This is a genomic window from Solirubrobacter deserti, assembly GCF_027587175.1.
GTDB lineage: Bacteria > Actinomycetota > Thermoleophilia > Solirubrobacterales > Solirubrobacteraceae > Solirubrobacter > Solirubrobacter deserti.
In genome coordinates, this window is sequence record NZ_JAPCID010000057.1 from 1 (window position 1) to 45,206 (window position 45,206).

The 45,206-nt window shown below is 71.7% G+C and carries 42 protein-coding genes; 12 read left to right on the forward strand and 30 right to left on the reverse strand.

The annotated features are described in order from the left end of the window. The 6 genes from OJ962_RS28285 to OJ962_RS28310 form a co-directional block, all read right to left on the reverse strand. Positions 1-267, reverse strand: a 267-nt coding sequence (locus OJ962_RS28285) for an ATP-binding cassette domain-containing protein (protein ID WP_270006762.1), incomplete at its 3' end; no start/stop codon positions are given. Continuing rightward, on the reverse strand, positions 267-1,526 hold the full coding sequence (locus OJ962_RS28290) for an MGH1-like glycoside hydrolase domain-containing protein (RefSeq protein WP_202951951.1): 1,260 nt from the start codon (positions 1,524-1,526) through the stop codon (positions 267-269). The genes OJ962_RS28285 and OJ962_RS28290, both read right to left, overlap by 1 nt. Then, positions 1,523-2,398, reverse strand: a complete 876-nt coding sequence (locus OJ962_RS28295; protein WP_202951952.1) for a carbohydrate ABC transporter permease — start codon at positions 2,396-2,398, stop codon at positions 1,523-1,525. Before OJ962_RS28295 ends, OJ962_RS28290 begins: the two co-directional genes overlap by 4 nt. Further along, on the reverse strand, positions 2,395-3,366 hold the full coding sequence (locus OJ962_RS28300; RefSeq protein ID WP_202951953.1) for a carbohydrate ABC transporter permease: 972 nt from the start codon (positions 3,364-3,366) through the stop codon (positions 2,395-2,397). Before OJ962_RS28300 ends, OJ962_RS28295 begins: the two co-directional genes overlap by 4 nt. A 4-nt stretch (positions 3,367-3,370) precedes the next feature. Next, positions 3,371-4,765: an ABC transporter substrate-binding protein gene (locus OJ962_RS28305; protein WP_202951954.1), complete on the reverse strand. Its 1,395-nt coding sequence runs from the start codon at positions 4,763-4,765 to the stop codon at positions 3,371-3,373. 2 nt (positions 4,766-4,767) lie between these two features. Next, positions 4,768-5,841, reverse strand: a complete 1,074-nt coding sequence (locus tag OJ962_RS28310; RefSeq protein ID WP_202951955.1) for a zinc-dependent alcohol dehydrogenase — start codon at positions 5,839-5,841, stop codon at positions 4,768-4,770. 137 nt (positions 5,842-5,978) lie between these two features. On the opposite strand from OJ962_RS28310, the gene OJ962_RS28315 reads away from it, so the two are divergent. Together OJ962_RS28315 and OJ962_RS28320 are read left to right on the forward strand one after the other, a co-directional pair. Beyond that, on the forward strand, positions 5,979-7,151 hold the full coding sequence (locus OJ962_RS28315) for an ROK family transcriptional regulator (protein ID WP_202951956.1): 1,173 nt from the start codon (positions 5,979-5,981) through the stop codon (positions 7,149-7,151). After that, the gene (locus tag OJ962_RS28320) at positions 7,148-7,912 is read left to right on the forward strand and encodes a sugar phosphate isomerase/epimerase family protein (protein WP_202951957.1); all 765 of its coding nucleotides are present in this window, start codon (positions 7,148-7,150) and stop codon (positions 7,910-7,912) included. The genes OJ962_RS28315 and OJ962_RS28320 overlap by 4 nt, the downstream gene beginning before the upstream one ends. On the opposite strand, the gene OJ962_RS28325 is transcribed toward OJ962_RS28320, so the two are convergent. From OJ962_RS28325 to OJ962_RS28340, 4 genes are all read right to left on the reverse strand, one after another. Further along, positions 7,909-8,628 (reverse strand): hypothetical protein, encoded by a 720-nt coding sequence (locus OJ962_RS28325; RefSeq protein ID WP_202951958.1) that lies wholly within the window; start codon positions 8,626-8,628, stop codon positions 7,909-7,911. The genes OJ962_RS28320 and OJ962_RS28325 overlap by 4 nt on opposite strands. Continuing rightward, entirely contained in the window at positions 8,625-9,134 is a 510-nt protein-coding gene (locus OJ962_RS28330) for an RNA polymerase sigma factor (RefSeq protein ID WP_202951959.1), read from the reverse strand. The genes OJ962_RS28325 and OJ962_RS28330 overlap by 4 nt, the downstream gene beginning before the upstream one ends. 174 nt (positions 9,135-9,308) lie before the next feature. After that, the gene (locus OJ962_RS28335; RefSeq protein ID WP_202951960.1) at positions 9,309-10,220 is read right to left on the reverse strand and encodes an LLM class flavin-dependent oxidoreductase; all 912 of its coding nucleotides are present in this window, start codon (positions 10,218-10,220) and stop codon (positions 9,309-9,311) included. A 4-nt stretch (positions 10,221-10,224) separates the two neighbouring features. Continuing rightward, positions 10,225-10,650 carry a hypothetical protein gene (locus OJ962_RS28340; RefSeq protein ID WP_202951961.1) on the reverse strand — a complete coding sequence of 142 codons (426 nt, stop codon included), beginning with the start codon at positions 10,648-10,650 and terminating at the stop codon, positions 10,225-10,227. 316 nt (positions 10,651-10,966) lie between these two features. Here OJ962_RS28340 and OJ962_RS28345 point away from each other — a divergent pair, with 316 nt between their 5' ends. Continuing rightward, positions 10,967-13,810, forward strand: coding sequence for a PKD domain-containing protein (locus OJ962_RS28345; protein ID WP_202951962.1), 2,844 nt, complete (start codon positions 10,967-10,969; stop codon positions 13,808-13,810). Here the strand turns inward: OJ962_RS28345 and OJ962_RS28350 are convergent. After that, positions 13,776-14,132: a nuclear transport factor 2 family protein gene (locus OJ962_RS28350; RefSeq protein ID WP_202951963.1), complete on the reverse strand. Its 357-nt coding sequence runs from the start codon at positions 14,130-14,132 to the stop codon at positions 13,776-13,778. The genes OJ962_RS28345 and OJ962_RS28350 overlap by 35 nt on opposite strands. Positions 14,133-14,161: 29 nt before the next feature. Here OJ962_RS28350 and OJ962_RS28355 point away from each other — a divergent pair, with 29 nt between their 5' ends. Then, complete coding sequence (locus tag OJ962_RS28355) at positions 14,162-15,136, forward strand: VOC family protein (protein ID WP_202951964.1); 975 nt, start codon at positions 14,162-14,164, stop codon at positions 15,134-15,136. Here the strand turns inward: OJ962_RS28355 and OJ962_RS28360 are convergent. After that, positions 15,133-15,648 carry a CAP domain-containing protein gene (locus OJ962_RS28360; RefSeq protein WP_202951965.1) on the reverse strand — a complete coding sequence of 172 codons (516 nt, stop codon included), beginning with the start codon at positions 15,646-15,648 and terminating at the stop codon, positions 15,133-15,135. The two genes, OJ962_RS28355 and OJ962_RS28360, sit on opposite strands and share 4 nt — an antisense overlap. Positions 15,649-15,886: 238 nt before the next feature. Between OJ962_RS28360 and OJ962_RS28365 the strand changes: the two genes are divergently transcribed. Then, positions 15,887-17,476 (forward strand): glutamine synthetase III, encoded by a 1,590-nt coding sequence (locus OJ962_RS28365; protein ID WP_270006763.1) that lies wholly within the window; start codon positions 15,887-15,889, stop codon positions 17,474-17,476. Here OJ962_RS28365 and OJ962_RS28370 read toward each other — a convergent pair. Further along, positions 17,451-18,053, reverse strand: coding sequence for a response regulator (locus OJ962_RS28370; RefSeq protein ID WP_202951967.1), 603 nt, complete (start codon positions 18,051-18,053; stop codon positions 17,451-17,453). The two genes, OJ962_RS28365 and OJ962_RS28370, sit on opposite strands and share 26 nt — an antisense overlap. A 193-nt stretch (positions 18,054-18,246) precedes the next feature. Here OJ962_RS28370 and OJ962_RS28375 point away from each other — a divergent pair, with 193 nt between their 5' ends. Then, on the forward strand, positions 18,247-18,630 hold the full coding sequence (locus tag OJ962_RS28375; RefSeq protein WP_202951968.1) for a response regulator: 384 nt from the start codon (positions 18,247-18,249) through the stop codon (positions 18,628-18,630). On the opposite strand, the gene OJ962_RS28380 is transcribed toward OJ962_RS28375, so the two are convergent. After that, entirely contained in the window at positions 18,602-20,773 is a 2,172-nt protein-coding gene (locus OJ962_RS28380; protein ID WP_202951969.1) for a PAS domain-containing sensor histidine kinase, read from the reverse strand. The genes OJ962_RS28375 and OJ962_RS28380 overlap by 29 nt on opposite strands. 21 nt (positions 20,774-20,794) lie before the next feature. Beyond that, entirely contained in the window at positions 20,795-20,941 is a 147-nt protein-coding gene (locus OJ962_RS28385; protein ID WP_202951970.1) for a hypothetical protein, read from the reverse strand. A 188-nt stretch (positions 20,942-21,129) separates the two neighbouring features. Between OJ962_RS28385 and OJ962_RS28390 the strand changes: the two genes are divergently transcribed. Then, positions 21,130-21,309 carry a hypothetical protein gene (locus tag OJ962_RS28390; protein WP_270006764.1) on the forward strand — a complete coding sequence of 60 codons (180 nt, stop codon included), beginning with the start codon at positions 21,130-21,132 and terminating at the stop codon, positions 21,307-21,309. 117 nt (positions 21,310-21,426) lie between these two features. Here OJ962_RS28390 and OJ962_RS28395 read toward each other — a convergent pair whose 3' ends face one another. The 11 genes from OJ962_RS28395 to OJ962_RS28440 all read right to left on the reverse strand — a co-directional run bounded on the left by OJ962_RS28395 (position 21,427) and on the right by OJ962_RS28440 (position 30,553). Next, positions 21,427-21,720 (reverse strand): putative quinol monooxygenase, encoded by a 294-nt coding sequence (locus OJ962_RS28395; protein WP_202951972.1) that lies wholly within the window; start codon positions 21,718-21,720, stop codon positions 21,427-21,429. Next, the gene (locus OJ962_RS28400; RefSeq protein ID WP_202951973.1) at positions 21,699-22,853 is read right to left on the reverse strand and encodes an XdhC family protein; all 1,155 of its coding nucleotides are present in this window, start codon (positions 22,851-22,853) and stop codon (positions 21,699-21,701) included. The genes OJ962_RS28395 and OJ962_RS28400 overlap by 22 nt, the downstream gene beginning before the upstream one ends. Positions 22,854-22,855: 2 nt before the next feature. Then, positions 22,856-23,740 (reverse strand): amidohydrolase family protein, encoded by an 885-nt coding sequence (locus OJ962_RS28405; RefSeq protein ID WP_202951974.1) that lies wholly within the window; start codon positions 23,738-23,740, stop codon positions 22,856-22,858. Next, the gene (locus OJ962_RS28410) at positions 23,737-24,714 is read right to left on the reverse strand and encodes a vWA domain-containing protein (RefSeq protein WP_270006765.1); all 978 of its coding nucleotides are present in this window, start codon (positions 24,712-24,714) and stop codon (positions 23,737-23,739) included. Before OJ962_RS28410 ends, OJ962_RS28405 begins: the two co-directional genes overlap by 4 nt. A gap of 80 nt (positions 24,715-24,794) precedes the next feature. Then, positions 24,795-25,643 (reverse strand): AAA family ATPase, encoded by an 849-nt coding sequence (locus OJ962_RS28415; protein ID WP_202951976.1) that lies wholly within the window; start codon positions 25,641-25,643, stop codon positions 24,795-24,797. Next, positions 25,636-26,643 (reverse strand): xanthine dehydrogenase family protein molybdopterin-binding subunit, encoded by a 1,008-nt coding sequence (locus tag OJ962_RS34275; protein ID WP_202951977.1) that lies wholly within the window; start codon positions 26,641-26,643, stop codon positions 25,636-25,638. The genes OJ962_RS28415 and OJ962_RS34275 overlap by 8 nt, the downstream gene beginning before the upstream one ends. Further along, positions 26,644-27,990, reverse strand: a complete 1,347-nt coding sequence (locus OJ962_RS34280) for a xanthine dehydrogenase family protein molybdopterin-binding subunit (protein WP_202951978.1) — start codon at positions 27,988-27,990, stop codon at positions 26,644-26,646. Further along, entirely contained in the window at positions 27,987-28,448 is a 462-nt protein-coding gene (locus OJ962_RS28425) for a (2Fe-2S)-binding protein (protein WP_202951979.1), read from the reverse strand. The genes OJ962_RS34280 and OJ962_RS28425 overlap by 4 nt, the downstream gene beginning before the upstream one ends. Further along, the gene (locus tag OJ962_RS28430) at positions 28,438-29,109 is read right to left on the reverse strand and encodes an FAD binding domain-containing protein (RefSeq protein WP_202951980.1); all 672 of its coding nucleotides are present in this window, start codon (positions 29,107-29,109) and stop codon (positions 28,438-28,440) included. The genes OJ962_RS28425 and OJ962_RS28430 overlap by 11 nt, the downstream gene beginning before the upstream one ends. Positions 29,110-29,111: 2 nt before the next feature. After that, complete coding sequence (locus OJ962_RS28435; RefSeq protein WP_202951981.1) at positions 29,112-29,750, reverse strand: fumarylacetoacetate hydrolase family protein; 639 nt, start codon at positions 29,748-29,750, stop codon at positions 29,112-29,114. After that, complete coding sequence (locus OJ962_RS28440; RefSeq protein ID WP_322101345.1) at positions 29,747-30,553, reverse strand: FadR/GntR family transcriptional regulator; 807 nt, start codon at positions 30,551-30,553, stop codon at positions 29,747-29,749. Before OJ962_RS28440 ends, OJ962_RS28435 begins: the two co-directional genes overlap by 4 nt. On the opposite strand from OJ962_RS28440, the gene OJ962_RS28445 reads away from it, so the two are divergent. The 5 genes from OJ962_RS28445 (at position 30,519) to OJ962_RS28465 (ending at position 35,039) form a co-directional block, all read left to right on the forward strand. Beyond that, positions 30,519-31,259 (forward strand): amino acid ABC transporter ATP-binding protein, encoded by a 741-nt coding sequence (locus tag OJ962_RS28445; protein WP_202951983.1) that lies wholly within the window; start codon positions 30,519-30,521, stop codon positions 31,257-31,259. The genes OJ962_RS28440 and OJ962_RS28445 overlap by 35 nt on opposite strands. A gap of 15 nt (positions 31,260-31,274) precedes the next feature. After that, entirely contained in the window at positions 31,275-32,189 is a 915-nt protein-coding gene (locus tag OJ962_RS28450; protein WP_202951984.1) for a glutamate ABC transporter substrate-binding protein, read from the forward strand. A gap of 12 nt (positions 32,190-32,201) precedes the next feature. Beyond that, a complete protein-coding gene (locus OJ962_RS28455; RefSeq protein WP_202951985.1) occupies positions 32,202-32,855 on the forward strand; it encodes an amino acid ABC transporter permease in 654 nt (217 codons plus the stop codon). Continuing rightward, positions 32,852-33,646 (forward strand): amino acid ABC transporter permease, encoded by a 795-nt coding sequence (locus OJ962_RS28460; RefSeq protein WP_202951986.1) that lies wholly within the window; start codon positions 32,852-32,854, stop codon positions 33,644-33,646. Before OJ962_RS28455 ends, OJ962_RS28460 begins: the two co-directional genes overlap by 4 nt. A gap of 94 nt (positions 33,647-33,740) precedes the next feature. Next, positions 33,741-35,039 (forward strand): hypothetical protein, encoded by a 1,299-nt coding sequence (locus OJ962_RS28465; protein ID WP_202951987.1) that lies wholly within the window; start codon positions 33,741-33,743, stop codon positions 35,037-35,039. Between the two features lie 45 nt (positions 35,040-35,084). Here OJ962_RS28465 and OJ962_RS28470 read toward each other — a convergent pair whose 3' ends face one another. From OJ962_RS28470 to OJ962_RS28485, 4 genes are all read right to left on the reverse strand, one after another. Beyond that, positions 35,085-38,357 (reverse strand): hypothetical protein, encoded by a 3,273-nt coding sequence (locus tag OJ962_RS28470; RefSeq protein ID WP_202951988.1) that lies wholly within the window; start codon positions 38,355-38,357, stop codon positions 35,085-35,087. Next, positions 38,354-41,629, reverse strand: coding sequence for an Ig-like domain-containing protein (locus OJ962_RS28475; RefSeq protein WP_202951989.1), 3,276 nt, complete (start codon positions 41,627-41,629; stop codon positions 38,354-38,356). The genes OJ962_RS28470 and OJ962_RS28475 overlap by 4 nt, the downstream gene beginning before the upstream one ends. A gap of 4 nt (positions 41,630-41,633) precedes the next feature. Beyond that, a complete protein-coding gene (locus OJ962_RS28480; RefSeq protein ID WP_202951990.1) occupies positions 41,634-44,666 on the reverse strand; it encodes a hypothetical protein in 3,033 nt (1,010 codons plus the stop codon). Next, on the reverse strand, positions 44,663-45,206 hold a 544-nt coding region (locus OJ962_RS28485), incomplete at its 5' end, for a hypothetical protein (RefSeq protein ID WP_270006766.1). The genes OJ962_RS28480 and OJ962_RS28485, both read right to left, overlap by 4 nt.

A 45,206-nucleotide genomic window follows, 5' to 3' on the forward strand; every position in this document is an offset into this window, starting at 1 on the left:
CGGATACAGCGCGTAGTTCTGAAAGACCATCGCGATGTCGCGATCCCGCGGCGCCAACTCGTTGACCCGCTCGCCACCGATGACGAGGTCGCCCTCGCTGATCTCCTCGAGCCCCGCGACCATCCGCAGCGCCGTCGACTTCCCGCACCCGGACGGGCCGACGAGGATCATGAACTCCCCGTCCGCGATCTCCAGCGACAGGTCCTTGACGGCCTCGAACCCGTCCGGATAGCGCTTCCACACGTGCTCGAAGCGGATCTCCGCCATCAGGTGCCTCCTCGCAGGATGTCGATGACGGCGGCGGCGGTCCACGAGAAGTCGTGCGCGCCGAGGCCCTCGCCGGTCAACGGGTCGTAGTACTCGCGCATGCCGGAGCCCGCGACCAGGTCCAGCGTCGTGCGCTCGAGCTCCGCGGCCGGCCCGTCGAAGCCCTGCGCCCGCAGCCCACGGCTGAGCAGCCAGTTCAGGTTCGCCCAGATCGGCCCGCGCCAGTAGCGTCGCGCCTCGAACTCGGGCGCGGTCAGGTCGTAGGACGCCACGCCCAGCCCGGCCGCGCTGCGGAAGTGCGCCGACCCCAGCTCGGCCGCCACCGCCACACCCACCTCGCCCGGCAACCCTGGGTCCAGCAGCGGCGCCAGCGAGAGCACCGTGCGCCGCTCCAGCCACGCTCCCGACACCAGGTCACGCGGCCGGAAGCGCGACCCGTCCCACAGGCTCATGAGCCCGTCGTGGATGCGCGCGGCGGCCTCGCGGTGCGGGCCCGCGTCCTCGCCGACCCACTCCGCGATCTCCACCAGCGCGTGCGTCGACCACAGCCAGATGGCGTTGAACAGCGGGTCCTCGACCTGGAACTGCGAGCGGCCGTCGTCCGCGTAGCCGCTGTCGCGGTACGCGCGCGCGAGGTGCACGAAGCGGTCGTAGTCGGCGTCGCTCGGGCGCTCGGCGGCGTCCACGTGCCGGCGATCCTGGCGCTCGTACGGCTCGACGCCGCCCGCCGGCAGGGACACCGCCGCCAGCGGCTCGTCCCACGCGGGGGAGTTGTCCAGCCCCGACTCCCACGGGTGCACGATCGCCGCCAGCCCGCGCCCGCCCGCGTCGCGCCGGCCCGCCAGGTACTCGTGCTGCGCGCACAACGGCCCGAAGACACGCCGCAGGAACTCCTCACCGGCGCCGCGCTGGGCGACCTCCAGCGCCGCGCGCGCGTGCAGCGGCGGTTGCGTGAGCCCCGACGTCGCGACGCCGTCGACGCCGCTGTCCCAGAACGCGGGCCCCGGGAAATACGCGTCCTCGGGCACCTCGGGGTGGAAGACGATGTGCGGCACGCGCCCGTCCGGCCACTGCCCGCGCAGCAGCGACTCCAGCTCCGCCGCCGCCCGCGCGCTGTCGACCCACGACCAGCCGATCGCGATGTAGGCGGCGTCCCAGCCCCACTGGTGCGGGTACTGGCGCCGCGACGGCACGGTCGAGCCGCCCGTCCAGTTTGCGGACAGCACCGCCTCCGCCGACTGCTCGAGCGCGGCGCTCATCCCTTCTCCGCCCCGCGCGTGAGGCCCTCCGTCATCAGCCGCTCCGCGAACAGGAACAGCACGATGATCGGCACCGTGAGGATCACCGAGCCGGCCATCAGCGTCGTCGCGGGCGTCTCGATGTTGGTGAGCTGGGACACGCCCAGCGACACCGTCCAGTTCGGCCGCTCCTCGACCAGGAACAGCAGCGCGAACAGGAACTCGTTCCAGGCGATCATGAACACGAACAGCCCGGTCGCGGCGATCGCCGGGATCGCGAGCGGCAGCGTGATCTTGCGGATGATCTGCATGCGCGTCGCGCCGTCGACCTCGGCCGCCTCCTCCAGCGACACCGGCACGGTCTCGAAGTAGTTGCGCAGCATGTAGACGCAGATCGGCAGCGTCTGGGCGACGTACACGATCACGAGCACCCACAGCTCGCCGCGCAGGCCCATCTTCGAGAACGCGACGAACAGCGGGATGGCCAGCAGGATCGCCGGGAACAGGTACACGCTCAAGAACAGGAAGTGGACGGCGCGCCGGCCGAAGAACTCCAGCCGGGATACGGCGTAGGCGCCGAGAATGGACACCAGCAGCGTCACCACCACCGTCCCGGCGGCGAGCAGCAGCGAGTTCAGCAGGAAGCGCAAGAAGCCCTCGCCGCCCTCGCTGGTCGGCTTGAGCACGCGCTCATACGCATCGGTGGACAGCTCGCCGAGCCCGACGATGATCGACCCGGGCGACTCGATGATCTCCGAGATGTCCCGCACCGACAGCAGGACCATGTAGTAGAAGGGGAACACCGTGATGAGCACGAAGAACGCGATCCCGAGCGGGCGCAGCACGCGCAGCGCCGCCACCTCGATCGCGTAGCGGTTCCAGCGTCGTCTCATGCCGGGCGGTCCCTTTCGGCGAAGAACTTCAGGTAGACGAGCAGCAGCACGGCGAGCACGGCGGCCATGAACATCGCCACCGCCGCCGAGGCGCCGACGTCGTTGCGCGCCGTCAGGAACGAGTACACCTGGGTCGCGAGCACCTCGGTGCCGGCGCCGCCGCCAGTGAGCAGGTAGATCTCGTCGAAGGCGTTGAAGGTGAAGATGAAGCGCAGCACCGCGATCAGCGCGATCACGCCCGCGAGCTGCGGCAGCAGGATGTGGCGGAAGACCTGCGTCGGCGTCGCGCCGTCCATCTTCGCCGCCTCCTCCAGCTCTCCGGGCACGGCCTGCAGCCGCGCGAGGATGAACAGGAACGCGAACGGGAACGACTTCCAGCTCTCGAAGAAGATCACCATCAGCAGCGCCGTCGGCACGCCGAAGCTGAGGCCGAAGAGCGTGATCTCGCCGCGCTCCTGCGACAGGAACGGGATCGGGGAGTCCCAGCCGAGCACGTCTGTCCCGACGGCGTTGACGAACCCGAGCTGCGGGGAGAGCAGCACGCGCCAGATGAACGCGATCGCCACCACCGGCGCGACATAGGGCAGCAGCATCACTCCGCGCACGGCCGCGCGGCCCTTGAACGGCCGGCGCACGAGCAGTGCCGCGATCAACCCGAGCGCGATCGCGCCGAAGGTCCCGAGCACCGAGTACATGAGCGTGACCCGGATCGCCGCGAGGAAGTCCGACGAGCCGAACAGCAGGTCGTAGTTGCGCAGCGTGTACTCGCTGCCGAGGATGTCCATCCGGCGGATCTGGATCAGCCGGATGCGCTGGAAGGACAGCAGCAGCGCCCACAGCACCGGCAGCACCACCATGACCACGACGACGATCACGGTGGGGGAGACGAGCGCGAGGCCTGCGCGCGCGTCGCGTTGCGCGCGGGTGCCCCGCGCGCGACGCTTCGGCTTCGCCTGAACGGCGGTCACAGGACTACTCGAGCCCGGACTGGATCTCCTCGACGGTGGACTGGACTTCCTTGGCCGCCTCGGCCGGGTCCTTGCCACCGATGACGTCCGCGACCGCCGAGGCGATCGGCTGCTCGCCGCGCAGCGCGCCCATCAACGCGCCCTGGCCCTGGGCGAAGCCCCAGCGCTGGAAGTTCGCGACGCCGTCGGCCAGGGAGGCGACGGAGTCCTCGCTGTAGAACTCGGTCAGCGGCGCCTTGGTGTCCACGCCGCTCTCGAGCCCGGCCCACGCCGTCTGGAACTTCTTCGGGTCCGAGCTGTCGCCGGCGCGCACGGGGTACTTGCCCTGCGGCGAGAGCCCGAGCCAGCGCACGTAGCCGTCGCTGAGCATGAACTCGGCGAGCTTCTGCGCGTCCTCGGTCGGGGCGTCGACGGAGATGTTCACCGTCGAGACCGAGCCGAACTGGCTGGGCGTGCCGCCCGCGCCGGTCAGCGGCCCGACGAGCCCGCTGTTCTTGGCCAGGAACGCCGGATCGTCCTTGCACTCCTCGCACGACGGCTTGGTGTCGGCGCGCAGGCCGGCCATGCCGTCGAGCAGGAACGGCGACCAGAACATCATCGCGGCCTTGCCGGCGAAGTAGGTGCCGCGCGTGGACTCGACGTCCTGCGCGCCCGAGACGGAGTAGTTGGAGGCGATGTCGCCGTACCAGCGCAACGCCTCCACGCACGGCGGCGAGTCGAAGGTGACCTTGCCGCCGTCGTCGACGATCTGGCAGCCCTGGGCGAGCGCGACGTGCTCGAACGTCTCGCTCGTGAAGCCGTCGCCGGGCTTGGTCGCGAGCGTGATGCCGGCCATGCCGTCGCCGTTGAGCTCCTCGGCGGCGGCGCGCACGTCGTCGAGCGACTGCGGCGCCTCCAGCCCGGCCTTCTCGAACAGGTCCTTGCGGTAGATCAGCAGCTGCCCCCAGCCGTCGCTCGGCACGCCGGTGGCCTTGCCGTCCGCGCTGACGAGATCGAGCGCCTTCTTGGAGAACGTGTCCACCCCGAGCTTGTCGACGACGGCCTGCGCCGCGTCGGCGTCGAAGATCCCCTCCAGCGCGTACTGCTGGGACTGGTCGAGCGGGGTGGCGAGCACCACGTCGGGCAGCTCGCCGGCGGCCGCGGCGTTGGTCATCAGCGTCGCCAGCTGGTCCTCGGGGACCGGCACGAGCTTGGTCTTGATGCCGGTCTTCTGGGTGAAGTCGTCGAGGATGGCCTGCGTAGCGGTCATGCGGTCGGGCTGGGACTCGTTGTTCCAGACCGTCAGGGTCTCGCCGCTCGGCCCGCCCGCGCTGTCGCCGCCGCCGTCATCGTCGCCGCCGCCGCACCCGACCGCGAACGCGGCCAGCCCGGCGAGGCAGAACATCGCTGCACGTCGCATCCTCATCGCTCTCCTCCGTCATAGGTGAAGGCCACCTTCACGGCCTCGTTCGGGTTCTCGTCGAGCCAGCCGTAGGCGTCCACGGCGTCGGCAAAGGGGAAGTGGCGGACGGGCAGCCCGTCGGTGCGGACGGCGCCCGAGGCCAGGAGGTCGACCACGGTCTGCATCACGCGCGGGCGGTTCCACGCCGGGTACGCGCGGTGCGGCGCGCCCCAGGCGCCCATGCTGGAGACCATGTCGAGCCGGTTGTGGTGCCACTCCTCGCCAAGGCGCAGCTCGGGTGCGCCGCCCTGGTAGAAGCCGACGGTGACGACGCGGCCGCCGAGCCCGGGCGCCGAGACCGCGGCCTGCAGCCCGGCGGTCGCCCCCGAGGTCTCGACGGCCACGTCCACTCCGTGCCCGGCGGAGCGCTTGAGCGCGGCGCCCGGACCGTCGGGCGCCGCGGTCGGGTCGAGGGCGTCGTCGGCGCCGAGCTTGAGCGAGAGCTCCCGCCGCGACTGGACCGGGTCGATCGCGACGACGCGCGCCGCGCCGGCGAGCTTGGCCATCTGCACCAGCAGCAGACCGATCGCGCCGAGCCCGATCACGGCCACGTGGTCGCCGAGTTTGATCTGCGCGTCGTGCACCGCGACGAGCGCGACGGCACCGACGCTGACGAACAGCCAGCGCTCGAGCGGAGCGTCCTGGGGCAGCCGCACCGGCGGGTAGGTCGCGGCGGCGGCGACGTCGAGATCCAGGGTCGCCTCCTCGCGGTGCGGCGCGCCGACGTGCACCAAGTCGCCGGGCGCGAGCTCGGTGACCTGCTCGCCCACCTCGGCGACCCGGCCGACGAGCTCGTATCCGAGTGGGGCGGGGTAGGTCGCGGTCGGCGTGTCCGGCGTGATGAACGCGCGCAGCGCGCGGTCGAACACGCGCTCGTCGAACGCCGAGGTCCCGCGGTACAGGCTCAGCTCGGTGCCGTGGCTGACGCCGCTGAGCAGCGCCTTGACCCGGATCGAACGGGGCGCAAGCGCCTCCGCCGGTACGTCAGACAGCCGCAGTGAGCGTGGACCGTCGAGCTCAAGTGCTCGCGCCACTCGTCTCCTCCCTGGATCTTCCGCGTAGTGGTTCTTCGAGCGTAAAGCACTTTCATGTAGCTGGCAAGCAGATTTGGTTTAGCCACTACGCAGAAGTCGCTCGACAGTGCTGAATCGCGGCGATAAGGTGGCGCACAATGCACGACGGTTCACTCGGTGGCGTTCTCCGGCTCATCCGTGAGGGCCGCGCGCTCACCCGCACCGACGTGATGGACGTCACCGGTCTGTCGCGCTCGACCGTCATGCAGCGGCTCGGCGTGCTGCTCGATGCGGGCCTGCTGGTCGAGCAGCCCGAGGCCGGCCCGTCCAGCGGCGGCCGCCGGCCGGCCGCGCTCACGTTCAACGAGCGCGTCGGCATCGTGCTCGCGGCCGACCTCGGCGCCGAGCACGGGCGGCTCGCGGTCTACGACCTCGCGGGCGTCGTGCTGATCGAGGAGCAGGCGCCGCTGCGGATCGCCGACGGCCCTGAGCCGGTGCTGGACTGGGTCGAGCGCCGCTTCGACGCGCTGCTGGCGGAGGTGAAGCGCGAGCCGGGGGACGTGCTGGCGATCGCGATCGGCCTGCCCGGGCCCGTGGAGGACGGACGGCCGGTGAAACCGCCGATCATGCCGGGCTGGGACGACCATCCCGTCGCCGAGCGGCTGTCCGAGCGCTTCGGCGCGCCCGCGCTGGTCGAGCGCGACGTCAACGCGATGGCGCTCGGTGAGCACCGGCACAACTGGCCGGACGTCGCCAACCTCGTGTTCGTGAAGATCGCCACCGGGATCGGCGCGGGGATCATCACCGGCGGGGAGCTGATGCGCGGCCATCACGGCCGCGCGGGCGACATCGGCCACATCCGTGCCTACCGCGAGTCCGACGAGCTGTGCACGTGCGGCAACCGCGGGTGCGTCGCCGTGCTGGCCAGCGGCTCCGCGCTCGTGCGCCAGCTGCACGAGGCGGGGGTCGACGTCGCCACGACGGCCGACGTGGCCGCGCTCGTGCAGTCCGGCGACACCCTGGCCACGCACCTGGCGCGGGAGGCGGGGCGGGTGCTGGGCGCGGCGCTGGCGGCGGTGGTCAGCGTGGTCGCGCCGAGCCTGATCGTGGTCGGCGGCGAGATGGGCGACGCGTCCGAGCCGATGATCGCGGGCGTGCGCGAGGGCGTCTACCAGCAGGCCTCGACGCTCGCCACGCGGCACCTGCGGGTGCTCGGGACGCGCCTGGGCCAGCGCGTCGGCGTCGTGGGCGTGGCGACGGTCGCGCTCGAGCACGTGCTCGACCCGGCGAACGTGGACGCGCTGCTCGCCCGGCGCGGGATCGCGGCGTGATCCTCGCCATCCAGGAGAACCTGGTCGAGGCCGACTCGGTGGCCGCGAAGCTCGCCGCGGCCCAGGAGGCGGGCTTCGACGCGCTGGAGTTGCGCGACGCCGCCCGGCCCGGCCTGGAGGGCATCCGCGCGCACACCGTGTGCCCGGAGCTGAGTGGGTGGCTGGGCGACTTCGACGCGGGCCGCCGAGCGCGGGCGCTCGACGAGCTCCGCCGCCAGCTGGACGGGATCGTCGCCCTCGGCGGCCACGGTGTGATCACGCCCGCGGCGTGGGGCATGTTCACGCGCCGGTTGCCGCCGTTCGACGAGCCGCCGCGCACGCCCGAGCAGGACCGCGAGGTGCTGCTCGAGGGCCTCGCCGAGCTGGGTGCGCACGCCGAGGCGGCCGGCGGTGTGCTGCTGCTCGAACCGCTCAACCGCTACGAGGACCACATGCTCAACACGGTCGCGCAGGCGGCCGAGCTGATCGCCGCGGCCGGCTCGCCCGGCGTGAAGATCCTCGCCGACACCTACCACATGAACATCGAGGAGGACGACGTCTGCGACGCCCTGCGGTCGATCGCGGACGTCCTCGGCGCGGTGCACGCGAGCGACTCCAACCGCCACCAGCCCGGCGCGGGGCACGTCGACTTCGCCGCGGTGGCGGGGACGCTGCGCGAGCTCGGCTTCGACGGCGTCCTGTCGGTCGAGTGCCGGCTGCGCGGCGAGCCCGCGGACGCCGTGCGCTCATGCGGGGCGCTGCTGCGCTCGCTCGTCGACTAGAACCGGTGGGTCGCGACGATCTCGCCCCGCGGGTCGAGCCAGCGGACCGTGGCGACCGGCGCGCGCGCGTCGAGCGCCATGAACGCGACGTTGTCGCGCACGGGCGCGGCGGCGCGTGTGCCGTCGTCGAGCGTGACGCGCACGGAGGCGACGCCGTCGGGCACGAGCACGGTCATCAGCCGCTCGCCGTGGACGCCCCAGGCCACACCGCGGCGGACGTCCTCCAGCGGGTAGGGACCCTCGCTGCCGAGCCCGTCGACCACGACCGCGACGCCCTCGATCCGGTCCGGCAGCCCGCCATCCATGCGCGCGTAGAGCAGGTACGCGGCGTCGCCGAGCGGGGTGGTGCCGACGGCGCGGATCGAGGACGGCTCGACCACGTACGGCGCGCCGAGCCGGTCGCTGACGACCGTCCGCACCGCCGTCGAGCGCTCAGCCGGGCTGGCCGGCCGGCGCAGGGCGCCGAACAGCTGGGTCGCGTCCGCCGGGACGCTCGCCTCCACCACCCGCGCGGGCGGCCGCGGGCCGGAGGTGTCGGCGATCAGCGCCGTCGCGAGCGTCGAGGTCCCCGCGACCAGCACCAGCGCGAGCGCTAGCGCCTTGCGCAGCGACCGGCGCCGTCGCACGTTCGCGGCACGCAGCCGGGCGGCCTGGGCGGGCGACGGCTCCAGCTCGCGCAGCGAGACGAGATGGTCGATGACGCGCTCGTCGTTCATCGCGCGCCTCCTTCCTGGGTGGCGATCGGCATCGCGCGCATCCGGTCCCGTGCGCGCGACAGCAGGGAGTTGACGGTGCCGCGGCGGCAGTCGAGGATCGCGGCGATCTGGCTGTCGGGCAGGTCGTGCACGTAGCGCAGCACGAGCACCAATCGCTCGCGCTCGCCGAGCCGGCTCAGCGCCTCGCGCGCGAACGCGGCCGCGTCGAGCTGGCCGTCGAGGTCGATCGCGGCGGCCGCGAGCGCCTCGGACGTCTCGTCCAGCGGCGCTTCCGCGCGCCGCCGATGCGTCCGCTTGCGCTGCGCGCGCAGCGTCTCGCGGACCGCGATCCGGTGCACCCACGCGTCGAACTTCTCGGGGTCGCGGAGCTGGCGTCGGCGCTCGAGCACGCGCAGGGCGACCTCCTGCGCGACGTCGTGGGCCTCGTCGCCGGGCCCGAGCATCGCGACGGCGGTCCGGGTGGCGAGCGTCAGCGCCCGCAACGCTGGGTCGGTCTGGGAAGCCATCTGCTGCTTAAGAGCACGAGGGACGTCGAATGCTTGCGGCCACGTGCAGGGTGGCACCCTGATGGCGGGGCGCGCACCATCCGTGTCGTGCCCGGGTCCGCCTGCTTGTGCGGCTGCGGTCGACCTGCTCGCGCTCGCGCACGGTCCTGTACGACGACGCGTGCGCCCGCGACGTCACACCCCGCTCGAACGAGGCTGCACCAGTGACCGGAGGACCGCTTCGGCGAAGCGGTCGTTCGACCGCGCGAGCGCGATCGGGTCCGAGTCCAGCGACCCGGGCACGACGATCAGCCGCTCGACCCCGGCGTCGGCGATCGCCGCCAGCCGTTCCGCCACCTCCTCCGGCGGGCCGGCGACGGCGAAGTGATCGATCAGCGCGTCGTCGAGTCCGCGCGCGAGCGGGGCGGAGGCGCGGCCGTGCCGGGCGGGGTCGTAGTGGCCGGTGCGGCCCTGGAAGCGGGCGAACGTCGCGGTGCTGCCGCGCACGAGCTCGCGCGCCCGGGCCCGGTCGTCGTCGACCGCCACGTTGAGGTAGGCGCCGACGGACGCGTCGCCCACGCGCTCGACGGCGTCACGGAGCCGGTCCGGATCGGCGCCGAGCGTCAGGTCGACGCCCTCGGCCTGCCGCGCCGCCGCGGCGAGCACGCGCGGCCCGGACGCCGCGACGTGCACGGGCACCTTCGGCGCGTCGCTCTGTGCGAGCCACTGGAGCCCACCGTTCAGCAGCCGCTGGAGCTCATCGAGGTCGTCTTGGAACTCCGCCACGGACGGCGCCCGCAGCCCCGCGCTGTGCACGGCGGAGCCGCCGCGGGCGACCCCGAGCACGACGCGCCCGCCCGACTCGGCGTGCAGCGTCGCGGCCGCCGAGGCGGTCACGCCGAGTGCGCGCGTGCGCGGATTCGTGGCGCCTGGGCCGAGCCGGTAGCGGGTGGTGGCGACCGCGGCGAGCGTGAGCTCCACCCACAGCTCGGCGGTCAGGCTGTGGCTGTCGGCGACGAGCAGGCCGGTGAACCCGGCCTGCTCGGGCCAGCGCGCCGTCTCCGCCACGCGCCCCGGCACGGCGAAGGTGTGGAGCCAGAGCTCCACCGCGTCAGCTTCGGCCGGTGACGACCGGGTTGGTGATCGTCACGCCCGCCGTGGGGCTCGAGAACGTGATCTTGAGCTGCTTCTTGACCTGCGCCATCGATGCGTTGTTGAACGCGATCTGGAAGCCCCGGGTCTCGTTGCCCTTGAGGGCGAGGGTGCCGGTCTGCCCGCGGAAGGGGCCGATCTCCGAGTGCGGATTGAAGGTCTTCAGGTTGGACTTGTACCGGAGCTTGACCGCCTGGCCGGCGGTCGCGCCGGAGACGCTGACCTCGCACTGGGCGTAGGTGAACGGCTTGCCGGTGTCGCGGCTGTAGCGGACTTTGCAGTTGCTGGTCGAGACCTGCGGACCGGTGGTCTGGGCCTGGGCGGGGACGGCGATCGCGGCGGTGGCGGCGATGGCGGTGAGGCCGGCGAGGAACGTGCGCTGCATGGGAGGTCTCCTGCGGAGGATGGGAGTGGACGCCTCCAAGCTTGCGGGCGGACCCGCCGCCGGTCGTCAGTACCGAGCTACTGCACTTTCCGGCGCGCGCTACGTCGGTGCGGTCATCCGCCCGTAGAGCTGCGCGCTTTGGGGGTGGGGACGACGGCCCCGGAGCACATTTCCAGGACATGCACTCGACCCTTCGACGGCTGGAATGCCTTGCGCGACTGCAGCGACCACCACAAGTCGCTGCCAGGGCCGTAAGGGAGTGAATCAGGGAAGTCACTGATGGCACCGGCGCAGTTCTCGACGAGCATCGCGGCCCATGACCCTGAGATTGCTGTTGACCACGGCGGCGTTGAGCCTCGCAGCGGCGGCGCCCGCGTTCGCGCAGGTGCCGCTGAAGGCCTCCTTCACGGCCACTCCGGAGCAGCCCGAGCGCGGGCAGCTCGTGACCTTCGTGGCCACGAGCGACGGCTCGAGCCTGAAGCCGATCGTCCATACGTGGGACCTGGACGGCGACGGCGAGTTCGACGACGCCCAGGGTCGCACCGCCGAGCGGGCGTTCGCCGCCGACGGGACGCACGTCGTGCGGTTGAAGGCCGTCCAGGGCGACGCAGCGAGCATCGCGGAGAAGACGTTCGTGATCGGCGGCCCGACGCCCACGCCGACGCCCACGCCGACGCCGACGCCGACGCCTACACCCGAGGCCACGCCGGACGCGACGCCGACTCCCGCCACACCGCCCGCGCCGGCGCCCACGGCGCCCGAGGCGAAGTTCGATCGCCAGTGCACGCGCCACGGCCAGTACACGTTCTGCGCGCTGGGCATCGCCTACCAGGGCGAGAAGAAGCGCATCAGCGCGGCGCCCTCCACCGGCCAGATCGTCGCCTACGAGTGGGACCTCGACGGCAACGGCACGTTTGAGCAGAGCACGGGCGCGACGCCGTTCGTCGAGCAGGTCTTCGAGCCGCGCAGCGCGGGCGTACAGGCCGTGCGCGAGTGGACGGTGTCCGTGCGCGTGACCGACGCGAGCGGTGCGACGTCCACGGCTGGCTTCCAGATCAACGTCAAGCCGCCCAAGTGCGAGCGCGAGGCCGAGTTCGGCGCCTTCACTGCAACCGGCGCGTGCCTGCGCGACTGGGGCGACCACTACCGCTCGACGGAGCCGATCACGCTCAACGGCATCGCGATCGAGCCGCGTGACGGGCACTTCGTCCGCCTGTCGGCGTCGGAGATCAGCTCGCGCCGCGCGACGGTGTCCATGAACGCGGGCGGCACCTTCGCTGTCCTCTCCTCCGGCAAGTTCGAGTGGCGGCCGTCCGGGGACGAGCTGCGCGGCTTCGCCGTCGACGCCGGCGCCAGGATCAACGGACTGAAGGTGACCGGGCTGCAGGGGCGCCCGGTGCTGGCCGGCGGCGCGCTGCGCGCCAAGGTCTTCCTCGCGCTGCCGGAGCAGTTCGGCGGCGCGACGTCCGGCACGCCGGTCACGGTCGGCGGCGGCGCGCAGGCCGCCGACGGCGCGTTCTCGTTCAGCGTGCCGAGCGCGGCGCTGGGCCCGATCGGGCTCGACAAGCTCAACGTCCGTTACGACGGTGTGGACCTGTGGGAGATCGAGGCCGGCGTCGTGCTCCCGCCGCCCGCCTTCGTGAACGTCAACGGCAAAGCCGGCATCCGCAACGACGGCCGCTTCGCCTACGCGCAGGGCGAGACGCAGTTCCCCGGCGGCATCGCGCTCGGCTCCACCGGCGTGTTCCTGGAGCGCATCAAGTTCCGCATCGAGGTCGACCCGCCCGAGAGCGAGTGCGTCCCGCAGGTGGGCGTCAAGCCGCTGTACTGGCCCGAGCACATCCTCGGCCCGCGGCCGTCCAACGTGCCCGCGACCGCCGACTTCGGCGTCCCGACCTTCGCCATGTGCGGCGAGGTGTCGCTCACGGCCGGCCCGTCGATCGGGGACGTCGCCGCCGCCCGCCTCACGGCCGGGCTCGGCTGGGCGACCTACGCCGACCGCCCGTGGGTGCTGCGCGCGTTCGGCGACCTGTACCTGATGAACAACAAGATGGCCGAGGCCAGGCTGGCCGTGCACGGCGACGGCTACATCAGCGCGCTCGGCCGCTTCTACGTCGGCTGGTCGGGCGTCGCGTCGCTCAGCGGCGGCATCCGGCTCGAGATGCTCGGCTCCAAGTTCAATGCCAGCGGGCGCGTCGACGCGTGCCTGGAGTTCGTCGACTGGTGCGCCGGCGCCCGCGCGATCGTCTCCACCAAGGGCATCGCCGCGTGCCTGAAGATCGACGTGCTGATCGGCGACTGGACGCCCGGCATCGGCTACGAGTGGGGCGACGCGCTGCCGACGCCGTACCTGCAGGGCTGCGACATCGGCGACTACAAGGTCCGAATCACGCGCCCGCAGGCGGCGGCCGCGCAGTTCACGGGCGCGGCGCGCACGGTCGACGTGAAGGGCGGGCTGCCCGGCGCGTCGTTCGTCATCCAGGGAGCGGGCGGGGCGCCCAAGGTCACCGTCACGGGGCCGGGAGGGCAGGCGCCGGCGCTCACGCTCGAGAACGCGGGCGCGAACCTCACCCAGGTGCTGATCTCCAAGCCGGCCGCCGGGCGCTGGACGATCACGCCGCAGCCCGGGTCCGTGGCGATCACCGAGGTGCTCGCGGCGGACGGCCTCGCTGAGCCGAAGGTGTCGGCCCGCGTGCTGCGGCCGGGCGTGCTGCGCTACGCGGTGGAGCCGGTCGCCGGTCAGACGGTGCGCCTCGTCGAGCGCGGCGGGAGCGCGGGCGGCGACATCGGCGTCGCTCGAGGTGAGGGAACGTTGCGCTGGACGCCCGCCGAGGGCGCGGCCGAGCAGCGCCAGATCGTCGCGCTCGTCGAGCAGGACGGGATGCCGCGCGACGAGCTCGTCGTCGCCACCTACCGCGCGCCGAAGGCCGCGCGGCCGTCGAAGGTGCGGGGCGTGAAGGTCACGCGTGGCGGCGTGAAGTGGACCCGTGTGCGCGGCGCCGGCAGCTACGTGGTCGAGGCGCGGCTGCCCGGCGGGCGCACCGTGGTGCGCAGCGTAAGGGCGCCGCGGCTCGCGGTGCGCGGCGCCGTGCGCGTCAATGTGCGGGCCGTCAGCCCGAGCGGCATCACGGGGCCCCGAACAGCGGCGCGACGTCCATGAAGATCCGGTAGTCGTCGATCAGCTCGCCCTCTCCGCGGTAGATCGTGACCACGGGGAGGGCGATCGTCGTCCCGTCCTTGCGCGTGTAGGTCACGGTCGACTCGACGATCGTGGCCGAGCCCTGCTCGAACTCCTCGATCACGTCGTGCTTGACGCCCGCGATGCCGTCGCAGAACCCGGCCCACACGTCCCGCACGTTGTCGCGGCCGACCACGGTCTCGCTGTTGCCGAACGTGAAGCGCACGTCGTCGGAGAGATGACGCGCGAACGCATCCGGCTCCATCGAGTCGATGTCTTTGAAAAGGTCTGCGTGCCTGGACATTGGCGAAGACTACGGAGGAGAACGCGGCCATGCCCAACCCGGGAACGATCAACGGCACGCACCACCTGACGTTCTGCGTCGGCGGCGCGCAGGAGGACTACGACTTCCACGTGCGCACGCTGGGCCTCAAGAGCGTCAAGAAGACGGTGCTCTTCGACGGCGAGATCCCGATCTACCACCTCTACTACGCGAACCGCGTCGGCGACGCGAGCACGATCCTCACCTCGTTCCCCTACCGCCAGGCCGGCTGGATGGGCAAGCGCGGAACCAACCAGGCGAAGTCGATCAACGTCGCCGTGCCGGCGGAGTCGATCGGCTACTGGGCCGACCGCCTCAAGGGCGCCGGGATCGAGGCGCGGCAGGTCGAGCGCTTCGGCACCGAGCGGCTCGAGTTCGCGCACCCGTGCGGCATCCCGTACCAGATCGTGGGAGAGAAGCGCGAGGACACGCGTGAGCCCTACGGCGGCGGTGACGTGCCCGCCGAGCACGCGATCCGCGGCGCCTACGGCACGACCACCTCGGTGCGCGAGCCGGACCTGATGGACGAGTTCCTACGCGAGGCGTTCAACTGCACGCCCGTCGCGAGCGAGGGCGCCGACCACCAGTACGAGATCGCCGGCGACGGCCACGGGCGCATGCTCGAGTTGGTCGAGGAACCGGACAAGCCACAGGGCACGTGGCGCTTCGGCGAGGGGACCATCCACCACCACGCCTTCGACGTCGGCTCCTCCGAGAACCAGCTCGTGGTCAAGGACTACATCGTCGGCCTCGGCTACACGGACGTGTCCGACGTCAAGGACCGCGGCTACTTCTTCAGCGTCTACCTGCGCACGCCGGGCGGCGCGCTGTTCGAGCTCGCGTACTCGACGCCGCAGGGCTTCACGATCGACGAGTCCGAGGACGAGCTCGGCACCCACATGTGCATCCCGCCCCACTGGGAGGACCGGCGCGCGGAGATCTCCACGCTCGAACCGATCGACACGATCGAGGAGGTGAAGGGCTAGCAGCGCTTGCCGAAGTGCTGCACCCACAGCTCGACGCGGTCGGCGCCGGGGAGCGAGGCGACCCGGCGCGCGACGCCCGTGTCCCGGTAGCGCCCGCTGAGCAGCGTCGCGCGGTGGTCGGGTGAGTCGAGCCAGGCCTGCAGGACGTCGCGCGGCGTGGCGCCCCGCTCGACGTAGGCCAGGTTCTCGGCCACGGTGAAGCAGCCGCGGGCGTAGCCGACGGCGCGCATCGGCGCTTCGAAGGCGGTGCCGCACGGCGTGTGCGAGAACTGCTCGCAGGAGGCGATGCGGCTGGCCTTCAGCTGCGCGGAGCGGCCGAGCGAGGCGGTGGCGCGCAGCGGTGCGCGCCCCGCCTGAGCGCGGACCTGGCCTACCAGGCAGCGGACGGCGGAGGCGCGCGTTGCAGCGCTGCCGGCGGAGGAATCGGCACCGGAGCAGGCGTGGGCCTGGGCGGCGGGGACGACGACGAGCATGGCGGCGGCGAGCAGCGCCGCGCGGAGCAGAAGCGACATAGGCGAGGGACCGGTCGGAGGGACGGGACGGCGGCGTCCAGTTTGCTGCGGAAAGCTCGTCCTTCTAGACCCGCTCCCCGGTGCGGGGGAGACGCTCCCACGTGCGGGGGAGGGACGCGTTGCCCCACAACGCGTAGGTCACGTATACCGGTCAAGTTCCCCCCTTCCGCCCGCCCTCCGGAGCCGCCCCGTGAACCGTCCGTTCGACCTTGACGCCGCCCGCCGGCGATCCCGCTGTGTGATCGCCGAACCGGCGTCGTACGCCTTCACGACCGCCGCGCAGCGCGAATGGCTGACTCCTCGCGGGTTCTCGCTGCTGCAGTCGGCGATCGTGGACGGCCACGGGCTCGGCGAGGACCTGGCGCACGAGGTGGCCCGCGCGCTGCGCGGCTGGGCGGCGAGCCGCGGCGCGACCCAGGTCGCGTTCCGGGTCCACGCGCTCGCCGGTGAGCCGGCCGAGTACCGGCTCGAGCTCCCCCGCCTGACCGGTCAGGACCTGGTGGGCGGCGCCCACGCCACGCCCGCCCGCGGCCGGCTCACCTGGGACCCGGCCAGCGCGGCGTTCATCCGCGTCGACGGGCGCGGCGCGACGCTGTGCCTGCCGTCCGTGCTGGCTTCGGCCGACGGGGAGGCGCTCGATCACCGGCTGCCGCTGATGCGCTCCGAGGACGCGCTGGCCGCGGTCGCCGCCCGGGCGCTGCGCCTGCTCGGCGGCGGCGCGCGTGAACGCGTGCTGCCGACCGTGGCGCTCTCGCGCGCGTTCGAGCTCGTCGACGCGCAGCCCGGGGAGCCGCGCGGCGTCGCCGAGCGCGTATCGGGGTGCATGATCGAGGCCGAACGCGCGCTCGACCGCGTCGCCGCGGGCGTGCGGATCGGCGGCCAGGTGCTCACGGTGCTGCCGGCCGCGACCGGGCTCGCCGCCGACCGGCTGACGCTCGCGCTCGAGGTGCTGGCCGACGTCGCGCCGCGGTACGGGCTCACGCTGCGCGCCGGCGCCGCCGGGCCCGACGCGTGGTCGCTGATGGCGGGCGCGCACGGCAACCTGCTCGCGCCCGGCTCGACACCGCGCGCGCACCTGCGCTTCGCGTTCTTCGCCGCCGCCGTGGTCCGCGCATTCGCCGCGCACCCGGGCCTCGTCGGCCGGCTCGACCTCGGCCCGGACCTCGACGCCGTCCTGGCCGCCCTCGCGCGCGGCGAGCTGTTCGCCGGCAGCGACGAGGAGCGCGGCTGCGGCGCGCCGCCGCTCCCGCGCGTCGCCGGCCGCGCGACCGCCTACGGCTTCAGCGGCGCCGGTTTCGCGCTCGGCGCCCTGGACCCGTTCACCAGCACCGTCGTGAACACCATCGTCGCCGACGCGATCATCGAGCAGGTCCGCTCGGTGCAGGCCTGGCTGACCGCGGGCGAGGACTTCGAGCCGGCCGTCCGCGAGGTCATCGCGGACGCCTACCGCCGCCATCGCCACGCCGGCCGCACGCTCGTTCCCGACACGGCGACGCGCGTGTTCGCCGAGCACTCCGTGATGTCCGCGCGTGAGCTGGAGGCCCGCCGCGCCGCGCGCCTGCGCGACGAGGCGCGCGAGGCGGTCGAGCGCGCCCGTGCCTACGTGGCGCCCGCCGCGATCCTGCGCCGCGCGCGGCTGTCCCCGCCCCGCACCCGCGAGGCGTCCCGCCAGGCGGCCGAGATCGACGAGGCGCTGCGCACCGTCCAGGCCGCGTCACGGGCGCTGGACGCGATCGTCGCCGCCGGCGACACGAGCGCCGTGCCGCCGCTGCTGGCGGACCTGCGCGCCGCCGCGCAGCGCCTCACGCCGGCTCGAACAGAGAGTTGATCAGGCCGATCGCGACGGCCTGGGCGGACGTGCGCGCGCCGAGCTTGCGGCGTACCTCGGTGGTGTGCGACTTCACGGTCTCCTCGCCGATCCCCATCTGCTCGGCGATCTCCTTGCGCTCCAGGCCTTGAGCGAGCAGCCGTAGCACGGTCAGCTGCTTGGGGGAGAGCTCCTGGAAGTCCCGGCCGTCCGCGCTGGCCGCGAACGCCGGTGATGTGAATGAGCGCCCGCGCGACGCGAGCAGCACCGCCTTGAGGAGGTCCCCGGGGGAGTCGCCCTTGGAGACGACACCCTGCGCGCCGGCCGCGAACGCCCGCTCGGCCACGCCGAGCTCGTCCAGGCCGGTGTAGAAGACGACGTCGACCGCCGGCAGGTCGGCCCGGATGCGCCGGCACAGCTCGAAGCCGTCGATCGCCGAGCCCTCTAGCGCCACGTCGAGCACCGCGACCCGCGGCGAGTGCTCGCGGCAGGCGGCGATCGCCTCCTCCGCGTCGTGGGCGTACGCCACCACGTCCACCTCGGGACGATTGTGGAAGAGCGTGCGCAACCCGAGGACGACCATCCTGTGGTCGTCCACCAGGACAACGGGTACGGCAAGGGCGGAGGACACAGCGACCTATCCGATGGTAAACCGGCGGCATCGAGCGCTGCTGGACGCTCGGTCCGCGTGCGGACATCCTGTCCAGTCGCCGAACGCCGTGGAAAGGCTCACCCGCACGGGGGAGGCGCGTGATCCGGCCCGCGCAGCAGGGCGATACTCCGGATCGACGATGACTGCGCCGACACGAGTGCTGGTGGCCGACGATGAGCCGCTGATCCGATTGCTGCTACGGCACACGCTCGAGCGCCGGCCCGGCCTGGAAATCGTGGGCGAAGCGGCAGATGGCGCCGAAGCGCTCAGCCTGATCGAAGCCCTGCAGCCGGACATCGTGGTCCTGGACCTGTCGATGCCCGAGCCGGACGGGCTCGAGGTGACACGGCGGTTGCGCGCCGCCCGCAACGCCTGCGGGATCGTCGTGTTCTCGAGCACGACCGGCGCCGAGCCGGCCGTGCTGGCCTGCGGCGCGGACCGGTTCGTGGACAAGGCGGCGGGCGTCGAAGACGCGGTCGACGCGGTCGTCGCCCTCAGCGCGCTGCGGGGACCCGGAGGCTGAACACCGAGCCCCTGCCGGGGCCCGGCGAGGCGGCTTCCAGCCGGCCGCCCAGGCGCTCGAGCATGCGGCGCGCCACGGCGAGGCCCATGCCGGTGCCCTCGGCCGCCGTCGGGCCGCGCTCGAAGAGCCCGAACACGCGCTCGAGGTCCTCGGCCGTGAGCCCGACGCCGTTGTCGGCGACGCGGATCTCGACGTCCTCCGCCGTCACGGTCGCGACCACCTCGACGCGCGGCACCACGTCGGGACGGCGGTACTTGATCGCGTTGGCGATCACGTTCTGCAGCACGAGCGCGACTTCGGTGCGCGGGACCAGGACCTCCGGGAGCGGCTCGTGGACGACCACCTCCGCGGACGCCTCGGCCGCGGCGGCGCGCAGCGCGTCGACGGCGTCGCGCACCGCCACCGCGACGGGGACGCGCTCCGCCGGGGCGCCCCCGAGCGCCACGCGCGCCACCTGCATCAGAGAGCGGATCTGCCCGCTGAGCCGGCTGGCGGCCGCGTCGATGTGGGTCATCAGCTCGCGCTCGTCGGGCTCCAACCGCTCGCCCGTGGTCGCGATCAACGCCCCCGCGCTGAGCTGGATCGACTGCAGCGGCTCCTGCAGGTCGTGGCTGGCGGCGTACGCGAACCGCTCCAGCTCGGCGTTGGAGCGCTCCAGCTGCGCCGCGCGCTCCTCCAGCGTCCGCTCCGCCGCGTCGAGGTCGGTGATGTCGCGGATCAGCGCGAGCGACCCGCGCCAGTGGCCGTCGAGCAGCGTCAGCGGCGCCATCGAGACCTGCGCGGGGAAGTGCGAGCCGTCGTGACGCAGGCGGGACGACCGGACCGTCAGGGTGCGACCGCGGTGGACCTCGGCGAGCTGGGACTCGAACAGGGCGCGTTCGTCCTCGGGCACGACCAGCTCCGCATAGCTGCGGCCGATCGCTTCCTCGGCGCGCAGACCGAACATGGCCTCGGCCCCGGGGTTCCAGGTCGCGATCCGGCCCTCCTCGTCGCGCGCCACGATCGCGTCCGGCGCGGCCTGCACGAGCGCGGCCAGCTGCGCCTGATCGGCTTCGGCGCGCCGCAGCTCGGACACGTCGGACGCGATCACGCCGATCGCCTCCGGCTGCCCGTCGGGCCCGGGCAGCGGGAAGCGCGTGACGACGAACGCGTAGTCGCGGCCGCTCGGGCCGGTGAAGTCGAGCGAGAACGTCATCGGGACCCCGGCGGCGAGCACCTCGCGCTCCTGCGCGCGGCTGAGCGCGGCGACGTCCGCCGGGAACATCTCCGAGTCGAGCCGGCCGATCATCTCCTCCGGTGTGCGGTCCCCACCGCCGCGGTTGGTCAGCAGGTAGCGGCCCTCGAGGTCCTTGAGCGCGATCGAGTTCGGCGCGTGCTCGATGATCCGGTCCAGCAGCCGCTGCGCACGGAGGCGGTCGCTGACGTCGAGCACGGTCATGGCGGCGCCCGTGATCGTGCCGCTCGGGTCCCGGATCGGGGCCGTGCTCACCTCCACCTCGAACCGTGTTCCGTCGCGGCGCTGCGCGACGGTTCCACGCCGCAGGATGCCCTTGGCCGCGACTGCCGCGAACAAGGCCTCGGCGCCCAGCCGGTGCTCGGGCACCACGAGCTCGTCGCCGCTGCGGCCGACGATCTCCTCCGCGGGCCATCCGAACAGGCGCTCGGCGGACGGGCTGAAGAACAGGATCGTGCCGTCCACGTCGACGCCCAGGATCGCCTCGGCGGCGGCGTCCACGATCGCACGTAGGCGGGCGGCCTGGGCCTCGGCCCGCACGCGGTCGCTCACGTCGCGCCCGACGGCCACGATCCCGGTCACGACGCCGTCATCGTCCATCAGCGGCGACAGCGTGACCTCGGCGGAGAAGACGGACCCGTCCCGGCGAAGCAGCTCCATGACGGCCGGCTCCGGCACCCGCTCGCCGGCCGCGAGCCGGGTGGCGAGCTCGCGCGAGCGCTCGCGCTCCGGCGGCGAGGAGAGCTCGCTGACGTGGCGGCCCGCGAGCTCGGCCGCCGCGCTGCCGAACAGCCGCTCCGCCGCCGGGTTGACGTAGCGCACGCACCCGTCCAGCCCGGACACCACGACCGCGTCGGGAACGCTCGCGGCCACGGCGGCGAGCATGGTGGTCAGGGCGGGCTCGGCCACTCGCCCAGGATACGAACGCCGTCAGGCGTCGTGGGCGAGCTCGTGGTCGCGCGGGAGCAGCGACGTGAGCAGCCGGAAGATCATGCTCGGCGTGCTCGGCCACAACTCGACGGCGTCGGGGAGCAGCCACACGCCGCCGTCGGTGTCCAGGACCTCGAGCCGGCGCACGGCCCGTGGACTCGGGCGCCGACGACCACACCGCTTGCACCAGCCAGTGCTCGCGCAGGCCCGCGATCAGCGCCCGTGCCCGCTCCGCGCCGGCGGCACGCACCGCCAGCACGCGCGCGTGGCCTGCTCGGCCGCGGCGAGGGCCTGCGCGCCGGCGTCGCACGCGGCGCCGCATCGCCTCCGCGTCCGTGCCGGTGTGGGCCGAAGCGGCGCCCCCGAGGCCGGCGGCGGACCCGGCGACCAGCGACAGCGAGGCCGCCCACGCGCCGCAGCACTCGGCGATCGCCGCCGCGGCCCCGGGCGCTCCGGCCGCTCCCGCGGCGGTACCGCCGGCGGCGTCGAGCCCGCCGCTCAACGCCGCCACCTGATCGGCGAGGGCCGTCTGACGCCCGCTCGCCGTCTGGAGTTGTCCTGGGTCTACTTCGATCCGGGGCACGGCTCCTGAGCCTTGCACCGCGAGCTGCGGCCCCCCGAAACGCCGAGGTTCAGTCGACCATCGGCGCGTAGAACTCGCGCTTGCGCTCGAGCAGGCGCGGGATCGCGTCGCCGAAGCCGAGCCGCTGGAAGTGCTCGGTCTCGGTGTGGGCGGTGTATGCCGCCTCGTCGACGTACTGCTCGTAGATGAAGAACTTCGTCGGGTCCTCGGGGTCCCGGTTCGGGATGTAGACGAGCACACCCTCCTCGGCGCGCGAGGGCTCGACCAGCTCGGACAGGCAGCGTGCGACTTCGTCTTCCTCGCCGGGCTTGGCGATCCAGGTCACCGCGACGGTGTAGGCCATGCTTCCCTTTCGTTCTGAGTATCCGCGTGACGGATCGGCCCTTCGGCCTCCCGCAGCGGCATGCCGTGTCGCCCAGCTCGGTGGGCGATGATCTCGGCCAGGACGGCGACCGCCGTCTCCTCCACGGTGGAGGCGCCGATGTCCAGCCCGCAGGGCGCGAAGATGCGGTCGATCTCCTCGTCGGTCACGCCGACGTCGCGCAGCCGCCGGTTGCGGTCCGCGGTCGTGTTGCGCGAGCCGAGCGCGCCGATGTAGCCGGCCCCCGTCTTCAGGGCGGCCTGCACGGCGGGGACGTCGAGCTTCGGGTCGTGCGTGAAGATCAGCACCGCGTCGCGCGGGCCGAGCTCGACGCCGTCGAGCACCGCGTCGGGCCAGCCGACCTCGGTCTCCGCGGCGGCGCTGAAGCGGCGTGACTTCAGGAAGGCCGAGCGCGGGTCGGCGATCGTGACGCGGTAGCCGAGGCCCTTGGCCAGCGGCGCGAGCGCGCTCGAGAAGTCGATCGCGCCGAACACGACCATCCGCGGCGGCTCGGCCTGAATCGAGTTGTAGACACGCAGGCCGGAGCCCAGTGAGGCGCCGTCCGCGCCGAAGTCGCGCAGTGACGAGCGGCCCTCGGTGAGCAGACCCTGGGCCTCGCGCGCGGCGTTCTTGTCCAGCAGCTCGCCCTGGCCCAGCGACCCGATCACCCGCTCGCCGTCGACGAACAGCTTCGCGCCCGCGTGTTCGCCGTCGAGCAGCGTCACGAGCCCGGCCGGCGTGTGGTCGATCGTCGACTGCAGGTCGGCGAGCACGGCCTCGTGGTGCTCGGGGCGCAGCTCGTGGATGAAGATGTGCACGATGCCGCCGCACATCAGCCCGACGGTGCCGGCGAGCTCGTCGCTGATCCCGTAGGTGACGAGCTGCGGGGCGGCATTGCTCTCCAGCATCTCCATGGCCGCCGCGGCCACGGCGCCCTCGACGCAGCCGCCGGTGATCGAGCCCTCGATCCCGCCCTGGTCGTCGATGTACATGGACGCGCCGACGTCCAGCGGCGAGGAACCCTCGACCTCGACGAGCAGCCCAGCCGCGACCCGCCGGCCTTCCCGCAGCCACCCGGCGACGGCGTTCGCGGTGTGCTGGACTGGACGGGTCATCTCTAAGCCTCCTCGAGCCGGTATACGCGGCGCGCGGTCCGGCCGAGCACGTCGTCCTGGACCTCCTGCGGGAAGCCGGCCAACACGCCGAACCACGCGTTCACCAGGCTAGAGAAGTCGGTCCAGAGGCTTTCCACGGGGAAGTTGGTGCCGAACATCGCGCGGTCGGAGCCGAACGCGTCGACGACCACCGTGGTGACGGTCTTGATCCAGTCCGGGTCGACGCGGTGGATGAACGTGCCCTGGCCGGACAGCTTCACGTTGACGTTGCGCAGCGTCGCCAGCTCGTGCAGGAACTCGCGCCACGGCTCGCCCTCGATCGGCATCCCCGCGTGGATGAGCACGAAGGTCACGTCCGGGTGCGCGCCGACCAGCTCGCGCACGTACGGCAGCTGGTTCGGGAACGCCTGCAGCTCGAACACCCAGCCGCGCTCGGCGATCCGCTCGAGGTTCTCGCCGAGCACGGGGTCGAGCATCGCGTCGGCGGACTTGGCGAACCGGAACGCCTCGTGCTCGTGCCAGTGCAGCTGCAGCCGGCAGCCGCGCATCCGCGGCGAGGCGGCGATCTGGGCGTCGAAGGTCTCTTCCGCGCGCGGGTCGAACAGGTCCGCCGAGCCGACGATCGCGCTCGGCCAGCCCGTCTCGTCGGCCTGCGCCTGCACCCACTTGACCTCGTCCACCGAGCGGTCCAGCGGCCAGTTCGCCTGCGTGTAGACGGACTGCGTGAACCCCGCGGCCGCGGCGGCCTCGCCGTACTCGGCCGCGAGATAGTCGCGTTTCTGCAGCGCCTCGTAGGGCCCGAAGATGCGCGGGATCATCGGCCCGCTCAGCCACGGCAGGTCCTGGACCCGCCAGATGTGGTGATGGGCGTCGACGTATCCGCTCACAGCTCACGCACCCTTTCCATCAACGTCTGAATGTCTCGCGCGCCGGCCAGCTCGATGTCGCCGAGGATCGCGGCCATGCCGCGCGTGACCGGCTCGTACTCGGGGTGAAGCGCCAGCGGCGACCACCACAGCAGCCGGTGCGACAGCCGCGCGAGCCGGTGCACGGCCGCGGCCATCTGCGCGGGGTCGCCGCGCTCGAGCCCGTCCGAGAGCACGATGACGAGCGCGCCGCGCGCCCGGTCGGCGTAGCGCGGCGTGCTCACGAACTCGTGCAGCGCCGGGCCGATCCGCGTGCCTCCGTCAGCGTCCTCGACCACGGCGCTCACCTCGGCGAGCGCGCGGGCGACGTCCCGCTGGCGCAGCTGGCGCGTGACGCGCGTCAGGCGCGTGCCGAAGGTGAACGCCTCGCAGCGCGCCGCCCACGCGAAGCGCAGGTAGTCCGGCGTGTGCTCGCGCAGGGAGCCGGACACGTCGATGAGCACGAGCAGCGGCCGCGTGCGCAGCGGGCGTCCGCGGCGGGCCAGCGTCGTGATCTCACCCGTGCGCGTCGCGTGCCGGAGCGTGCGGCGCAGGTCCAGGTGCTGGCCGCGGCGGTCGGGACGGCGGCGGCGCGACCGGATCTTCGGCAGGTGGCGATCCAGCGCGCGGCGCAGCTCGGCGAGGTCGTCGGGCGCGCCGCCGTACGCGCGCCGGTGGCGCAGCTCGTGGATCGACGCGCTCTTGCCCGTGCCCTCGCTCATCACCATCGGGGCCGCTTCGTGCTCGCCCTGCGGCTCTGGCGCCTCGGATTCGCCCTCCTCGGCCGGTGCCGGCTGCGGCGGGGCGCCGAGGAAGAACGAGGCGAACACCGCATCGAAGACCGGGATGGCCTCCAGGCGGTCGACGAGGGTCACGCGCGCGAGCCAGTAGAGCCGCTGGATGTCGTGCGGCGGGTTGTCGCGCAGGGCCGTGAGGAAGTCGACACGCCGCTCCATGCCCACATGGAGCGCCGTCACGAACTCGTCGAGTACGTGCTGGGTTTTCCACCGCTGCGGTGGAAAAGTCGCCTCGCGACTCACAGACCCAGGCTCTCGGCGTGCACGAGCACGGTCTCGGTGTCCTCGGCCTCTTTGACCAGCAGGCCGAGCGCCCGGCGCAGCGCGGTCGGCCACTCCGCGCCCTCGTCGGTGAGCAGCTTGGCCGCCTGGCCCCACTCGATCGTCTCGGCGATCCCGGGCGGCTTGATGAGCTCCAGCGACCGCACGCCGGTCACGGCGGCGACCAACGACGCGGCCGCATCCGCCGACAACCCGGGCACCTTGGCCTCGATGATCCGCCGCTCGCGCGAGGAGTCCGGGAACGCGATCCAGTGGTACAGGCAGCGCCGCTTCAAAGCGTCGTGCAGCTCACGCGTGCGGTTGGACGTCATCACCACGATCGGCCGCGCAACCGCGCTGATCGTCCCCAGCTCCGGGATGGTGATCTGGAAGTCGGAAAGGAACTCGAGCAGGAACGCCTCGAACTCCGAGTCCGCCCGGTCGATCTCGTCGATCAGCAGCACGCACGGCGTCCGCAGCGCCCGAAGCAGCGGCCGCTCCATCAGGTACGCCTCGTCGTAGAGCTCACCCACAGGCCGGCCCTCGGCCTCGCACGCGCGGATCGCGAGCAGCTGCTTCGGGTGATCCCACTCGTACAGCGCCTGCGCCGCGTCCAACCCCTCGTAGCACTGCAGGCGGATCAGCTCGCGGCCGCGCACGCGCGCGAGCACCTTCGCGATCTCCGTCTTGCCGACGCCCGGCTCGCCCTCCAGCAGCAGCGGACGGCCGAGCGTCAGCGACAGATGCGCCGCGGTGAGCAGGCCCTCGTCGGCGAAGTACTGCTCCGCCGCGAGGTCCTGCCCCAGCTGAGCGATCGGGTCAGGCACGCGCTCGCAGCTCGTCCAGCCCGCGCAGGATCGACTCCGGCGTGAACGGCATCTCGGTCAGCCGCACGCCGCAGGCGTCGTAGATCGCGTTGGCGATCGCCGGGATCGGCGCGTTGGCCGTCATCTCGCCGATGCCCTTGGCCCCGTACGGGCCGTTGGCGGCCGGGAACTCGATGATCTCCGACGTCATCTGCGCATTGTCGGCCGGCCCGGGCATGAGGTACTCCTCGAAATCCCGCGGGCCGTGCTCGCGCACGGGGTAGTAGGGCTCGGTCGTCTCGTACAGCGCGTGCGAGACGCCCATCCACGCGCCGCCCTCGATCTGCTGCCTGGCCATCGCCGGGTTGATCGCCCGGCCGACCTCGTACACGTTGTACATGTGCAGCACCTCGACGACGCCGGTCTCGTCGTCGACGGTGACCTCGGCCACCGTGCACGCGTGCGCCTGCGCCGAGTCCGGGTCCATCTTGCCCGTCTCGGGCTCCGGGTAGGAGCGCTCCTTGAGGAAGATGCCCCGGCCCGCGATCGTGCGGCCGAGCTTGAAGTGCGCGGCCAGCGCGAGGTCCACGACGTGGATCTTCTTCTCCTCGGAGCCCTTGAGCTTGATGAAGCCCGTGCCGTCGGTCTCGAGGTCCGCGGCGTCGACCTCGAGCTCCTCGGCGGCCGCCTCGAGCATCGCCTCGCGCGCCTCCTGCGCGGCCATGATCACGGCGTTGCCGACCCGGTGCGTGCCGCGGGACGCGAACGTGCCCATGCAGTGCGGCCCCGTGTCGGTGTCGGCGGTGTCGACGATGATGTTCTCGTAGGGAAGACCCAGCGTCTCCGCGGCCACCTGCGCCGCCACGGTCTTCAGGCCCTGGCCGAGATCGACCGAGGACAGCGACACGACGAAGTTGCCCGTCGTGGTCGCGTGCACGAGCGCCTGGGTCGGGTCACCGCCCAGGTTCATGCCCGTCGGGTAGTTGACGGCGGCGTAGCCCCGTCCCCGCAAAATGGCCATCTAGCGACCCTCCCTCGACGACAGCGCCCGCAGCTCGCCGGGCAACTCGTGGCCGACCAGGTCGGCGGCCTTCTGGATGACCTCGATCAGCGCCGTGCCCTCCGCGACCTTGTGGTGGGCCTTCATGTCGCCGTCGCGGTAGGCGTTGATGAGCCGCAGCGCGAGCGGGTCCATGTCCAGCTCGCGCGCGATCCGGTCCATCTGGGTCTCCAGCGCGAAGTCGCCGATCGTCACGCCGAACCCGCGCATGGCGGACGACGGCGTGCGGTTGGTGTACACGCACCAGGAGTCGATGTGGACGTTCGGGATCGTGTACGGGCCCGGCATGTGCGCCGCCGCCTTGGTCGCCGCGTACGGCGAGTGGCGTGAGTAGGCGCCGGCGTCCGCGTACAGCGTGCACTGGCGGGCGATGATGCGCCCGTCGTTCATCACGCCGTCCTTGATGTAGATGCGCTCGGCCGCGCGCGGGGAGGAGATCTGCATCTCCTCGTAGCGGTCGTAGACGTACTTGACCGGCTTGCCCGTCTGCATCGCGGCGATGCAGGAAATCGGCTCGACGGTGACGTCCACCTTGCCGCCGAAGCCGCCGCCGACGGTCCCGCCGACGACCTGCAGCTTGCCGAACGGCACGTCCAGGATCAGCGCCGTGTTGTCGAGCGTGAAGAAGCACGCCTGCGTGTCGGAGTAGATCTTCAGGCGCCCGTTGTGCTGGGGCTCGACGATGCAGCCCGTCGTCTCCGTCGGTGCCTGCTCGATCGGCCGCGACTGGTACTTGAACTCGAAGATGTGGTCGGCCTCGGCGAAGCCCTGCTCCACGTCGCCGAGGCGCACGCGCCGGCAGTGGTGTCCCTCGTACTCGAAGTAGTTGGTGCCGTGCGGCTTGAGCGGGAAGGCGTCGGGCTTGATCGCCTCCTCGACGTCGAAGATCGGCTCGAGGTCCTCGTAGGTGACCTTCACGGCCGCGGCGCCCTCCAGCGCCGCGCGCTCGCTCGTCGCCACCACGGCGACGATCGGCTCGCCCATCCACAGCACCTTCTTCTCGGCCAGCACCACCTCTTCGGGGTAGCCGACGTTGATGAGCGTGAGGATCGTGTACCAGTTCTTCGGGACGTCCTTGTAGGTCAGGACCTTCACGACGCCCTTGACCTTCTCGGCCTCGGACGTGTCCACCTCGACCAGGTTCGCGTGGTGGCGCTCGGAGCGGTGCATCTTCAGATGCAGCATCCCGGCGGGGTTGTAGTCCTCGAAGTACTGCGTACGGCCGGTGACGTGGCCCATCGCGTCCAGGCGCTGGACGGGCTTGCCGACGACGTCGAAGCCGCCGGCCTCCGTGGTGGGGGCGCTCACTTGCCCACCGCCAGGATCGCCTCGATGATGGACTCGTAGCCCGTGCAGCGGCAGACGTTGCCGGAGATCGCGGTCACCACGTCCTCCCGGGTCGGGCTGGGGTTCTGCGCCAGCAGCGCCTCCGCGGCCATGATCATGCCCGGCGTGCAGAAGCCGCACTGGGTCGCGAAGTTGTCCAGGAACGACTGCTGGAGCGGCGAGAGGCCCTCGGGCGGCGTGGTGCCCTCGAGCGTCTTCACGTCCGAGCCGTTGATCGTCTCGACGGGGACGAGGCAGCTCATCACGGCCTCGCCGTCGACGTGGCACGTGCAGGTCCCGCACGTGCCGACGCCACAACCGCGCTTGGCCGCGGTCAATCCCAGCGTGTCGCGCAGGGCGCTCAGCAGGGTCGTGCCCGGCTTGGCGATGAACTCCTCTTCGGAGCCGTTGACGGTGATCTCGATGACGCTAGACGGCATTGGTCAGAGCCCTACGGACGTGGACGGGCAGGACGCGACGGCGGTACCACGCGCTGGCGTACGCGTCGTCGAACGGGTCGGCGGCCTCGAGGGCGGCCTCGGCCGCGCCGTCGATGTCGCCCTCCGCGAGCTTGGCCTCCGCGGCGAGTGCGCGCACGGGCTCGCGCGCGACGCCGCCGAGCGCGATCCGCGTGCCGTCGCTCGCCACCGTGACGATCGACGCGCTGTTCTGCTTGCGGCGCATCGCCTTGGTGTAGAACCACTGCTCGGGGACCTTGAAGCTGACGCCGGTCACCAGGTCTCCGTTGCGCTCGATCTCCGCGTCCAGCGCGAGCAGGCAGACGGCCAGGTCGCCGTGCGGCTGGGGCGCGAACAGGTTCCCGCCGACCGTCGCCATGTTGCGGATGGTGGGGGAGGCGATCGACGCGATCGCCTCGCGCAGGAACGGCACTTCGCGCGCGAGCTGCGTGAGCGTCGTGGTGGCGCCGACGCGGACGGTGTCGCCTTCGGTCTCGACGCCGGAGAGGCCGGCCTTGCGCAGGCTGATGATCGACTCGGTCGGCGCGAGGTGGGGGAAGATGCCGGTGCAGCCGGCGACGATCGTGCCCTGGCCCATCAGGCCGAGGACCTCGTCGATGGAGGTGGGGACGTGGACCTGCATGGCTAGATCTCCACCACCGGGTTGCGCAGCACGCCGATGCCCTCGATCTCGCACTCGACGACGTCGCCGTCCTTCAACGACTGCTTCGGGTCCATGAACTCGCCGCAGCCCCACGGGGTGCCGGTGAGGATGATGTCGCCGGGCTCGAGCGTGAACGAGTGCGAGCAGAAGCTGATCAGCTCCGCGACGCCGAAGATCATCTCGCTCGTGTTGGAGTCCTGCTTGACCTCGCCGTTCACGCGCGTGATCAGCTTCAGGTTCTGCGGATCGTCGAGCTCGACCACCTGCGGGCCGAGCGGGCAGAACGTGTCCAGGCTCTTGGCCCGCACCCACTGCACGTCGGCGAACTGCAGGTCGCGCGCCGAGACGTCGTTGGCGACGGTGTAGCCGCTCACGTACGACAGCGCTTCGGCCTCGGAGACGTTGCGCGCCTCCTTGCCGATGATCGCCGCGAGCTCGACCTCCCAGTCGACGCGCTCGGTCAGCCCCCGGGGGATCTTGATCTGGTCGCCGTCGCCGATGATCGACGTCGTGAACTTGCAGAACACGAGCGGCTTGGCCGGCGGCTCAGCGCCCGACTCGCGCACGTGATCCATGTAGTTGAGCCCGATGGCCACGATCTTGCCCGGCCGCTGAATCATCCGCTCACCGCTCTTTCGACGTTCTCCAGATGCCGCAACATCGCTGCTCTGGCCTCCTCCGCATCACCCGCCGCGATGGCCGCGGCGATCTCCACATGGTCCTGGGCGCTCTGCAGGCGCACCCGCGCCAGCCGGCCCGTGCGGCGCCGGCTGGCGATGCCCATCGCGGCCACCGAGTCCAGCAGCCGGCTGAGCACCGCGTTGTCGGCCGCCCGCGCGATCAGCGCGTGCAACTCGATGTCGTTCCACATGAACGCCTCGGCGTCCTCGGAGACCGCCGGGGACGCCTCGGCGCAGCGCACCAACTCCGCCGCAGCGCTCTCGTCGATCCGCTCGGCGGCGAGCGCCGCCAGGCCGGGCTCGACGAGCTTGCGCGCCTCGAACAGCTCGGCCAGCCCCGCATCGCTGAGGGACAGCACGAGCCCAACGGGCCGCAGCAGCTTGTCGGGCTCCAGCGAGGACACGTACGTGCCGTCGCCCTGGCGCATCTCGGCCACGCCGAGCATGGCCAGCGCCCGCAGCGCCTCCCGCAGCGACGAGCGGGACACGCCCATGGTCGCGGCGAGCTCCCGTTCCGGCGGCAGGCGGTCTCCCGGCTGCAGGCGCCGCTCGGTGATCAAACCGATCAAACGGGTGGCTATCTGATCGGGCAGGCCCTCGCGAGTAACTGTGCCGAAGGCAATTGGCCCGACCATTGGGCCAGAGGCTAGCACCCCAGGTGACTGCCGCCGTACTTCCGTATAGGGTTGAAAACAGGGTGAGGGGTAAATGAGTGACCAGAATCTGGTCGAACTTCGGGGCATCCACAAAGCGTTCGGCGACAACGTCGTCCTAGCCGGCGTCGACCTCTCGGTCGCGCGTGGCGAGGTGATCGTGATCGCCGGGCCTTCGGGCTCCGGAAAATCGACGATGTTGCGCTGCGTCAACGGTCTGGAGACAGCAGACCGTGGCGAGATCACGTTCGACGGCCGTCCCGTGAAGCCGGGCAAGGGCTTGGCGTCGCTGCGGGCGGAGATCGGCTTCGTGTTCCAGCAGTTCCACCTCTGGCCGCATATGTCCGTCTTGGACAACATCGCCCTGGCACCGGTGAAGGTGAAAGGCGTCGCTCGGGACGCGGCGCGTCAACGCGCGGAGGAGTTGCTCACCCGCGTGGGGATCGCCGAGAAGGCGCATCAGTTCCCGGCCGAGCTCTCGGGCGGACAGCAGCAGCGGGTGGCGATCGCGCGAGCGCTCGCCATGGACCCGAAGCTGATGCTGTTCGACGAGCCGACCTCGGCGCTGGACCCGGAGATGATCCGGGAAGTGCTCGACGTCATGCGCGACCTCGCACGCGAGGGCATGACGATGCTGGTCGTCACGCACGAGATGGGCTTCGCCCGCGAGGTGTGCGACCGGCTGGTGTTCATCGACGGTGGCCTGATCGTGGAGGAGGGGCCACCCGCGGAGTTCTTTGCCAATGCGCAATCCGAACGCGCGCGGGAGTTCGTCGACAAGATCATCCACCACTAGGGGGAAGGGCTCAGCATGCAGGGTTTGCGTTGGTTGGGCGTCGCGCTCACGGTAGGTGCGCTGGCGTTTGCGGGATGTGGGGACGACGAGGAGCCCGCGGGGGGCGGGGCCTCAGGGGAGTCGACCCCGGCGGCGACCGAGACGGCCGCGGCCGAGAAGTTCGATCCGGCTTCGACCCTGGGCAAGATCCAGGAGAAGGGCGAGATCACGATCGGCGTCAAGTTCGACGTGCCGCCGTTCGGGGTCAAGAACCCGCAGTCGGGTGAGGTCGAGGGCTTCGACATCGAGATGGGCAAGGCCGTCGCCGCCAAGCTCGGCGTCGAGCCGAAGTTCATCGAGGCGATCTCCGACAACCGGATCCCGTTCCTCGAGGACGGCACGGCGGACCTGATCCTCTCCACGATGACCATCAACGAGGAGCGGGTGCAGCAGATCGAGTTCTCGGACCCGTACTTCATCGCGCGCGGCCGCGTGCTCGTGCCGGGTGACTCGGACATCACCGGCGTCGAGTCCCTCGCGGGCAAGAACGTCTGCACCGCGCTCGGCTCGACCTACGAGGCGAACCTGGAGAAGCAGGCGCCCGAGGCCAAGCTCAAGCTCGTCGACTCCTACTCGGAGTGCCTCGAGCTCGTGCAGAACGGCGCCGTCGACGCGGTCTCGACCGACGACGTGATCCTCACCGGCATGATCATCCAGGACGACACGCTCAAGCTCGTCGGCGAGCCGCTCACGCAGGAGCCGTACGGCGCCGGCATCAAGAAGGGCGAGACCGAGATGGTCGAGTTCGTCAACGGCGTCTTCCAGGAGCTCAAGGACAACGGTAAGTGGGCCGAGCTCCACCAGGAGTGGATCGGCAAGTACACCGGCGAGTCCGCCGAGCCGCCCACGATGACCGTCGACGAGGCCGTCGAGACGGTCAAGAACAACTAGCCCGGACCTCGTTTGTTCGACGTCCTCACCGAGTACTGGCCCGAGTTCCGCTCGGGCTTCTGGGTGACCTGCCGGCTGATCGTGGCGTCGTTCCTCGTCGCGATGGTGGTGGGCACCCTGGTGGCGGCGTTCCGGATCGCGCCCAACAAGTGGCTGCAGCGCCTCGGCGGCCTCTACGTCGAGGTGTTCCGGAACGTCCCACTGCTCGTGCTGCTGTTCATCTCGTACGCCGGCCTGCGCCGCGCCGACGTGGACATCGGCCCGTGGACCGCCGGGATCGCCTCGCTGGGGCTCTACACCGCGGCCTACGTGGCCGAGGCGCTGCGCTCCGGCGTGTTCTCGGTCGGCAAGGGCCAGATCGAGGCGTCGCTGTCGCTCGGCTTCTCCTACGCGGAGACGTTGCGCCGGATCGTGCTCCCCCAGGCGTTCCGGACCGTCATCCCCCCGCTCGGCTCGCTGACGATCGCCATGATCAAGAACTCGGCGATCATCGGCGTGTCGCTGCTCGCGCTGCCTGACATCCTCAAGCAGGCGCGCATCGTGCAGGCGCGGACGTTCGAGACCGACGTGACGTTCTTCTGGGCCGCCGTCGGCTACCTGATCCTGACCGGGGCGGCGACGCTCGCGTTCCGGTTCCTCGAAAAGCGGTTCTCGATCGCGCGATGAACTACCTCTTCAGTCCCGACAACTGGGAGTGGCTCTGGACCGGCAACAACGCCCGGTTCATCCTCGAGGGCTTCCTGATCAATCTCGAGATCGCGGTCGTGTCGATCATCTTCGCGCTGATCGTCGGCCTGATCCTCGCGCTGCTGCGGTTGTCCCCGATCAAGCCCGTGAGCTTCATCGCGGGCGCGTGGGTCGACGTCTTCCGCAACCTGCCGCTGATCTTCCTGATCCTGTACTTCGCGCTGGGCCTCCCGTCCTCGTGGAAACAGGCATGGGAGGACGCGATGCCAGGCTGGGCGCCCGAGGCGTTCCAGTCCGGGTTGGTGCTCGGCGCCTTCCTCGGGCTCGTGCTCTACAACAGCGCCGTGCTGGCGGAGATCATGCGCGCCGGCATCCTCTCGCTGCCCCGCGGGCAGGGCGAGGCGGCGGCCGCGCTGGGCATGACCCGCGCGCAGTCGCTGCGCTACGTGATCCTGCCGCAGGGTCTGCGCCGGATGGTGCCGGCCACGGTCTCGCAGCTGATCACGCTCAACAAGGACACGACGCTGGTGTCCATCATCGCCATCACGGAGGTGATGCGCCGCGGCCGGATCGTGACCTCCTCGGGCTTCTTCGTCGAGGTCCAGGCCCCGATCCTGCAGGTGTTCATCTTCATCGGCCTGCTGTTCGTGATCGTCAACTACGCGCTCTCACGGCTCTCGCGCCGGTTGGAGATCCGCGAGCGCAAGATCACGGGCACGAAGATGAAGCGCGTGAGCGGCGTCGAGGACGTCGCCGTCGAAACGGCCTGAACCTTCTCGGCGCGGCTCCGTGTGGGGCCGCGCCGCGATGCGGTTTGCGCATCAATCGTGACTGCGCAGGGATGCGCGAGTAGGTTCGCCCGCCATGAGAGCCCTGATGGTGTCCGCGCTCGTCCTCCTCGTCTGTGCGGCTCCGGCCGCGGCGGACATCACGCGTCTGGCCACGGTCCCCGGCACGATTGTGGACGCCGCGCCGGATCGGGTGCTCTATCTCGAACGCCCGACGCAGCGGCTGATGGTGCAGGAGGTCGCGGGCGGCGCGCCCACGGCGGTCCCACTGCGCCCCGGAGGGTTCGCGACCGCCAACGCGAAGCTGATCGACGGCGGCGTCGTCTACGTCGCGCGGGATGGCGAGGCGCGCCTGTGGCTGGACTGGTGGCGCGGCGACGTGCTGCGGACAGCGGGCGCGTTCGGGCACACCCCGTTCTCGGTCGCGGGCGACTTCCTGCTGTGGAGCTCGGGCTCAGGGCTCGCCCGCACCCGCCTGTCCAGCGGACGCACCGACTACCTCACCCACAACTACCGCGCGAGCGGCGGCAACGCCGTCGCCGCGAACGGCGACGCCGTGTTCGCGACGCTGGACGGCGCACTGCACTGGCTGCGGGACGGCCGCATCTCGCGGATCGGGCGCGTCGGTTGGACATGGGCGTCGCAGCCCGTCTTCGACGGTACGGCCGTCGCCTTCCGCCGCACTGCGCCGTGCTGTGAATCCCCGAGCTTCATCGCCTACGGGGACGGCCCGGGCGAGATCATCCAGGACACGTTCCGGGAGGGCCCGGCGCCGCAGCCCGGCGTCGACTACATGGTCAACAACGGTTGGATCGCCTTCACGCGCCCGGCCGACCGGACGCGGCCGACGAGCCCGCTGCGCGTGTGGACGCGCGATCCGCAGGGGCGGCTCGACCTCGTGCACCCGGAGGCCGCGCGCCTGCAGGGCATCAGCCGCACCGGGCAGGTGCTCTACCGGGTCGGCAGCGAGTCCCAGCTGGTGGCGCGCGGCGAGCGGCCGTTTCGGCTGCCGCATGCGGTGGACCGCGCGTTCTGGGCGGATGGTCGTTGGCATCTGATCACGGGCGCGACGGTCTCGCGGCTCGACGTCTCGACCGAGCTTGTCCGCGGCCCCGACCGCGTGACGCCCAACGCGATAGCGCTGTTCGAGCTCGCATCCTCGGTGCAGGGCGCACGGTACGAGTGCCGGCTCGACGACCGGCCCGCCGCGCCGTGCTCCGCCGATCCGCGCTTCGACGATCTCGCCTTCGGCACCCACACCGTCACGGTCACGGCGATCGATCCGGAGACGGGGGAGCGTGACGCCACCCCGGCGACCTACACCTGGGTCGTCACGCCGCCGTCCGTCGGGCCGGAAGAGCCGTGCTGCACGTGACGGGCGGCCCGCCGGCGCGTGGCCGGCGGGCCGTGACGCCTCATCTCACGGCTTGAGCGTCTTGGCCCGGCCCGGCGCGCCGTCGGCGCGCACGGCGCGGACCACGACGCGCTCGAGCGTGTGGCCCGCAAGGCGCTTGACGGTGACACGCCGGGCCTTGCCGGGATCGACGTCGTACGTCAGCTCGCGACCGTCGCCGGTCCAGACGCCGACGGTGTAGCCGACAGCGCCGGGCACCGCGCTCCACTTGACCGTGCCGCCGCGGGTCGCGGTGACCCGCTTGGGCGCGGCGAGCGTGCGCAGCTTCGGCGCCGTGTAGCGCGCGACGGTCAGCGACGTCCGCGGCGCGCCGTTCTGCAGCACGTCCGCCACGATGCGGCGCGTGCCGCCGCGCCCGAACGCCGGCTTGAAGCGCAGCGTGCCCTTCCGGCCCCGCGCGGTGCCGATCGTGAACGCCCCGCCGTCCGCGCGCAGCTCACGCAGCCGGACGGTCTGCCCCTTCAGCGGCGCGACCTCGTAGTCGGCGACGTACTTCCCGCGCACCCGCCGCACCTTCACCGCCACCGACGGCTCGGGCAGCGCCGCTGCGCTCGCGAGCGAGCGGACCGGCGCCGAGCCCGGCTGCGGCTCGACCGTCCAGCGCCCGGCCGCGGGCTTGGCCAGCACGACGTAGGTCGTGTTGTCGCCGGGGGAGTGGATGAACATGTGCCGCTCGCCCTTGACGATGCCGGCGGCGGACGCCGGCGCCGCGGCGGCGGCCGCACCCGGGCCCGCGAGCGCCACGTGCGGCGGCGCGCCCTCACCGCGCACGGCGATCACGGTCGCATCCAGCCCGGAGCCGAGGGACACGCTGGGCGCCCCGGCCTGCGCCGCCGACGCCGGCGTGTGCCAGCTGTCGAAGTCGCAGGAGTCGGCGACCCGCTCGCTCTTGCTGCCGGGACGGCCGTTGATGATGCCCATCTGCTTGACGTAGCCGATCGAGCCCGACCAGACCTTGAGGTCGATCTGGCCGCAGGCGCTGACCGTCAGCGCCTTGCTGTTGGAGGTCAGACGGGCCTCCGCGGCGGCCAGGCAGCTCGACTCGATCTCCGTGGAGATCACGCCGAACGAGAGCTTGCCCGCGAAGCACAGCCCGGCCTTGGCGCGGAAGTCCACCGAGCCGCTCGCGAACGCGCCCGTGAACGTGCCCTTGAGCTCGGTCTTGAGCTCGTTCTCGCCGTCCTTGCTCTTGAGCTTCCAGTCCTTGCCGAGCTCGGCGACCGCGGTGACGCCGCCTTCCTTGTACTCGATCGAGCCCTTGCCCCACTGCTCGCCGACGAACGACAGCGACCCGGAGAGCTTGAAGCCCTTGGCGTTGAACGTCAGGTCGCCGTCCGCGTCGACGAGCGAGAGCGGACCCTCGGAGGTGTAGATGCGCGGGCCCCAGGACAGGCCCAGGCCGACGGTGGCCTCCCAGTTGGGCTGGAAGACGTAGCCGATCTTGATCCGCTGCCAGTAGAGGCCGCCGAGGAACGGGCCCAGCCCGATGTTCGACACCTCGCCGGAGAGGTGCTTGAGCGTGCCCTCCTTGACGCCCACGCCGACCTTCACGTCGGGCGCGCGCGGGATCGGGATGGCGGCCGACAGCGTCGCCTCCCACTCGTTCTCGGCCGCCGAGTACCAGAACGACGCGCCGCCGATCCGCAGCCGGCCGAGGCCGATGTTGCCCTCCACCGTGCCGCCGAGCTTGTCGACCTTGAGCCCGTCGCGGTTGTCCGTGCGCACGGAGCCGATGAAGCCCGGGCCGTCCGCGGCGCTCTCGTAGTTGTCGTTGGGCGTCTTGCACTCTTCGTCGGCGGAGTCGACGAGCCCGTCGCGGTCGTCGTCGGTGCCGTTGGAGCACTGCGAGCGCCCGCTGCTGCTGTAGGCCTCGCCGGTCGGCGCAGTCCCGCTGAAGATGCCCGGGATGCCGATGTTGACCTCCAGGGACGTCGAGCCCTGCCCGAGCGAGAGCTTGTGCAGGCCCTTGAACGGCAGCCCGAAGAGCTTCACCGAGCCCGCGGCGCCGAACCCGTCGATGTCGGTCGGCCGCAGCGTGCCCGCCTCCTTGGGCAGGGTCCAGTTGAGCTCCTTGTGCTGCGCGAGCGGGATCGGGAGGCGGTCGAAGTACGTGGACGGGATCGACATCGACATCGACTCGGACCGCACGGTGCGCGACTTGACGTCGATCCGCACCCACTTGCCGGCGCCGGGCGTGATGTCGAGGCCGTTGAGCCGCACGGTGCCGGTCGTCGCGTAGAGGTTGGCGTCGAGCTTGGCGAAGCACTCCGCGTAGGCCTCGAGGATGCCGGTGCGGATGAACGAGATCCGCCGCTTGGTGCCCTTCCACTGCGCCAGCCCCGGGTCCTCGACCATCACGGGCCCACCGGCGTCGTTGTAGCCGGTGCAGCGGCTGTCTTCGGCGTTGCCGGACTCGCTCGTGCTCTCAGCGGCGCCCAGGACGAGGTCATTGCCGATCCGCTCGGCCGGCCACGGAGCCTTGCGCCACTCGAAGACCTCGGTCCCCCGGTGCGAGTAGGTGATCTTGGCCGTGTGGCCCTCGGTCGTGTTGGTCAGCAGCGACGTGTGCGTGAGGAACTGCTTCGGATAGTCCTTGAGGTAGACCGTCTTGTGCTCGGCGTCCATCGCGGTCGCCGACTCGCCGCTGACGAGCGCGTCCGCCGCCGACCCGATGACGGTCCAGTCCGTGCCCTTCGCGCCCTGCGGGTTCATCCAGCGGTTCAGCCGGTGGGCGAGGAAGGCCTTGCCCATCTCGTGGTCGGCGTCGAGCTCGCCGCAGACCCGTCGCGCACAGTCCGACGAGAGCTCCTTCCCGCCCGCGTGCGGCGCGTTGAGCGTGATCGCGTCCTCGAGCGCCAGCGACGGCTCGAGCGCCAGCGCGGCCCGCAGGACCACGCCGCCCGTCCCGGCCGCGACGGCGTCGAACGGCTGGGCGCCGTAGCGGTTCTTGAGGTAGTCCGCCAGCGCGCGGCCGTGTGCCTCCACGCCCGCGCTGTCGGCGACGCCCACGTTCCAGTCGCAGTTGGTGTCGCCCGCGTGCGTCGAGACGGTCACGAACGGCGTCGTCTTGAAGCGGTGGAAGCGCTCGTCGGCGAGGATCCGTTGCTGGCGCAGCTGCCCCTGCAGCGGCTTCCACGTCGCCTTGCAGTCCACGGCCGTGCCGGTCTCGCCACCCGAGACGAACACGACCGGCTTGACCGTGTCGTCCGAGCGCTCCGCGGCGCCCGCCGGGGCGGCCGCGCCGAGCGCGACCGCCAGGGCCAACACGAGCCGCCTCATCGCCGGCCACCCTTCTTCTTCGTGGAGACGCGCTTGAGCGGCTTGCTCTTGTGCGGGGCGACGTTCGCCTTGCGCGTCGCCTTGATGCGCACGCGCGCGGCCTTGCTGACCTTGCCGTCCAGGCGCACCGTGCGCAGCGCCACGCGCACGGTCACGTCACGGCCCACACCCGCCACGCGGATCGGCCGCTTGGCGTCGTCCGGCGCGAACGAGAGCTTGCGCCCGTCCGAGGTCGTGACGACGGCGTTGTAGCTCACGGCGTTCGGCACCGCCGCCCAGCGCACGAGCACGGCCGAACCCGTGCGGCGCGCGCGCAGCAAGCCCGGCTTGGCCGGCGTGCGCTCCTTCGGCGCCTTGTAGGAGGCGACCTTGATCTCCTCGCCCGGACGGCCGTCCTGCTCGATCTGGGCGACGATGTCACGCTTGCCCGCGGGACCGGCGCCCGGGGCGAAGCGCAGCTGGCCGCAGGCCGTCTTGCGCTCGGTGTCGACGCCGCCTGCCGCCTCGCGGCAGCGGCCGGGCTTGGCCACGCCGATGACGCGCTTGGTCCGCGGGCCCTTCTCGACGAACGTGATCTTCTGGCCGGGGGTGGGGGAGTAGCTGTAGGCCAGCGTGCGCTTGTGGCCCTTGCCGCCCACGCCGCCGACCAGCGTCGGCTGCGGGGTCGCGAACGCCTTGTCGACGGACGTCACCTCGACGCCCGCGTGCGGCTCGATCCGCCACTCACCGGCCGCCGGCCCGGTGACGAGGATCGACGTCGCCTTCTTGTGCGGGTCCGAGGCGATCATGTGCGAGCCCTCGACGAGCTCGCCGCCGTCCTCGGGCACCGTGATCCGGCGCCCGTCGGGGCCGACGAGGTCCACGCGCGGCGCCGCGTCCTTGCCGTGCACGCGCGCCGTGAAGGCCGGCATGTCGGCCGGGACGTCGATCGTCGGGATCGCGCCGACCTGCGACGGCCGCGCGAGGATCCACTTGCCGATCGAGCACGACGAGAGCATCAGGTCGAGGTCGTGGTTCTTCCACGTGTAGCCCGCGCCGCCCTTGACGGTGATCGGCTGCATCTCCCAGTGCACGCGCCAGGGCGCCCAGATCTTCCAGTTCTTGTTCTTGACCAGCACGGGGACCTCGAGCAGCGTCACCTTGATGCAGCCCGCGGCGCCGACCGAGGAGGCGACCGCGCGCCCGTCCAGGCAGCCGACCTTGTAGACGCACACGCTGACCCAGCCCTCGACGTTGAAGCGCGAGGGCGAGCGCGTCTCGATCCAGCCGGTGACGCCGCCGTTGATCTGCGCGAGGCCGAAGTCGAGCTCGCCGCGGAAGTTGAAGTCGATCATCCCGGAGCCCCAGTAGGTGAAGTCCGAGGTCGCGACCTGCTTGCCGAACAGCGACAGCGAGCCGTTGGCCTTGATGAACCACGGCGTGCCGTTCCAGGCGTCGGAGTAGTGCAGGTCACCGTCGATGCGCACCGCGGACTTGCCGTCCACGGACGGGCCGAACGACACGGCCGCGCCGCCCTTGACCTGGAAGGGCGGCGGCTCCAGGCACACGCCCAGCCGCACGCTCTCCAGGAACACGCCCGGCGCCAGCGGCACCATCGTGCCGAGGCCGTCGACGTACGCGCCCGCATGGCTGAGCTTGCCGTTGCGCAGGCCGCCCCACATGCCGAGCTGGGTCTTGGAGGCGGTGGGCAGGACGATCGCCAGCGCGCCGTCCCAGCGGTCGGCGTTGTTGTCGGAGCGGCACTCCATGTACGGCTTCGGCTTGCCCGGGCCGATCGCCGGCGCCTGGCACGGCTCGACCGCGCTCGACCCGGCGCTCGCGAAGCTCAGGCACACGAGCTTGACGCCGAGCTTGCCGATGTAGGCGTTCTCGACCTTGATCTTGAGCCCGTCGAGGTGGACGCCGTCGTTGTCGATGTTGATCGCGACGTCGCCCGTGACCGAGCCCGAGCCGCTGTCCGGGCCGGACTTGAACGCCTCGGGCAGCGCGATGTGCAGCGCCAGGACCGACTTGTACTTGCCGCCCGGCTGGGCCGGGGCGCGCAGACGCAGCGCGACGTGGCCCTCGACCTTCATGCCGAACAGCTTCTGGCCGGCCTTGGAGAGGTCGATCTTCTTGAACTCCTTCTCCTCGCCGAGCTTGCCCTCGGGGAGATCCCAGGACATGCCGCCCTCGTAGAGCTTGATGCCGGCCAGCTCGATCTTCACGTTCTGGATCGCGATCGAGCCGCCCTTCTTGTCGGGTGTCGGCGCGGTCAGGACGGTCTTGCTGCCGCCGATCGACGGCAGCGGGATGCCGTTGACCTTGACCGTGTCCTTGGACTCGTAGACGGGCTGGGCCTCGGTGCCGACGTTCTGCAGGCAGGGCGCGGTCGCCTCGATCACGCCGAAGCGCACGACGGGCTGGCAGTCGTCGACCGTGAACGAGCGCTTGGCGGGTGTCTCGTCCGTGTTGCCGGCGCGGTCGGTCGCGCGCACCTCGACGGTGTGCTGGCCGCCCGCGAGCCGCGGCGTCGTGAACTGGCCGTGCGGCGCGCACGGCTCCCACGTCTTGGTGTCGACGCCCTCCTGGCTGACGTTGTCGATCCGGCACTCGTACGTGGAGCCCGACTCGGAGGAGCCGAACTCGAACGTCTGCACCGTGCCGGTCCGTGCGCCCTCGGCCGGGCCGCTGACGATCGTCGTGTCCGGCGCGTCGGCGTCGATCGTGAACGCGCGCTGCGCCGGGGTCGTGTCGAGCTTGCCCTGCGGCGACTTCGCGCGTACGTTGAGCGTGTAGGCCCCGGAGCGCAGCTTCGGCGCCTCGAACGGCGACGAGCAGGCCGCCCACGCCGGCACCGAGGAGTTCGCGCCGTCGATCTTGCACTCGAACGTCGCGCCCGTGGTCTCGGTGGCGAACGTGAACGACGGCGTCGGGTCGTTGGTGACGTCGCCCGGGCCGCCCTCGATCGTGGTGTCCACGGTGGAGGTGTCGACCGTGAACGCCCAGCGCGGCGGGTTCGGCTCGACGTTGCCGGCGCCGTCGGTGGCGCGCACGGAGAACACGTACTCGCCGTCGGGCAGCTGCACGCTGTAGGGCGAGGCGCACGACTTCCACGTGCCGGTCGGCTCGATCAGGCACTCGAACGTCGAGCCCGGTTCACCGCTGAAGGTGAACGTGGGCGTCGCGTCGGTGGTGATCTTCGCCGGACCCTCGTTGATCGTCTGGGCGGAGGCCGGGCCGGCGAGCGCCAGCATGGCGGTCACCGCCGCCGAGATGATGCGTCCGTGCATCGGGTCAGTCCTTTCGGGTCCAGGTGGCGGCGCGACCCGTGCCGTTGTCGGCACGCATCGCCACGACACGGACGCTGACGGCGTCCGCGATCTTCACGACGCGCGTGTCCGCGTCGACCAGCTTGAGCACGACGCGGCCGTCCGGCAGCGTGACGCGCACGGAGTAGCGATCCGCGTTCGCGGCCGGACGCCACGCGATCGTCGTCGGCGCGGTGCCGGACGCCGCGGACGCGCGGCGCGTGACCTTCAGCGCCCTCGGGATGCCCGGCTTCACGCGCGCCGGCGCGATGTAGGACGCGACGGTCAGGCGCTTGCGCGGGAGCCCGTCCTGCTCGACGACGGCGACGATCGTGCGCTTGCCGCCGCGGCCGTCGGCCGGGCGGAAGCGCAGAGTGCCCTTGCCGCCGCCGCGGACCGTGCCGAGCACGTGGTCGGCGGCCGTGCCCCGTTCCTCGAAGCGCACGGTCTGGCCCGCCTGGCGCGCGACGCTGTACTTCAGCGTCCGCGTGCGGCCGGAGCCGCCGACCCGCGCGCGCACCTTCACGGCGGGACGCAGCTCGGCGCTGCTGACGGCGGCGATCGTCGCGCCGCCGGCCGGCGTGATCGTCCAGCGGCCGCCGCGCGGACGCGACAGCACGACGTAGGTGGTCTGGGTGCCGCTGTTGGTGAACGCGAGCGAGCGCTCGGTCTTGCCCGGCGCCGCGATCTTCGTGCCGCCCGGACCGCGCAGCTGCACCTGCGGCGCAGCGCCGGCGCCGCGCACGGCGACCATGATCGCGCGCTTGCCCTTCGGCAGCACGATCGTCTTCTCACCGGGCGAGGCCGCGCTGGCCTTGGCCTTCTCCACGCGCCAGTCCTTGAGATCGCACGTGCCGGCCATGAACTTCAGCGAGCCGCCCCACGTGTAGCCGGCGCCGACCCCGCCGATGTTGTCGTTGCCGACCTTCAGCTGGCCGCAGAGCGCGATGCCCTTGCTGGAGACCAGGCCCTCGACGCGTGGGCACAGGTTCGGGATCGGCACCGGGACGGTGTCGGCGACCTTGTAGGTGCCGGAGAAGCAGCCCTGGGCCGAGATCTCCGCGTTGAACTTGGAGTCCTCGATGAAGCCGTCGACGGACGCGTCGATGGTCACGGCGGCGTCGATCGAACCGAGCGGCACCGGGCCCTTGAGCCCGAGCGAGAAGTTCAGCTTGCCGCCGAAGTCGACCGCGCCGTTGGAGGCGTAGCCGAGGTGCAGGTCCTTGAACGTGTAGTCGCGGTCACGGGTGAGCGTGGCCAGCGGCGCCTCGGCGCGCAGCGACCATGGGTCGCCGGCCTTGAAGATCAGCCCGGCGTCCGGGATCTTGAGGTTCGCCTCGCCCTTGTCGATGCCGAGCGCCGTCAGGCCGATGCGGCCCTCGACGGTCACCGGCGAGCCGGCGCAGACCTTGATCGCGATCTTCTGCACGCGGATGCCGGCGCCGATGTTCAGGCCCGGCTCGTGGTTGAGCGTCCCGACCGCGTGGTTGAAGCCGCCGTCGGCGAAGCCCATGCCGACGTTGTCGATGCGGAGCTTGTTGGGCGTGGGGAGGACGATCGCCTCGGCGCCGCCCTCCCACTTCAGGCCCGGGGAGTCGTGGTTGCAGGTCGGCTTGGCGTCGCCGTTGTGCTCACCCGAGAACGTGAGGTGCAGGTTGTGGATCTCGACCTTGCCGACGAACACGAGCGGCGCGTTGATCTTCAGGCCGGAGAGGTGGATGCCGCGGACGTTGTCGGACTTGACCTCGACGGCGCCGGTGAGCCCGTTGCCCTCGGCGTCCTGGAAGACCTTCGGCAGCTCGACGTTGCCGCTGAGCACCGCGATCCCGCCCTTGAGCAGCTCGAGCTTGGCCTCGCCCACGAGCTCGAAGCCCTGGACGTTGGCGCCGTCGTCGCCCTTGAGGTCGAGCGCCTTCTCGGAGTCCTTGGGCTTGGAGCCGAGCTTGGTCTTCGAGCCCACGTTGAACTTCGCCAGGGTGACCTTGTCGCCCTCGGGCACGGTCCACTCGAGGTCGCCCTCGTAGAGCACGATGCCCTTGATGCGCAGCTGGATCTGGCCGAGCGAGAGCTTGCGCTTGTCGGTGTCGAAGCGCAGCTTGCGGCCGTCGATCTTGTTGAACGTGATGCCGTTGACCTTCACCGAGTCCTCGGCCACCCACAGGCCGTCCTCGCGGTAGAAGCAGTCCGCGACGGCCTCGACGACGCCGATCGTCAGCTTCTCCGTGCAGTCGCGGACCTGCAGCACGCGGGCGGCGGGCGTCGGGTCGACGTTGCCGGCCGCGTCGGTGGCGCGCGCGTACACGGTGTGCTCGCCCGGCGTCAGCTCGGCCGTCGTGTACGACGCGTCGCACTTGGCCCACGCGGCGTCGTCGACCTTGCACTGGAACGTCGAGCTCGGGCGCGTGGACGCGAGCGCGAACGTCGGCGTGCGCTCCTTCGTGGAGCCCTCGACGCCGTCGATCGTCGTGTCCGGCCCGGTCGCGGCGAACGTGAGCACACGCGAGGCCACGGTCTGGTTGTTCGCCGCGTCGGCCGCGATCACGTTCACGGAGTGCGTGCCGTTGGCCAGCACCGGGGTCGTGAACGGCGACGTGCACGGCGCCGCTTCGCCCGAGTCGATCGCGCACCGGAACTCCACGCCCTCCTCCGGGGAGGAGAAGGTGAGCGTCGCGGTGACGTCGTTGATCGTGTCAGGGCCGGGATCGAGCGTGAGCGCGGGCGCGACCGAGTCGACGGTGAACGAGTGGAAGGCGCTCGTGCCGTCGGCCGTGCTGCGCACGCGGAACACGTGGCTGCCGTCGGTCAGCCTGGGCGCCTTGTAGACGCCGTCCGCGCACGGCTGCCAGGCCAGCTGGTCCATCCGGCACTCGGCCGGCGCCGCGGCCGTGAACGAGAACACGGGCTCGGGGTCGTTGGTCAGACGGACGGGCCCGTCGTCGATCCGGGTCTGCGCGTGCGCGGTCCCGGCGAGGACGCCGGCGAACGCCAGCGTCACCACCATCAGGCGGAACAGGTTCATCGACGGGCCTCCTTTGCCCTCAGGGTCACGGTGAGCCGCTTGGCGACGGTGCCGCCGGCCGCGCGGGTCTTGACGAGCACGGACAGCTGCTGTCCGCGCTTGGCCTTGACGGAGACCGTCTTGGTCTTGCCGGCCTTGATGGTGAACTTCGTGGCGTTGACGGTGCCGCGGCACGCGCCGGCGTGGCCCTTCGGGCACAGCACGCGCAGCTTGGCCCGCTGCTTGGCCACCTTGACCTCGCGGCCGGCGTCGAGGAGGCGGACGGTGCGCGCATCGGGCGTGAGCAGGAGGTCGTCGCCACGGACGGCCTCGCTGCGGCCCAGCTGGACCGTGGCGAACACGGCGACCCGGCCGAAGCGGTCGACCTGGTTGCGCGTGCTCATCGGCAGCGTCAGGCGGACCGTGACGGTCTCACCCGGCGCGGCGGAGAACGTCTCGCGCGCCAGCGTCACCGCGTTGGACGGGATCGACTTGCCTGCACGCGCGGCGCCCGCGCGTGGGCGGCCGTCGCCGGCCGCGCGCGCCGCGCCGGCGCGGGCC

Excerpts from the sequence above, each read along its gene's own strand:
- OJ962_RS28290 (WP_202951951.1), bottom strand. The coding sequence starts at position 1,526 with ATGAGCGCCGCGCTCGAGCAGTCGGCGGAGGCGGTGCTGTCCGCAAAC.
- OJ962_RS28295 (WP_202951952.1), bottom strand. The coding sequence starts at position 2,398 with ATGAGACGACGCTGGAACCGCTACGCGATCGAGGTGGCGGCGCTGCGC.
- OJ962_RS28305 (WP_202951954.1), bottom strand. The coding sequence starts at position 4,765 with ATGCGACGTGCAGCGATGTTCTGCCTCGCCGGGCTGGCCGCGTTCGCG.
- OJ962_RS28315 (WP_202951956.1), top strand. The coding sequence starts at position 5,979 with ATGCACGACGGTTCACTCGGTGGCGTTCTCCGGCTCATCCGTGAGGGC.
- OJ962_RS28325 (WP_202951958.1), bottom strand. The coding sequence starts at position 8,628 with ATGAACGACGAGCGCGTCATCGACCATCTCGTCTCGCTGCGCGAGCTG.
- OJ962_RS28330 (WP_202951959.1), bottom strand. The coding sequence starts at position 9,134 with ATGGCTTCCCAGACCGACCCAGCGTTGCGGGCGCTGACGCTCGCCACC.
- OJ962_RS28340 (WP_202951961.1), bottom strand. The coding sequence starts at position 10,650 with ATGCAGCGCACGTTCCTCGCCGGCCTCACCGCCATCGCCGCCACCGCC.
- OJ962_RS28345 (WP_202951962.1), top strand. The coding sequence starts at position 10,967 with ATGACCCTGAGATTGCTGTTGACCACGGCGGCGTTGAGCCTCGCAGCG.
- OJ962_RS28350 (WP_202951963.1), bottom strand. The coding sequence starts at position 14,132 with ATGTCCAGGCACGCAGACCTTTTCAAAGACATCGACTCGATGGAGCCG.
- OJ962_RS28355 (WP_202951964.1), top strand. The coding sequence starts at position 14,162 with ATGCCCAACCCGGGAACGATCAACGGCACGCACCACCTGACGTTCTGC.
- OJ962_RS28360 (WP_202951965.1), bottom strand. The coding sequence starts at position 15,648 with ATGTCGCTTCTGCTCCGCGCGGCGCTGCTCGCCGCCGCCATGCTCGTC.
- OJ962_RS28375 (WP_202951968.1), top strand. The coding sequence starts at position 18,247 with ATGACTGCGCCGACACGAGTGCTGGTGGCCGACGATGAGCCGCTGATC.
- OJ962_RS28395 (WP_202951972.1), bottom strand. The coding sequence starts at position 21,720 with ATGGCCTACACCGTCGCGGTGACCTGGATCGCCAAGCCCGGCGAGGAA.
- OJ962_RS28400 (WP_202951973.1), bottom strand. The coding sequence starts at position 22,853 with ATGACCCGTCCAGTCCAGCACACCGCGAACGCCGTCGCCGGGTGGCTG.
- OJ962_RS28410 (WP_270006765.1), bottom strand. The coding sequence starts at position 24,714 with ATGGAGCGGCGTGTCGACTTCCTCACGGCCCTGCGCGACAACCCGCCG.
- OJ962_RS34275 (WP_202951977.1), bottom strand. The coding sequence starts at position 26,643 with ATGGCCATTTTGCGGGGACGGGGCTACGCCGCCGTCAACTACCCGACG.
- OJ962_RS28425 (WP_202951979.1), bottom strand. The coding sequence starts at position 28,448 with ATGCCGTCTAGCGTCATCGAGATCACCGTCAACGGCTCCGAAGAGGAG.
- OJ962_RS28430 (WP_202951980.1), bottom strand. The coding sequence starts at position 29,109 with ATGCAGGTCCACGTCCCCACCTCCATCGACGAGGTCCTCGGCCTGATG.
- OJ962_RS28435 (WP_202951981.1), bottom strand. The coding sequence starts at position 29,750 with ATGATTCAGCGGCCGGGCAAGATCGTGGCCATCGGGCTCAACTACATG.
- OJ962_RS28445 (WP_202951983.1), top strand. The coding sequence starts at position 30,519 with ATGAGTGACCAGAATCTGGTCGAACTTCGGGGCATCCACAAAGCGTTC.
- OJ962_RS28440 (WP_322101345.1), bottom strand. The coding sequence starts at position 30,553 with ATGCCCCGAAGTTCGACCAGATTCTGGTCACTCATTTACCCCTCACCC.
- OJ962_RS28450 (WP_202951984.1), top strand. The coding sequence starts at position 31,275 with ATGCAGGGTTTGCGTTGGTTGGGCGTCGCGCTCACGGTAGGTGCGCTG.
- OJ962_RS28460 (WP_202951986.1), top strand. The coding sequence starts at position 32,852 with ATGAACTACCTCTTCAGTCCCGACAACTGGGAGTGGCTCTGGACCGGC.
- OJ962_RS28465 (WP_202951987.1), top strand. The coding sequence starts at position 33,741 with ATGAGAGCCCTGATGGTGTCCGCGCTCGTCCTCCTCGTCTGTGCGGCT.
- OJ962_RS28470 (WP_202951988.1), bottom strand. The coding sequence starts at position 38,357 with ATGAGGCGGCTCGTGTTGGCCCTGGCGGTCGCGCTCGGCGCGGCCGCC.
- OJ962_RS28475 (WP_202951989.1), bottom strand. The coding sequence starts at position 41,629 with ATGCACGGACGCATCATCTCGGCGGCGGTGACCGCCATGCTGGCGCTC.
- OJ962_RS28480 (WP_202951990.1), bottom strand. The coding sequence starts at position 44,666 with ATGAACCTGTTCCGCCTGATGGTGGTGACGCTGGCGTTCGCCGGCGTC.